The 55,796-nt window shown below is 60.3% G+C and carries 54 protein-coding genes and 2 pseudogenes (2 of these 56 only partly in view); 28 read left to right on the top strand and 28 right to left on the bottom strand.

Annotated elements, in window-relative coordinates:
• The 4 genes from AC1ROI_RS06970 to AC1ROI_RS06985 all read left to right on the top strand — a co-directional run.
• Positions 1-218: the 3' end of a sulfite exporter TauE/SafE family protein gene (locus AC1ROI_RS06970; protein WP_077747197.1), read on the top strand. Its footprint begins 565 nt before the window's first position; 218 of the gene's 783 nt are visible here — the last part of the coding sequence; its start codon lies off the left edge, out of view; it ends in the stop codon at positions 216-218.
• Between the two features lie 76 nt (positions 219-294).
• Positions 295-1,101, top strand: coding sequence for a prolipoprotein diacylglyceryl transferase (gene lgt, locus AC1ROI_RS06975; protein WP_010466741.1), 807 nt, complete (start codon positions 295-297; stop codon positions 1,099-1,101).
• 48 nt (positions 1,102-1,149) lie between these two features.
• The gene (locus AC1ROI_RS06980) at positions 1,150-2,121 is read left to right on the top strand and encodes a thymidylate synthase (protein WP_077747198.1); all 972 of its coding nucleotides are present in this window, start codon (positions 1,150-1,152) and stop codon (positions 2,119-2,121) included.
• Between the two features lie 150 nt (positions 2,122-2,271).
• A complete protein-coding gene (locus tag AC1ROI_RS06985) occupies positions 2,272-3,102 on the top strand; it encodes a hypothetical protein (RefSeq protein WP_102595077.1) in 831 nt (276 codons plus the stop codon).
• A 20-nt stretch (positions 3,103-3,122) separates the two neighbouring features.
• Here AC1ROI_RS06985 and cadR read toward each other — a convergent pair whose 3' ends face one another.
• Complete coding sequence (gene cadR / locus AC1ROI_RS06990) at positions 3,123-3,572, bottom strand: Cd(II)/Pb(II)-responsive transcriptional regulator (RefSeq protein ID WP_010466748.1); 450 nt, start codon at positions 3,570-3,572, stop codon at positions 3,123-3,125.
• A gap of 84 nt (positions 3,573-3,656) precedes the next feature.
• On the opposite strand from cadR, the gene AC1ROI_RS06995 reads away from it, so the two are divergent.
• From AC1ROI_RS06995 to AC1ROI_RS07025, 7 genes are all read left to right on the top strand, one after another.
• Entirely contained in the window at positions 3,657-5,942 is a 2,286-nt protein-coding gene (locus AC1ROI_RS06995) for a heavy metal translocating P-type ATPase (RefSeq protein ID WP_102595078.1), read from the top strand.
• Positions 5,943-5,958: 16 nt separating this feature from the next.
• Positions 5,959-6,822, top strand: coding sequence for a LysR family transcriptional regulator (locus AC1ROI_RS07000; protein ID WP_010466752.1), 864 nt, complete (start codon positions 5,959-5,961; stop codon positions 6,820-6,822).
• Positions 6,823-7,045: 223 nt separating this feature from the next.
• The gene (locus AC1ROI_RS07005; protein ID WP_010466754.1) at positions 7,046-8,122 is read left to right on the top strand and encodes a putative 2-aminoethylphosphonate ABC transporter ATP-binding protein; all 1,077 of its coding nucleotides are present in this window, start codon (positions 7,046-7,048) and stop codon (positions 8,120-8,122) included.
• Complete coding sequence (locus AC1ROI_RS07010; RefSeq protein ID WP_102595079.1) at positions 8,122-9,846, top strand: putative 2-aminoethylphosphonate ABC transporter permease subunit; 1,725 nt, start codon at positions 8,122-8,124, stop codon at positions 9,844-9,846. Before AC1ROI_RS07005 ends, AC1ROI_RS07010 begins: the two co-directional genes overlap by 1 nt.
• A 47-nt stretch (positions 9,847-9,893) precedes the next feature.
• Positions 9,894-10,919 (top strand): putative 2-aminoethylphosphonate ABC transporter substrate-binding protein, encoded by a 1,026-nt coding sequence (locus tag AC1ROI_RS07015; protein ID WP_010466757.1) that lies wholly within the window; start codon positions 9,894-9,896, stop codon positions 10,917-10,919.
• Between the two features lie 134 nt (positions 10,920-11,053).
• Positions 11,054-12,187, top strand: a complete 1,134-nt coding sequence (locus AC1ROI_RS07020) for a TIGR03364 family FAD-dependent oxidoreductase (RefSeq protein WP_102595080.1) — start codon at positions 11,054-11,056, stop codon at positions 12,185-12,187.
• The gene (locus AC1ROI_RS07025) at positions 12,187-12,744 is read left to right on the top strand and encodes a phosphonate degradation HD-domain oxygenase (protein ID WP_010466760.1); all 558 of its coding nucleotides are present in this window, start codon (positions 12,187-12,189) and stop codon (positions 12,742-12,744) included. The genes AC1ROI_RS07020 and AC1ROI_RS07025 overlap by 1 nt, the downstream gene beginning before the upstream one ends.
• A gap of 119 nt (positions 12,745-12,863) precedes the next feature.
• On the opposite strand, the gene AC1ROI_RS07030 is transcribed toward AC1ROI_RS07025, so the two are convergent.
• Together AC1ROI_RS07030 and AC1ROI_RS07035 are read right to left on the bottom strand one after the other, a co-directional pair.
• Positions 12,864-14,240: a GTPase/DUF3482 domain-containing protein gene (locus AC1ROI_RS07030; protein WP_010466762.1), complete on the bottom strand. Its 1,377-nt coding sequence runs from the start codon at positions 14,238-14,240 to the stop codon at positions 12,864-12,866.
• Positions 14,233-15,612 carry a DUF2868 domain-containing protein gene (locus tag AC1ROI_RS07035; RefSeq protein WP_102595081.1) on the bottom strand — a complete coding sequence of 460 codons (1,380 nt, stop codon included), beginning with the start codon at positions 15,610-15,612 and terminating at the stop codon, positions 14,233-14,235. The genes AC1ROI_RS07030 and AC1ROI_RS07035 overlap by 8 nt, the downstream gene beginning before the upstream one ends.
• A gap of 85 nt (positions 15,613-15,697) precedes the next feature.
• On the opposite strand from AC1ROI_RS07035, the gene AC1ROI_RS07040 reads away from it, so the two are divergent.
• Positions 15,698-16,210: a dihydrofolate reductase gene (locus tag AC1ROI_RS07040; RefSeq protein WP_102595082.1), complete on the top strand. Its 513-nt coding sequence runs from the start codon at positions 15,698-15,700 to the stop codon at positions 16,208-16,210.
• A gap of 121 nt (positions 16,211-16,331) precedes the next feature.
• Here the strand turns inward: AC1ROI_RS07040 and AC1ROI_RS07045 are convergent, their stop codons facing one another.
• Positions 16,332-17,723: an L-cystine transporter gene (locus AC1ROI_RS07045; protein ID WP_102595083.1), complete on the bottom strand. Its 1,392-nt coding sequence runs from the start codon at positions 17,721-17,723 to the stop codon at positions 16,332-16,334.
• A 242-nt stretch (positions 17,724-17,965) separates the two neighbouring features.
• Here AC1ROI_RS07045 and AC1ROI_RS07050 point away from each other — a divergent pair, with 242 nt between their 5' ends.
• Complete coding sequence (locus AC1ROI_RS07050; RefSeq protein WP_102595084.1) at positions 17,966-19,021, top strand: HAD family hydrolase; 1,056 nt, start codon at positions 17,966-17,968, stop codon at positions 19,019-19,021.
• Between the two features lie 186 nt (positions 19,022-19,207).
• On the opposite strand, the gene ilvD is transcribed toward AC1ROI_RS07050, so the two are convergent.
• The 5 genes from ilvD to AC1ROI_RS07075 all read right to left on the bottom strand — a co-directional run bounded on the left by ilvD (position 19,208) and on the right by AC1ROI_RS07075 (position 26,182).
• The gene (gene ilvD / locus AC1ROI_RS07055; RefSeq protein WP_010466773.1) at positions 19,208-21,049 is read right to left on the bottom strand and encodes a dihydroxy-acid dehydratase; all 1,842 of its coding nucleotides are present in this window, start codon (positions 21,047-21,049) and stop codon (positions 19,208-19,210) included.
• 258 nt (positions 21,050-21,307) lie between these two features.
• Entirely contained in the window at positions 21,308-22,513 is a 1,206-nt protein-coding gene (locus AC1ROI_RS07060) for an MFS transporter (RefSeq protein WP_102595085.1), read from the bottom strand.
• Complete coding sequence (locus AC1ROI_RS07065) at positions 22,506-23,483, bottom strand: diiron oxygenase (protein ID WP_077747209.1); 978 nt, start codon at positions 23,481-23,483, stop codon at positions 22,506-22,508. Before AC1ROI_RS07065 ends, AC1ROI_RS07060 begins: the two co-directional genes overlap by 8 nt.
• The gene (locus AC1ROI_RS07070) at positions 23,480-24,559 is read right to left on the bottom strand and encodes a SagB family peptide dehydrogenase (protein WP_102595086.1); all 1,080 of its coding nucleotides are present in this window, start codon (positions 24,557-24,559) and stop codon (positions 23,480-23,482) included. Before AC1ROI_RS07070 ends, AC1ROI_RS07065 begins: the two co-directional genes overlap by 4 nt.
• Positions 24,560-24,985: 426 nt before the next feature.
• Entirely contained in the window at positions 24,986-26,182 is a 1,197-nt protein-coding gene (locus tag AC1ROI_RS07075; protein ID WP_003195152.1) for a class I SAM-dependent rRNA methyltransferase, read from the bottom strand.
• On the opposite strand from AC1ROI_RS07075, the gene AC1ROI_RS07080 reads away from it, so the two are divergent.
• The 4 genes from AC1ROI_RS07080 (at position 26,181) to AC1ROI_RS07095 (ending at position 28,547) form a co-directional block, all read left to right on the top strand.
• Complete coding sequence (locus tag AC1ROI_RS07080) at positions 26,181-26,405, top strand: hypothetical protein (RefSeq protein ID WP_102650749.1); 225 nt, start codon at positions 26,181-26,183, stop codon at positions 26,403-26,405. The two genes, AC1ROI_RS07075 and AC1ROI_RS07080, sit on opposite strands and share 2 nt — an antisense overlap.
• 90 nt (positions 26,406-26,495) lie before the next feature.
• Complete coding sequence (locus AC1ROI_RS07085) at positions 26,496-27,311, top strand: HDOD domain-containing protein (protein WP_169857237.1); 816 nt, start codon at positions 26,496-26,498, stop codon at positions 27,309-27,311.
• A gap of 45 nt (positions 27,312-27,356) precedes the next feature.
• A complete protein-coding gene (mutM, locus tag AC1ROI_RS07090) occupies positions 27,357-28,169 on the top strand; it encodes a bifunctional DNA-formamidopyrimidine glycosylase/DNA-(apurinic or apyrimidinic site) lyase (protein WP_010466788.1) in 813 nt (270 codons plus the stop codon).
• 54 nt (positions 28,170-28,223) lie between these two features.
• Complete coding sequence (locus AC1ROI_RS07095; RefSeq protein ID WP_010466790.1) at positions 28,224-28,547, top strand: multidrug transporter; 324 nt, start codon at positions 28,224-28,226, stop codon at positions 28,545-28,547.
• A 160-nt stretch (positions 28,548-28,707) separates the two neighbouring features.
• On the opposite strand, the gene AC1ROI_RS07100 is transcribed toward AC1ROI_RS07095, so the two are convergent.
• From AC1ROI_RS07100 to AC1ROI_RS07120, 5 genes are all read right to left on the bottom strand, one after another.
• Positions 28,708-28,959, bottom strand: a complete 252-nt coding sequence (locus tag AC1ROI_RS07100) for a YfhL family 4Fe-4S dicluster ferredoxin (RefSeq protein ID WP_010466792.1) — start codon at positions 28,957-28,959, stop codon at positions 28,708-28,710.
• Between the two features lie 102 nt (positions 28,960-29,061).
• The gene (gene coaD, locus AC1ROI_RS07105; RefSeq protein WP_007945531.1) at positions 29,062-29,541 is read right to left on the bottom strand and encodes a pantetheine-phosphate adenylyltransferase; all 480 of its coding nucleotides are present in this window, start codon (positions 29,539-29,541) and stop codon (positions 29,062-29,064) included.
• 115 nt (positions 29,542-29,656) lie between these two features.
• Positions 29,657-31,252, bottom strand: a complete 1,596-nt coding sequence (locus AC1ROI_RS07110; RefSeq protein WP_077747214.1) for a GMC family oxidoreductase — start codon at positions 31,250-31,252, stop codon at positions 29,657-29,659.
• Positions 31,253-31,388: 136 nt separating this feature from the next.
• On the bottom strand, positions 31,389-31,934 hold the full coding sequence (locus AC1ROI_RS07115) for a twin-arginine translocation pathway signal protein (RefSeq protein WP_102595087.1): 546 nt from the start codon (positions 31,932-31,934) through the stop codon (positions 31,389-31,391).
• Between the two features lie 27 nt (positions 31,935-31,961).
• The gene (locus AC1ROI_RS07120; protein ID WP_102595088.1) at positions 31,962-33,392 is read right to left on the bottom strand and encodes a coniferyl aldehyde dehydrogenase; all 1,431 of its coding nucleotides are present in this window, start codon (positions 33,390-33,392) and stop codon (positions 31,962-31,964) included.
• A gap of 147 nt (positions 33,393-33,539) precedes the next feature.
• Here AC1ROI_RS07120 and AC1ROI_RS07125 point away from each other — a divergent pair, with 147 nt between their 5' ends.
• Positions 33,540-34,211, top strand: coding sequence for a TetR/AcrR family transcriptional regulator (locus tag AC1ROI_RS07125; protein WP_010466800.1), 672 nt, complete (start codon positions 33,540-33,542; stop codon positions 34,209-34,211).
• Between the two features lie 33 nt (positions 34,212-34,244).
• Positions 34,245-35,099: a sulfurtransferase gene (locus tag AC1ROI_RS07130; protein ID WP_102595089.1), complete on the top strand. Its 855-nt coding sequence runs from the start codon at positions 34,245-34,247 to the stop codon at positions 35,097-35,099.
• A 120-nt stretch (positions 35,100-35,219) separates the two neighbouring features.
• Here AC1ROI_RS07130 and AC1ROI_RS07135 read toward each other — a convergent pair whose 3' ends face one another.
• The 7 genes and pseudogenes from AC1ROI_RS07135 to AC1ROI_RS07165 form a co-directional block, all read right to left on the bottom strand.
• Positions 35,220-36,059 carry an AraC family transcriptional regulator gene (locus AC1ROI_RS07135; protein ID WP_102594540.1) on the bottom strand — a complete coding sequence of 280 codons (840 nt, stop codon included), beginning with the start codon at positions 36,057-36,059 and terminating at the stop codon, positions 35,220-35,222.
• A 3-nt stretch (positions 36,060-36,062) separates the two neighbouring features.
• Positions 36,063-37,061: a hydrolase gene (locus tag AC1ROI_RS07140; protein WP_102594541.1), complete on the bottom strand. Its 999-nt coding sequence runs from the start codon at positions 37,059-37,061 to the stop codon at positions 36,063-36,065.
• Between the two features lie 155 nt (positions 37,062-37,216).
• A pseudogene (locus AC1ROI_RS07145) lies at positions 37,217-38,563 on the bottom strand (M16 family metallopeptidase); the annotation flags it as partial.
• A gap of 33 nt (positions 38,564-38,596) precedes the next feature.
• Positions 38,597-39,898, bottom strand: a pseudogene (locus AC1ROI_RS07150) (M16 family metallopeptidase); the annotation flags it as partial.
• 147 nt (positions 39,899-40,045) lie between these two features.
• Entirely contained in the window at positions 40,046-40,657 is a 612-nt protein-coding gene (gene rsmD, locus AC1ROI_RS07155; protein ID WP_010466805.1) for a 16S rRNA (guanine(966)-N(2))-methyltransferase RsmD, read from the bottom strand.
• Positions 40,657-42,147 (bottom strand): M16 family metallopeptidase, encoded by a 1,491-nt coding sequence (locus AC1ROI_RS07160; RefSeq protein WP_102594542.1) that lies wholly within the window; start codon positions 42,145-42,147, stop codon positions 40,657-40,659. Before AC1ROI_RS07160 ends, rsmD begins: the two co-directional genes overlap by 1 nt.
• The gene (locus tag AC1ROI_RS07165; RefSeq protein WP_010466807.1) at positions 42,140-43,495 is read right to left on the bottom strand and encodes a M16 family metallopeptidase; all 1,356 of its coding nucleotides are present in this window, start codon (positions 43,493-43,495) and stop codon (positions 42,140-42,142) included. Before AC1ROI_RS07165 ends, AC1ROI_RS07160 begins: the two co-directional genes overlap by 8 nt.
• 342 nt (positions 43,496-43,837) lie before the next feature.
• Between AC1ROI_RS07165 and ftsY the strand changes: the two genes are divergently transcribed.
• The 4 genes from ftsY (at position 43,838) to rpoH (ending at position 47,992) form a co-directional block, all read left to right on the top strand.
• Positions 43,838-45,337: a signal recognition particle-docking protein FtsY gene (gene ftsY, locus AC1ROI_RS07170; RefSeq protein WP_102594543.1), complete on the top strand. Its 1,500-nt coding sequence runs from the start codon at positions 43,838-43,840 to the stop codon at positions 45,335-45,337.
• Positions 45,334-46,005, top strand: a complete 672-nt coding sequence (gene ftsE / locus AC1ROI_RS07175) for a cell division ATP-binding protein FtsE (RefSeq protein ID WP_010466809.1) — start codon at positions 45,334-45,336, stop codon at positions 46,003-46,005. The genes ftsY and ftsE overlap by 4 nt, the downstream gene beginning before the upstream one ends.
• Positions 46,002-47,024 (top strand): permease-like cell division protein FtsX, encoded by a 1,023-nt coding sequence (ftsX, locus tag AC1ROI_RS07180; RefSeq protein ID WP_010466810.1) that lies wholly within the window; start codon positions 46,002-46,004, stop codon positions 47,022-47,024. The genes ftsE and ftsX overlap by 4 nt, the downstream gene beginning before the upstream one ends.
• Positions 47,025-47,137: 113 nt before the next feature.
• On the top strand, positions 47,138-47,992 hold the full coding sequence (gene rpoH, locus AC1ROI_RS07185; protein ID WP_007897890.1) for an RNA polymerase sigma factor RpoH: 855 nt from the start codon (positions 47,138-47,140) through the stop codon (positions 47,990-47,992).
• Positions 47,993-48,192: 200 nt separating this feature from the next.
• Here the strand turns inward: rpoH and mtgA are convergent, their stop codons facing one another.
• Entirely contained in the window at positions 48,193-48,915 is a 723-nt protein-coding gene (gene mtgA / locus AC1ROI_RS07190; RefSeq protein WP_042932499.1) for a monofunctional biosynthetic peptidoglycan transglycosylase, read from the bottom strand.
• 74 nt (positions 48,916-48,989) lie between these two features.
• Here mtgA and AC1ROI_RS07195 point away from each other — a divergent pair, with 74 nt between their 5' ends.
• From AC1ROI_RS07195 to AC1ROI_RS07215, 5 genes are all read left to right on the top strand, one after another.
• Complete coding sequence (locus AC1ROI_RS07195; RefSeq protein ID WP_010466813.1) at positions 48,990-49,361, top strand: DUF423 domain-containing protein; 372 nt, start codon at positions 48,990-48,992, stop codon at positions 49,359-49,361.
• 90 nt (positions 49,362-49,451) lie between these two features.
• A complete protein-coding gene (thiS, locus tag AC1ROI_RS07200) occupies positions 49,452-49,652 on the top strand; it encodes a sulfur carrier protein ThiS (protein ID WP_007897898.1) in 201 nt (66 codons plus the stop codon).
• Between the two features lie 60 nt (positions 49,653-49,712).
• Entirely contained in the window at positions 49,713-50,507 is a 795-nt protein-coding gene (locus AC1ROI_RS07205; RefSeq protein WP_010466815.1) for a thiazole synthase, read from the top strand.
• Positions 50,508-50,516: 9 nt separating this feature from the next.
• Positions 50,517-51,242 carry a tRNA (guanosine(46)-N7)-methyltransferase TrmB gene (gene trmB / locus AC1ROI_RS07210; protein WP_010466817.1) on the top strand — a complete coding sequence of 242 codons (726 nt, stop codon included), beginning with the start codon at positions 50,517-50,519 and terminating at the stop codon, positions 51,240-51,242.
• 186 nt (positions 51,243-51,428) lie between these two features.
• A complete protein-coding gene (locus AC1ROI_RS07215; RefSeq protein ID WP_010466819.1) occupies positions 51,429-52,220 on the top strand; it encodes a hypothetical protein in 792 nt (263 codons plus the stop codon).
• Between the two features lie 135 nt (positions 52,221-52,355).
• Here the strand turns inward: AC1ROI_RS07215 and AC1ROI_RS07220 are convergent, their stop codons facing one another.
• The 6 genes in view from AC1ROI_RS07220 to metX are tightly spaced (at most 26 nt apart) and all read right to left on the bottom strand, a layout consistent with a single transcriptional unit that may run on beyond the window.
• Complete coding sequence (locus AC1ROI_RS07220; RefSeq protein ID WP_010466821.1) at positions 52,356-52,679, bottom strand: DUF3392 domain-containing protein; 324 nt, start codon at positions 52,677-52,679, stop codon at positions 52,356-52,358.
• A gap of 22 nt (positions 52,680-52,701) precedes the next feature.
• On the bottom strand, positions 52,702-53,907 hold the full coding sequence (gene hemW, locus AC1ROI_RS07225; protein WP_102594545.1) for a radical SAM family heme chaperone HemW: 1,206 nt from the start codon (positions 53,905-53,907) through the stop codon (positions 52,702-52,704).
• The gene (rdgB, locus tag AC1ROI_RS07230) at positions 53,904-54,500 is read right to left on the bottom strand and encodes an RdgB/HAM1 family non-canonical purine NTP pyrophosphatase (RefSeq protein WP_077747222.1); all 597 of its coding nucleotides are present in this window, start codon (positions 54,498-54,500) and stop codon (positions 53,904-53,906) included. The genes hemW and rdgB overlap by 4 nt, the downstream gene beginning before the upstream one ends.
• A complete protein-coding gene (locus AC1ROI_RS07235) occupies positions 54,497-54,931 on the bottom strand; it encodes a DUF4426 domain-containing protein (protein ID WP_077747223.1) in 435 nt (144 codons plus the stop codon). Before AC1ROI_RS07235 ends, rdgB begins: the two co-directional genes overlap by 4 nt.
• A 26-nt stretch (positions 54,932-54,957) precedes the next feature.
• Positions 54,958-55,578 (bottom strand): methionine biosynthesis protein MetW, encoded by a 621-nt coding sequence (metW, locus tag AC1ROI_RS07240; RefSeq protein ID WP_010466828.1) that lies wholly within the window; start codon positions 55,576-55,578, stop codon positions 54,958-54,960.
• Positions 55,579-55,585: 7 nt separating this feature from the next.
• On the bottom strand, positions 55,586-55,796 hold the final stretch of the coding sequence (gene metX / locus AC1ROI_RS07245) for a homoserine O-succinyltransferase MetX (protein ID WP_010466830.1). 929 nt of this gene lie beyond the right edge of the window; 211 of the gene's 1,140 nt are visible here — the last part of the coding sequence; its start codon lies off the right edge, out of view — the gene reads right to left on this strand; it ends in the stop codon at positions 55,586-55,588.

Here is a 55,796-nt window from a genome sequence, read left to right on the forward strand (position 1 = left end):
CCAGTGCATCAAGTTTCATGATTCTGGGCTGGCACGATCCCTTGCTGCCGGCCCATAGTCTCGGTTTTATCTATTTGCCGGCGCTGCTGGGGATTGCCCTGACCAGCATGGTGTTCGCCCGTCTCGGTGCGCGACTGGCCCACAGGCTGTCGCCAAAGTTGCTGAAAAGGCTGTTCGCGGCTTTGCTGTTCTGCGTAGGCCTGAGCTTCCTGCTCTAGCTCGCAATGCTGGCTTAATCCTGAGGTGGCAGCGTCGCCCGGGAATTCTGGTTTCAACTTTCAACAAGGAGTCGCAATGCTGCCTTACCCGCAGATCGACCCGGTGGCCCTGGCCATCGGTCCGCTGAAAATCCACTGGTACGGTCTGATGTACCTGATCGGCATCGGCGGCGCCTGGCTGCTGGCATCGCGCCGGCTCAACCGTTTCGACCCGACCTGGACCAAGGAAAAGCTTTCCGACATGGTCTTCTGGATGTCGATGGGCGTTATCGTCGGCGGCCGCCTGGGCTATGTGCTGTTCTACGATCTGAACGCTTATCTGGCCAACCCGACACTGATTTTCGAAGTGTGGAAGGGCGGCATGTCGTTCCATGGCGGCTTCATCGGCGTGATGCTGGCGGCGTTGTGGTTCGGCAAGAAGAACAACAAGTCGTTCTTCCAGCTGATGGATTTCGTCGCGCCGATGGTGCCGATCGGCCTGGGTGCCGGGCGCATCGGTAACTTCATCAACGCCGAGTTGTGGGGTAAGGCGACCGACGTGCCGTGGGCAATGATCTTCCCGACCGATCCGGCGCAACTGGCGCGTCACCCGTCGCAGCTGTACCAGTTCGCGCTCGAAGGCGTGGCCCTGTTTGCCATTCTCTGGCTGTTCTCGCGCAAGCCGCGGCCGACCATGGCGGTGTCCGGGATGTTTGCCCTGTTCTACGGCATCTTCCGTTTCATCGTGGAGTTTGTCCGCGTACCGGACGCGCAACTGGGCTATCTGGCCTGGAACTGGCTGACTATGGGCCAAGTGCTCTGCGTACCGATGATCGTTGGCGGGCTGTTCCTGATCTGGCTGGCGTATCACCGCGCCCCGGCGACTCCAGCGGCTGCCGTATAAATTCGAATCCCGGGGTGACGGCCCCGGGTTCAAGGACACAGGTAATTCATGAAGCAATATCTCGAACTGGTCGCCCACGTCATCAAGAACGGCACCAAGCAAGCCAACCGCACCGGCGTGAACACCATCAGCTTTCCGGGCGCGATGCTGCGTTATGACCTGAAAGAAGGTTTCCCGGCGATCACCACGCGCAAGATGGCCTTCAAATCGGCCATCGGCGAGATGTGTGGTTTCCTGCGTGGCGTGAACAACGCCGCCGAATTCCGCGCGCTGGGCTGCAAGGTCTGGGATCAGAACGCCAACGAAAACGCGCAGTGGCTGGCCAATCCGTTCCGTCAGGGTGAAGACGACCTTGGCGAAATCTACGGCGTGCAATGGCGCAAATGGCCGGCGTACAAGCAGATTCCGGTCAGCAATCAGGCCGCTATCGAACAGACCCTGAGCCAGGGTTATCGTCAGATCGCCGAAGGCGAGGAAGACGGTCAGGCCTATGTCGTTCTGTACAAGGCGATCGACCAGATCCGCCAGTGCGTCGACACCATCATCAAGGACCCGGGCAGCCGCCGCATTCTGTTCCACGGCTGGAACGTCGCCCAGCTCGATGAAATGGCTTTGCCGCCGTGCCACCTGCTGTACCAGTTCCACCCGAATGTCGAGACCAGGGAAATCTCCCTGACGCTCTACATCCGCTCCAACGACCTGGGCCTGGGCACGCCGTTCAACCTCACCGAAGGCGCCGCGTTGCTGAGCCTGATCGGCCGACTGACCGGCTATACACCGCGCTGGTTCACCTATTTCATCGGTGATGCCCACGTTTACGAAAACCATTTGGACATGCTCAACGAACAGCTCAAGCGCGAGCCGTTCCCGATGCCGAAACTGGTGATCAGTGACCGTGTGCCGGAGTTTGCCAAGACCGGCTTGTATCAGCCGGAGTGGCTGGAGTTGATCGAGCCGAGCGATTTCTCGCTTGAGGGGTATCAGCATCACGCGCCGATGACGGCACCGATGGCCGTCTGATTGTTTGACGGGCAGGGCTGTTTTATTAGAAAAGGTTCTACCTGACTGTCATTTCTGCCAGTAGGCGAATAAATGAGAGGGTGTTTGACTGATCACGAGGCCATCAGGCCGTGGTCAGCAACACCCTCTTTTTATTTCAGGAGCCTTGTCATGAATAACACTGCGGCCGGTGGAACGGACGGCTTTTCGGAGCGACATTTCGGTACAAATCCTCTAAGGAGCGGATTGACAGGAGCACCGTTCGTTGGCTGTGAAAGCCAGTCGGGGCTCTTTCATTTCATTCCGGGCCTCGATCCATGGGGATGCGTGGTGCCCATGGAGGTTTTCACCGGCGCACCGATCTTCGTCGATTCACTTCGAGTGGTCGTGGCGGTAAACGATAGAGAATTTCAGATCGGCGATCAGGTTCGAGTGCAATGGGCGGCGTTTGGCGGTTCGGGGGGCAATTATCAGTCGCAGCCGCAGTCCGTACAGAGTTTTATGCCGTTGCATTTTGTTGTGCCCGACGACACGGCAAGGCAGTTTGAAGGAGACCGGGTCGAGGTCATTTTTGTCATCGAAAGAGGCGGGGGCGCTACACCTTCTGCATCGTTGCTCATGACCTTCGCCCCGGCACTGATTCAAACCGGCCCGGTCTCTATTGAGGGTGTATCTGAAGGCGTTCTGGAGATTGACCCACATCCCGATGGCGTCGTTCTGACCATTCCGCGGATTGAAAACCTGCGAACAAACAACGCCATTGAAATGCTCTGGATAAGTAGCGCGAATGGCGGGCAGGGCGGAGCCTGGAGAGACTATCAGCGCAAGTTGACGGTCAATCCCGATTCACCCCTCAAGTTTCGGATTGAGCCCTCTGTCTATCAAAAGCATCGGGGTGAGACCGTTCAACTGCGCTGCAGTCTTTTTCTGGGCTCGGGCATGGTCCCGGGCATCGGTTACGGCATGGGGCATCGAGGCATATTGGAATTCAAGTTGATCTAGTCGCTGATGTGGCGATGGGACTAATGCCCATGACTCCTGCCGACATGGGAATGCTCAACTTCCGTCGCCACCACCCCGCCACTCACTTCCAGCCGCTGCAAAATCCCGCACTGATCAATGTCCGGGCCCTCGCCACAGCGTTGGCGCAGGTCGAGCAGTTGCGTCTGTAACGCCATCAATCCGTCGATCCGCGCTTTCACGTGATGAATGTGCTCGTCGATCAACGCGTTCACGCTTTCGCACTGATCCTGCGGACTGTCGCGCAGGGCCAGCAGGCTGCGGATCTCTTCCAGGGTCATGTCGAGCGTGCGGCAGTTGCGGATGAAGGTCAGGCGTTCGGCGTGGGCCTGAGTGTAGACCCGGTAGTTGCCGTCGCTGCGGGCGGGCTCCGGCAGCAGGTTTTCGCGCTCGTAGTAGCGGATGGTTTCGACGGCGCAGTCGGTGAGTTTCGCTAGTTCTCCGATCTTCATGACAGCAATCTCCAAAAGGGTGCTTGACCCTATAGTGGCTACAGGGTCTTTACTTGGCAACAGGCACCTTCATGGACGCAACCAATGAGCGATTCCCTTCACACCCACAAACCCGAGGCTGATCACGATCACGATCACGATCACGATCACGATCACAGCCACAAGCTGCAGCCTGTGCAGAAGCATGCCCATGGCGGGCACGGCGATTCCTGCTGCTCCTCCAAGGCGGCAGCGCCTTCGCTGATCAAGTTGAGCGACACGCCGACCGACGGCGCGCGGCTGAGCAGCTTCCGCATCGACGCCATGGACTGCCCGACCGAGCAGACGCTGATCCAGAACAAACTGGGCAAGCTTGCGGGGGTCCAGCAACTGGAATTCAACCTGATCAATCGGGTCCTGGGCGTGACCCATGACCTGCCGAGCACTGCGCCGATCATCGAGGCGATCAAGTCGCTGGGCATGGTGGCTGAACCGATGGAACAGGGCGCCGAAGCGCCAGCGCCGATCCCCGAGAAAAAGCACTGGTGGCCTCTGGCACTGTCCGGCGTGGGTGCGCTGGCGGCAGAAGTGATCCACTTCACTAGCGCCGCGCCGGACTGGGTGGTGGCGATCATCGCGCTGATTTCGATCCTCAGTGGCGGCCTCACCACTTACAAGAAGGGCTGGATCGCGCTCAAGAACCTCAACCTGAACATCAACGCGTTGATGAGCATCGCAGTCACTGGCGCGATCCTGATCGGGCAATGGCCGGAAGCGGCGATGGTGATGTTCCTGTTCACCGTGGCCGAGTTGATCGAGGCCAAGTCGCTGGACCGGGCGCGTAACGCCATTGGCGGCTTGATGCAGATGACCCCGGAACAGGCGACGGTGCAGCAAGCCGACGGCAGCTGGGTCACACAAGAGGTCAAAACCATCGAACTGGGAGCGCGAGTGCGGGTGCGTCCCGGCGAGCGGATTGGCCTGGACGGCGAAGTCGTGTCGGGCAGTTCGACCATCGATCAGGCGCCGATCACCGGCGAAAGTCTGCCGATCGAGAAGACGGTGGGCGATAAGGTCTTCGCCGGCACCATCAACCAGGCAGGCTCGCTGGAGTATTCGGTCACTGCAGCGGCGAACAATTCCACACTGGCGCGGATCATCCACGCCGTGGAACAGGCCCAAGGCGCACGGGCGCCGACCCAGCGCTTCGTCGATCAGTTCTCGAAAATCTATACCCCGGCGGTGTTCCTGCTGGCCTTGGCCGTGGCGGTGATTCCGCCGCTGTTCATGGGCGCCGTCTGGTTTGACTGGATCTACCGCGCGTTGGTCTTGCTGGTGGTCGCTTGCCCATGCGCGTTGGTGATTTCCACTCCGGTGACCATCGTCAGCGGCCTCGCCGCGGCGGCACGCAAAGGCATCCTGGTGAAGGGCGGCGTTTATCTGGAGGGTGGCCACAAACTCGATTACCTGGCCCTGGACAAGACCGGCACCCTGACCCACGGCAAACCGGTGCAGACCGATTATGTGTCGCTTGATCCCACCGCAGACGCCACTGCCCCGGCGCTTGCCGCAGCGCTGGCCGGTCGTTCGGACCACCCGGTGTCGTTGGCCATCGCCAATGCGGCGGTGGATAAACAATTCGCGCCGCTCGTTGTGGATAACTTCGAAGCCCTGGGCGGTCGCGGTGTACGCGGGGAAATCAACGGTCAGATCTACCACTTGGGTAACCATCGCCTGGTGGAAGACTTGGGCCTGTGTTCGCCTGCGCTGGAAGAGAAGCTGTTTGCCCTGGAAAAACAGGGCAAATCGGTGGTGCTGTTGCTCGACAAGTCCGGCCCGTTGGCGCTGTTTGCCGTGGCCGACACGGTGAAAGAGTCCAGCCGCGAAGCGATCCAGCAACTGCACGATCTGGGCATCAAAACCCTGATGCTGACCGGCGACAATGTCCACACCGCCCAGGCGATTGCCGTGCAAGTCGGCATCGACGAGGCCAAGGGCGATCTGCTGCCCAACGACAAGCTGCAAGCCATCGAGGCACTTTATGCACAGGGCCATCGTGTTGGCATGGTCGGCGACGGCATCAACGATGCGCCGGCGCTGGCCCGCGCCCAGATTGGTTTCGCGATGGCCGCCGCCGGTACCGATACCGCCATCGAGACCGCCGATGTCGCCCTGATGGACGACGATCTGCGCAAGATCCCTGCGTTCATCCGCCTGTCGCGTCGAACCTCGACCATTCTCAAACAGAACATCGCCCTCGCTTTGGTCATCAAGGTGATCTTTCTTGGGGTAACCTTCGCTGGGATCGCCACCATGTGGATGGCGGTGTTCGCCGACATGGGTGTCAGCCTGTTGGTGGTGTTCAACGGTTTGCGCCTGCTGCGCAAGTAAGCGATGAGGGACGGGTGTGCTGAGTGCCGAGCTGAAGGCGTTTTACATGGTTGCCCGCCTGGGCAGCATTACCCTGGCGGCGAAAAAGCTCGGCCTGAGCCAACCCACGGTGACCACGCAGATCCGCCATCTGGAAAGCCAGTATTCGGTTGAGCTGTTCTACCGTGGCGGCCGCCGCCTCAGCGTCAGCGATGAAGGCGCGCGGCTGTTGCCGATGGTCAAGGCGCTGTTGCAGCAGGAAGCCGACATCGAGTTTTTCCTGCGCAACAGCGGCCAGGTCCAGGGCACATTGCGCATTGCTGCTACTGCGCCGTATTACATCCTCGACCTGGTGAAGACTTTCCGCGAGCGCTTGCCGCAAGTGGAAGTGTCGGTGGAAATCGGCAACTCCCAGCAGGTGCTGGAAGCGCTGGAGGATTACCGGGTGGATGTCGCGGCATCGTCACAATTGCTCGACGATGCGCGGCTGATTCGGCGGGTGCTCGGCAGCGATCCGCTGGTGTTGGCGGTGCATCGCAACCATCCGCTGGCGGCGCACGATCATGTGCCGCTCAGCGCCTTGGCCGGGCATACCTTGTTGATGCGCGAATCAGGCTCGACCACTCGACGATTGACTGAAGAATTACTGGCCAGCGCGGGGGTGAGTTTCGGGCCGTTGCTGGAAATTGGCAGCCGTGAATCGATTCGCGAGGCGGTGCTGCGCAACATCGGCATCAGCATCATTGCCCGACAGGAAGTGCCGCATGACCCGCAATTGCGCGTGCTGACGATTGAGAATGCGCCGCAGATTCCGGAGTATCTGTACTGCCTCAAGGAGCGCAAAGGTGCGCGGTTGCCGGCGGCGTTCCTGGGTTTGGCGCAGGAAATGGCCCCCGCGTGAGATTTGTGTTGAATGTGAGGGGCCCTTCGCGGGCCAGCCTCGCTCCTACAGGTGATCGCATTCCCCTGTAGGAGCGAGGCTTGCCCGCCAAGGCGTCCGTCAGTGCGCCAACGTATCCAACCCAAATTCTTGAATACCACTATCAGCCGATTTTGCCTCACTGCCACATGACGGACGCATTACAAACCTAGGATGGGCTTCATCTGCTTGATGAGGCCTGTCCATGAACCACTCGATCGCAACTGCCCTGACCAACCCCGGCGCCCCGATGAAAGTGCGCGGTGTGCAGAAACGCTTTGGCGCCTTCACCGCGCTGGACAATGTTTCCCTCGACGTGGCGGCCGGTGAACTGGTGTGCCTGCTGGGCCCGTCCGGCTGTGGCAAAACCACGTTGCTGCGTTGCATCGCCGGCCTGGAGAAACAGGACAGCGGCGAGTTGTACCTCGGCGATCGCGACGTTTCCCACCTGGCACCCCAGGCCCGGGACTACGGCATTCTCTTTCAGTCCTACGCGCTGTTTCCCAACCTCACCGTCGAAGCGAACATTGCCTACGGCCTCGCCGGCAGTGGTCGCGATGAAGTGCGCAAACGTGTCGGCCAGATGCTGGAACTGGTCGGCCTGACCGGCAGCGAGAAAAAGTACCCCGGCCAGTTGTCCGGCGGCCAACAGCAACGTGTCGCGCTGGCTCGGGCATTGGCGCCGGCGCCATCGTTGTTGCTGCTGGACGAACCGATGTCGGCCCTCGACGCCCGAGTCCGCGAGCATTTGTGCACCGAACTGCGCCAACTGCAGCGCAACCTCGGCGTCACCACCCTGATGGTCACGCACAATCAGGACGAGGCCATGCTGATGGCCGACCGCATCGCCGTGATGAACAACGGCAAGGTCGAGCAGTACGCCACGCCGCAGGACATCTACGACCGCCCGGCCACGCCGTTTGTGGCGGAGTTTGTCGGCCAGGGCAACTGGCTGCCATTCAGCCGCAGCAGTGACAGCCACGCCCAGGTCGGCGGGATGAGCATGCGCCTGGCGGATGGCAGCGCTAAAACCACGTCGGGCCGTCTGTTTTGCCGACCGGAAGCGATCAACGTCAACCCGCCGGTGCATGAAGAAAACCTGTTCCCGGCCAAGGTTCGCGAGATCACCTTCCTCGGAAACCGCTGCCGCATGAGCTTCGAACTCGACCAACTGCCGGGCCACGCATTGTTGGCCGAACTGGCACCGGAAGCCATGCCGCGCCTCGGTGCGCAGCAGATCATGGTCGCCTTGCCCCCGCGCAGCCTGCAGGTGTTTGCCTGATGAGCGCGAACATCGCGCTGCCGATACCGCACAAGCAGGTTCGGCAGACCTCCCGTGCCGAGATCGGCGACCGGGTGTTCGTGGTCGGCGGCAAAGTCCTTTTATTGGTGTTGCTCGGCCTCGCGGTGTTGATGCCGTTGCTGGCGATCTTCTGGCGCGGTTTCAGTTCGGAGGCCGGGCAGGGCGGAGGCCTGGTGGCTGCGCGTGAATTGGTGACCAGTGCGAACTTCCACTGGTTGCTCGGCAATAGCCTGAAAGTTTCCCTCAGCGTGGCGGCGATTGTCGTACCGCTGGCCTACCTGTTTGCCTACGCATTGCAACGCACGTTGATTCCCGGCAAAGGCATCTGGCGCGCAATTTCGTTGTTGCCGCTGATGGCGCCGTCGATGCTGCCGGGGATTGCGCTGGTTTATCTGTTCGGCAATCAGGGCATGTTGCGCGGCTTGCTCTCGGACAATATCTACGGTTTCTGGGGCATTGTTCTGGGCGAGGTCATTTACACCTTCCCACACGCATTGATGATTCTTCTGTCGGCGCTTTCCCTGGCGGATGCGCGACTCTTCGATGCCGCCTCCAGCATGGGCGCCAGTCCGGCCAAAGCCTTTCGCAGCATCACCTGGCCAGCGACCCGTCAGGCCGTGTTCGCGGCGTTCTGCCTGGTGTTCACCTTGACCATCACTGACTTCGGCGTGCCCGTAGTGGTCGGTGGCGACTATCAAGTGCTGGCGCTGGAAGCCTATAAGGCCGTGGTCGGCCAGCAGCAATTCGGTCGCGGCGCGTTGATCGGCATGGTCCTGCTGCTGCCGGCACTCTTCAGTTTTGCAGTCGATGCCTGGTTGCGTCGACGTCACGGCGACGCCATGAGCGGCCGCGCCCAAGTCTTCAAACCCGCGCCGTCGAAGCGGCGGGACGGTTGTTATCTGGCCATCGTGCTGCTGATCTGCGCGGTGTTGCTGCTGGTGTTCGGCATGGCGGTGTTCTCCTCGCTGGTGAAATTCTGGCCGTACAACCTGTCGCTGTCGCTCAACCATTACCAGTTCAGCGACACCGCGGGCGGCGGCTGGCTGGCCTACGGCAACAGCGTAAAAATGGCTTTGAGCACGGCGTTGATCGGCAGCGTGCTGATCTTCACCGGCGCCTACCTGATGGAGAAAACCAAAGGCCAGCGCGGACTGAACCTGGCCTTGCGCATGCTCAGTTTCGTGCCGATGGCGGTGCCGGGTCTGGTGCTGGGCCTGGGTTACGTTTTCTTCTTCAACCTCAGCGGCAACCCGCTGCATGTGCTCTACGGGACCATGACGCTGCTGGTGGTCTGCACCATTGCTCACTATTTGACCACCGCACAAATGACCGCGACCACGGCGCTGCGCCAACTCGACGCCGAGTTCGAGGCCGCCGCGTTGTCACTCAAGGCGCCGCTGTATCGGCACTACCTGCGAGTCACCGTGCCGATCTGCCTGCCGGCGCTGCTGGACATCGTGCGCTACCTGTTCGTCTCGGCCATGACCACCGTTTCAGCCGCGATCTTCCTCTACAGCCCCGACACCATCCTCGCGGCGGTGGCGGTGCTGAACATGGACGACGCCGGCAACGTCGGCGGCGCGGCGGCGATGTCGACCCTGATTCTGTTCACTTCGGCAGGCGTGTCGATGCTGCTGGCCTGGGCCTCGCGCGGCTTGCTGCGCCGTTCCCAGGCCTGGCGGCAGACCGCTCCTGGTAAATAAATCTGTCCCCATAAAAGACCAACCCTCAACTCAAACAGGAAAAGATCATGTTCAAGCCTATGGCCCTGGCCGCTGCTGTCCTCACCGCTTTCAGCCTGAACGCCTTCGCGGCGCCAACCGAGTTGACGGTGTACACCGCCCTCGAAGCCGAGCAACTGAAGACTTACAAAGAAGCCTTCGAAAAGGCTAACCCGGACGTCGAGATCAAGTGGGTACGCGATTCCACCGGGATTATCACTGCCAAACTGCTGGCCGAAAAAGCCCGCCCACAGGCTGATGCGGTCTGGGGCCTGGCGGCGTCGAGCCTGGCGATCCTCGATCAGCAAGGCATGCTGCAAAGCTACGCGCCGAAGGACCTGGGCAAGATCGGCGGCAACTACCGCGATGCCGCCAATCCGCCCGCGTGGGTCGGGATGGACGTCTGGGCGGCGACCATTTGCTTCAACACCGTTGAAGCCGAAAAGCAGGGTTTGACCAAACCGGTGAGCTGGCAGGACCTGACCAAGCCTGAGTACAAAGGCAAGATCGTGATGCCCAACCCGGCCTCGTCCGGCACCGGTTTCCTCGACGTCAGCGCCTGGCTGCAAACCTTCGGCGAGAAGCAGGGCTGGCAGTACATGGACGACCTGCACCAGAACATCGGCCAGTACGTTCACTCCGGTTCCAAGCCTTGTAAGCTGGCGGCTTCGGGTGAATTCCCGATCGGCATTTCCTTTGAATACCCGGCGGTTCAGCTGAAGCGTCAGGGCGCACCGCTGGACATCATCCTGCCGAAGGAAGGCCTGGGCTGGGAGATCGAAGCGACCGCTGTGATCAAGGGCACACCACACGAAGAGGCGGCGAAGAAACTGGCTGACTTCTCGGCCAGCCCGGCGGCGATGGAGCTTTATAAAGAGAACTTCGCGGTGCTCGCGCAACCGGGGATTGCCAAGCCGCAGACCGAATTGCCGGCGGATTATGAGCAGCGTTTGATCAAGAACGACTTTGCCTGGGCGTCGAAGAATCGCGACGAAATCCTGAGCGAGTGGCGCAAGCGGTATGACGGCAAGTCCGAGAAAGTGGCTGCCAAGTAAGATCTCTATCGGCTGAAGGGCCTCTTCGCGGGCAAGCCTCGCTCCTACAGGGTTGGTGTCGTTTGTGATAACGCGCAACCCTGCAGGAGCGAGGCTTGCCCGCGAAGGCGGCTTCAAATTCAGGACATCACTTGATGACACACCACAACGACGTGCTGATCGTCGGCGCCGGCATTCTCGGCCTGTCCCACGCCTACGCCGCCGCCAGACGCGGTCTGAAGGTCACGGTTTTCGAACGCAGCGAAACCCCCTTGGGCGCCTCGGTCCGCAACTTCGGCCAGGCCCTCGTCACCGGCCAACCCCCGGGCCCGATGCTCGAACTGGCCAGGGCCAGCCGCGAGATCTGGGGCCAATGGGCACAACTGGCCGGGTTGCAACTCAAGCGCAACGGCTCGTATTTGTTCGCTCGCAGCGAAGCCGAAGAACACCTGCTCGAAGCCTTCTGCACTGGCCGCGCCGTGGAATACGGTTACCGCGTCGACCTGCTGCGCGGTGCTGCCTTGCGCGATCTCTACGGCGGTCAGTTCCGCCATCACCGCGCGGCGTTGCACGGCCTGGACGATCAGCAACTGTATTCCCGTGAAGCGATTCCGACGTTGATCGACTACTTGCGCCGCGAGCTCGGCGTCGCGTTTCACTTCTCTACCCTGGTGCGCGATATCGAGCCGGGTCGCCTGCGCAGCACGGCCGGCACGTTCAGCGCCGATCAGATCATCGTCTGCTCCGGGCACGATTATCAGACCTTGCTGGCCGAGCCGATCGCCGCGCTCAACCCGCAAATCTGCCGCCTGCAAATGCTCCGCGCCCGGCCGCAGATCAACCTCAACCTGCAACACGCATTGCTCACCGGTTTGAGTTGCGTGCATTACGGCGCCTTCGCCGATCTGCCGGAAGCGGCGGCGGTGCAGGCGCAGATTCTGCGCGAGGAGCCACACTTGCATGAAAACGGCATCCACCTGCTGATCAGCCCGACGCCTTACGGTGAGTTGATCATCGGCGACTCCCACCATTACGGCCGCGATCCATCGCCGTTCAATGCCGAGCAGGTCGATGACTGGATGATCGGACTCGCTGAACAAACCCTGGGGTGCAAGGTGCAGGTGGTCGAGCGCTGGCAGGGCGTCTATGGTTCACGGGGGCCGGGGCCGTTCTCGTTCCTGCTCCCGATGCCGGGTGTGAGCGTGGCGCTGATGCACACCGGTGTCGGCATGAGCGTCGGCCCGGCGCTGGCCGAACGTAACGTCGCCACCTTATTGGGAGAGCATTGATGGACAGCAATGAGCAAGTGATCGCCGAGGTGTTTGGGCTGTACGAACGCTTTGGCGACAGCGATTACATCGGCGAGCCGGTGTCGCAGATCGAACACATGTCCCAGGCGGCTGAGTTGGCCATGGCCGAGGGCTTTGATGATGAAGTCGTGCTGGCCGCGTTCTTCCATGACATCGGGCATATCTGTGGCGGGAGCGCCGAGAACATGGGTGGTTTTGGTGTGGTCAGCCACGAACGTCTGGGCGCCGATTACTTGCGTCGGGCCGGTTTCAGCGAGCGCCTGGCGCGGCTGGTGGAATACCACGTTCAGGCCAAGCGTTATCTGACGCTTAAAGAGCCCGGGTACTACGAGCGATTGAGCGAAGCCAGCCGCCGGACCCTGGAATACCAGGGTGGGGTGATGACCGCGGAAGAGGCTGAAGCCTTCGAGAAGGATCCGTTATGCAAGGCCAGTTTGCGGATGCGCCAGTGGGATGAACAGGCCAAGGACATGGGCGTGCCGGTGATGGATCTGGGTGTGTTGAAGGATAAGGCGTTGCGGCTGTTGGCTGCGTAATAGCTCGAAACCGGGTCGCTGCCATCGCGAGCAGGCTCGCTCCCACAGGGGAACGCATTCCAATGTGGGAGCGAGCCTGCTCGCGAAGGGGCCAGCCCGGACACCCCAATAACCAAGGTTTACAACTGCTGCGCCAACACCTCAACCTGCTCTTGCCGTTCCGCCTGACTCAACTTCGCCTGCGGATTCAGCGACGACCACTGCGGATGCGCCCGGGCCTTGTTCAGGGCTTCGGGCAGTTTGCCTTCGCGCCAGGTCTTGTCCTGTGGCGTGGCCACCTGGATGCTGTCCATCGCCGCATGCCCACGGGCATTCAGCGCTTGCAGCAATTGGCGCTGACGCAAGGCCAACAGCCTCAACACGCTGTCGTCGACCGTCAGTTCTCGCTGACCTCTGATCTTGCCCATTAACCGGCTGCCATAACTGCGGGCGGTTTGCAGGGCGCCGCCGGCAATGGCGCCGGCCAGTGCCGCCGCGCCGAGGGTCAGGCCGCCCACCAGTAAATCAACCCCGGCACCGGCCGCCGCGCCGGCCGCGATGCCACCGCCGACCCGCACACCCAATTGCTTGAGGGTTTCCGGGTTGAACAAATCATCGCCCCAGCGGCCATCGAGCAGCGGCAGTTCACTGGCCGCCGCGTCCTGTGGGCGGAAGGCATAGAGTTTGAGCAAACCTTCGACGCAGCGCTGTTCCCGTTGGCGAACGGCTTTGCGCAGTTCGCTGATCGCCTGTTGTTCCTGCTCCGCGTCGCTGACCACGCTGCGCCGGCACGCGGCGCAATCGATCAGCAACTCGGCAATCAATCGCGCCGCACTCTGTTGGCGAGCCAGGCGTTGAGCCTGTTGATCGGCGATCAGGCGCTCCAATTGTTCGCGGGAGTTTTCCAGCAGCAAGGCGAGGCTTTCATAGAGTCGACGTTCGCCATCTTCGGGCGGTGCAACGCTGTCGAAACGCACCAGGGCATGCAGGCCCAAGCGTGCCAGGGCTTCACGCCAATCCGGCTCGCGATGGTTGGCGCTGCTGACGAAATTCAGCACCGGCAGCAGCGGTTTGCCGCAACTGGCCAACACTTCCAGTTCGTCGCGGTACTTGGCCAGGACCGGCTCCCGGGCGTCGATCACATAGAGGCCGGCGTCCGAGGCGAGCAATTGGCGCAGTACTTTGGCTTCCTGTTCAAAGCGCTGCCGGGCTTCGCTGCCGTCGAGGAATCGGGCCAACCGTGCCGGGCCGTCGAGGCGTTCGCCGGGACGTTCCAGGCGCTCGAGGTAGTCGAGCAGGGCGATGGCGTCTTCGAGGCCGGGCGTGTCGTAGAGATCGAGCAACGGCTCGCCGTCCACCGACAACCGCGCGCCTTCGACATGGCGGGTGGTGCTGGGGCGATGGGACACGTCACCGAAACCGACGTCCCGGGTGAGCGTGCGCAGCAACGAGGTTTTGCCGACATTGGTGTGGCCGACCACGGCCAGCTTCAAGGGCGCTTTCCAGGCATTAGTCATGGCCGGTCTCCAGCCAGTTCACGGGCGCGCAATCGGCGAACGGCAGGTCCAGCTGTTGCAGCGCTACGTGCCAGTCGCCGAGACGTTCGGCATCCAGTGCTTCGCCGGGCGGCGCTTGCAGCAGCCAGACACGGGTGGCAGCGGCATTGCGCGCCAGTTCGGCGATCAGGGCCAGGCTGCCACGGTCGGGCGAACGTCGCGGATCGCAGGCAATCGCCAGGCGTGCCGGAGGGAAACGACTCAACTGTTCAAGCAGTTTGTTGCGCGATTCGCGACTGTCGAGGATGCCGGCGTTGTTCACGGTTTTCGGCAGTTGCGGCGGCCACGGGCGTTGATCGTCCAGCTCGATGGCCACCAGCAACGCGCCGTCGCTTTGCTGCTCACTGACGCCGCTTTCGACACGATGCAGTTGCGCAGGCGCGGCATCACTGATGCCGAGGCGTTCGCTGGTGGGCATCAGCCGTTCGCGCAATTGGGCGTAACCGGGCAGGTTCAAATCCAGGCGCAAAGCGGCTTGGCCGGAGGTCCAGCGCCAGCGGCAGAACAGCATCAGCAACAAACGCGGCAACACCCCGTAGACCAGCAACACGCCCACCAGCCAAGCGGCCCAGGCCTGACGAGCGCTTTCGATGTTCAGCGCGGCATCGCCACTGGCGCGGATCATCTCCACGCTGGGCACGCTGAAACCGAGCAAGGCCGGCAGGGCGCCGAGAGTTTGGGTCATGGCGACGAAGGTGTCGCCGCGCAGAATGGTGGTTTCCCAGACAAAGCCGTAGCGCCGGGTCGCCATCAGCATCAGCACGATAACCAGCGCACTGAGCAACGCCAGCAACCACAAGCCGTTGACCAGCACGCCGATCGCCCAGCGATTGAGTTTGCGTCGCTGCAATAACAGCAGCAGGGCGGGTGCCAGTTGCGCGGCTTTGGCATCACGAGCGAGTTTTTCGCTGAGCCACAGCCATAAACGTCCAAGGCTGGCACCGTGCTCACCGGCAAACACCAGGCCCAACGCCCAGCTCAGCAGCAGAATCAGATTGAGCCCAAGCAGACTGCCCAGGGCCCAGAACACATTTACCGGGGTCTGGCCATCACCCAGTGCGGCAAACGCCAGGCCAGCACCGCTGACGATGGACAGCACCGCCATGACGATCAGCGCCAGTCGCGCGCCTTGCAGCCAATGCTTGAGGGCGTCGGACAAACCGTCGCGCTCGGCCAGCCACACGGCACGGCGCTGAATTCGCGTCGGCAAGTCGCCGCCGGCGCTGCGGGCCAGCCGGTTGGCTTCCAGATCCTCCAGGGGGCCGGCGTGTTCTTCACGCAGGCGCACCGTCTCGGTCAGCCAGAGGTTTTGCAGTGGAGTCAGTTCAGTCACGCGGCATCCCGTCGCTCAAATGAGCTGTGAGCATAACCGCTGTGGCGCTTATCGGGGTACGGGAGGCTCTGGTATCCTCGCCGGCATGACTAAATCACTCCCCCTCAGCCTGATCGCAGCCCTCGGTGAAAACCGTGTGATCGGCGTCGACAACAGCATGCCCTGGCACTTGCCGGGGGACTTCAAATACTTCAAGGCCACCACCCTCGGCAAACCGATCATCATGGGTCGCAAGACCTGGGATTCCCTCGGCCGGCCGCTGCCGGGCCGATTGAACATCGTGGTCAGCCGTCAGGCGGATCTGGTGTTGGAAGGCGCGGAGGTTTATCCGTCGCTGGAGGCGGCCGTGGTTCGCGCGCAGGAATGGGCGAACGAGCAGGGCGTCGATGAGGTGATGCTGATTGGCGGCGCGCAATTGTATGCGCAGGGGATGGCGCAGGCGGATCGGTTGTATCTGACCCGAGTGGCGTTGAGCCCGGAAGGGGATGCGTGGTTTCCGGAGTTTGATTTGGGGCAGTGGACATTGGTGTCCAACACCCAGAATCCGGCTGAAGGCGACAAACCAGCGTACGACTTTGAAGTCTGGGAGAAAGTCTAAAAACTTCGCGGGCAAGCCTCGCTCCTACAGGGTTTGTGTCGATCGCGAAAATTGCGTACGACACAAATCCTGGTAGGAGCGAGGCTTGCCCGCGAAGAGGCCAGCTCAGACGCTAAAAAACTTAAGCGTGCGCCAACTCCGCATGCTCATCGGCATCCAGCAGTGCTTTATCCGTCTGCTGCATGATCTGGCTGGTAATCGCCCCGGCCGTGATCGAACCACTCACGTTCAACGCCGTGCGGCCCATATCGATCAGCGGCTCAACCGAAATCAGCAACGCCACCAATGACACCGGCAAACCCATCGCCGGCAGCACGATCAGCGCGGCAAACGTCGCACCGCCGCCCACGCCCGCCACACCGGCCGAACTCAAGGTCACAATCGCCACCAGCGTCGCGATCCACAGCGGGTCCAGCGGGTTGATGCCGACAGTCGGCGCCACCATCACCGCCAACATCGCCGGGTACAGACCGGCACAGCCATTCTGGCCAATGGTCGCGCCGAACGACGCGGCGAAACTGGCGATGGATTGCGGGATGCCCAGGCGGCTGGTCTGCGCTTCGATGCTCAGTGGAATCGTCGCGGCGCTGGAGCGGCTAGTGAACGCGAACGTCAGCACCGGCCAGATCTTGCGGAAGAACCGCAGCGGGTTGATCCCGGCCGCCGACACCAACAGGCCATGGACCACAAACATCAGGCCCAGGCCGATGTAGGAAACCACCACGAAACTGCCGAGCTTGATGATGTCTTGCAGGTTGGAACCGGCGACCACTTTGGTCATCAGCGCCAATACGCCGTAGGGGGTCAGCTTCATCACCAGACGCACCAGACGCATCACCCAGGCTTGCAGGGTGTCGATGGCGTTGATCACTTTCTGACCTTTCTCGACGTCATCCTTGAGCAGTTGCAGCGCCGCGACACCGAGGAACGCGGCGAAGATCACCACGCTGATGATCGACGTCGGCTTGGCGCGAGCGAGGTCGGCGAACGGGTTTTGCGGAATGAACGACAGCAGCAGCTGCGGCACATTCAGGTCGGCAACCTTGCCGGCATAGTCGGTCTGGATGGTTTGCAGGCGAGCCATTTCCTGGGTGCCGGCGATCAGGCCTTCGGCGGTCAGGCCGAACAGGTTGGTCAAGCCGATACCGATCAGCGCCGCAATGGCCGTGGTGAACAGCAGCGTGCCGATGGTCAGGAAGCTGATCTTGCCCAGCGACGAGGCGTTGTGCAGACGGGCCACGGCGCTGAGGATCGAGGCGAACACCAGCGGGATGACGATCATTTGCAGCAACTGAACGTACCCGTTGCCCACCAGATCGAACCAGCTGATCGAGGCTTTCAGCACCGGGTTGCCGGCACCGTAAATCGTGTGCAAGGCGACACCGAAGACCACGCCCAATACCAACGCGAGCAGGACTTTTTTCGCCAGGCTCCAGGTGGTGTGGCGGGTTTGCGCGAGGCCAAACAGTAACGCGAGGAACACCAGCAGATTGAGGATCAGCGGCAGATTCATGAGAACTCCGAAAGTGACTTGTGCCAGCCACCTTCCGGGGCAGCTGCGAACCGGCAAGCCTAACAGCTTGATTTACAATGAATTAATATCAAAAAAGTCTGATAGCTGTCGTTTTTGGAATAAGCCGGTGTCGCTGTCGGGGATGCACTTGACGCGAAAGGGACGTGTGCGGTCGCTAGTGGACGAGAGTTGTCACACTTATTTGTTAGCGTCGATATCTTTGGATCAGGGAGAAACCGCCGATGAAGCTCGCACCAAAATTTCTCGCAGCAGTACTCTGTCTTGGCCTCGCCGGCCAGGTCTTCGCCACGGATTTGAAGCACTGGCCAGCCGATCAGGCCAAGGCGCTGGACGCGATGATTGCAGCCAACGCGAACAAAGGTAACTACGCGGTGTTCGACATGGACAACACCAGTTACCGCTACGATCTCGAAGAGTCGTTGCTGCCGTACATGGAAAGCAAAGGCCTGATCACCCGCGAGAAACTCGACCCCTCCCTGAAACTGATCCCGTTCAAGGACACCGCCGACCATAAGGAAAGCCTGTTCAGCTACTACTATCGCCTCTGCGAACTCGACGACATGGTGTGCTATCCATGGGTCGCGCAAGTGTTCTCCGGTTTCACCCTCCAGGAACTCAAAGGCTACGTCGATGAGCTGATGGCCTTGGACAAGCCAGTGCCGGCGACCTATTACGAAGGCGATGTGGTCAAGAACCTCGACGTCAACCCGCCGAAAATCTTCACCGGTCAGAAAGAGCTCTACAACAAGCTGATGGAGAACGGCATCGAGGTCTACGTGATGACCGCCGCCTCGGAAGAACTGGTGCGCATGGTCGCTTCCGATCCGAAGTACGGCTACAACGTCAAACCGCAAAACGTCATTGGTGTGAGCCTGCTGCTCAAGGACCCGAAGTCCGGTGAATTGACCACGGCGCGTAAGCAAATCACTGCGGGCAAGTATGACGAGAAGGCCAACCTTGGCCTCGAACTGACCCCGTACCTGTGGACCCCGGCGACCTGGATGGCGGGTAAGCAAGCGGCGATCCTGACCTACATCGATGAATGGAAAAAACCGGTGCCCGTCGGCGGCGACACCCCGACCAGCGACGGTTTCATGCTGTTCCACAGCGTCGACGTGGCCAAGGGCGGCATTCACTTGTGGATCAACCGCAAGGACAAATACATGACCCAGATTAACGGCATGATGGCCAAGCACGCAGCGGCCCAGGCCAAGGAAGGGTTGCCGGTGACGGCGGACAAGAACTGGGTGATCGTGAAACCGGAGGAAATCCAGTAAGCGCCAAAAATCCAATGTAGGAGTGAGCCTGCTCGCGATAGCGCAGTGTCAGACGACATCAATGGTGACAGACATAACGCTATCGCGAGCAGGCTCACTCCTACAGTTGATCTCCAGTGTTCGGGGGATCGTGGTCAAAAAAATGCCCCGCACTTGGCGGGGCATTTTTTGTTCGACGGTTAAGCCTTACAGCCCGTCGAGCATTGCCTTGTTACGCACGGCACCCTTGTCGGCGCTGGTCGCCAGCAGGGCGTAGGCCTTCAGTGCAGTGGTCACCTTGCGTGGACGTTTTTCCACAGGCTTCCAGCCTTTCTGATCCTGCTCGGCACGGCGGCCGGCCATTTCTTCGTCGCTGATCAACAGATTGATCGAGCGGTTCGGAATGTCGATCAGCACCTTGTCACCGTCCTGCACCAGACCAATCGCGCCGCCTGCAGCGGCTTCCGGCGAAGCATGACCGATGGACAGGCCCGAGGTGCCGCCGGAGAAGCGGCCGTCGGTGAGCAGGGCGCAGGCTTTGCCCAGGCCTTTGGATTTCAGGTACGACGTCGGATAGAGCATTTCCTGCATGCCCGGGCCGCCTTTCGGACCTTCGTAACGGATGATCACGATGTCGCCGGCCTTCACTTCGTCGGCGAGGATGCCGCGAACGGCGCTGTCCTGGCTTTCGAAGATCTTCGCGTTGCCTTCGAAGACGTGGATCGATTCGTCGACGCCGGCGGTTTTCACCACACAGCCGTCCAGTGCGATGTTGCCGTAGAGAACGGCCAGGCCGCCTTCTTTCGAATATGCATGCTCAACACTGCGGATGCAGCCATTTTCACGGTCGTCGTCCAGGGTTTCCCAACGGGTCGACTGGCTGAATGCGGTTTGCGTCGGGATGCCCGCCGGGCCGGCTTTGAAGAAGTGATGCACGGCTTCATCGTCGGTCTGGGTGATGTCCCACTTGGCGATGCCTTCGGCCAGGGTCTTGCTGTGCACGGTCGGCAGGTCGGTGTGCAACAGGCCGCCACGGGCCAGCGAGCCGAGGATGCTGAAGATCCCGCCAGCGCGGTGCACGTCTTCCATATGGTATTTCTGGATATTCGGAGCGACTTTGCACAGTTGCGGCACGAATCGGGACAGGCGGTCGATGTCGCGCAGGTCGAACTCCATCTCGGCTTCCTGGGCGGCGGCCAGCAAGTGCAGGATGGTGTTGGTAGAGCCGCCCATGGCGATGTCCAAGGTCATGGCGTTTTCGAACGCCTTGAAGTTGGCGATGTTGCGCGGCAGTACCGACTCATCGTTCTCGCCGTAGTAACGCTTGCACAGCTCGACGATGGTACGGCCGGCCTGCAGGAACAGCTGTTCGCGATCACTGTGGGTCGCCAGGGTCGAACCGTTGCCCGGCAACGCCAATCCGAGGGCTTCGACCAGGCAGTTCATCGAGTTGGCGGTGAACATGCCGGAGCACGAGCCGCAGGTCGGGCAGGCGCTGCGCTCGTACTCGGCGACTTTCTCGTCAGAAGCGCTGGAGTCGGCGGCGATGACCATGGCGTCTACCAGGTCGAGGCCGTGGGAGGCCAGTTTGGTCTTGCCGGCTTCCATCGGGCCGCCGGAAACGAAGATCACCGGGATGTTCAGGCGCAGGGCGGCCATCAGCATGCCAGGGGTGATCTTGTCGCAGTTGGAGATGCAGACGATGGCGTCGGCGCAGTGGGCGTTGACCATGTATTCGACGGAGTCGGCGATGATCTCGCGGCTCGGCAGCGAATAGAGCATGCCGTCGTGGCCCATGGCGATGCCGTCATCCACGGCGATGGTGTTGAATTCTTTTGCCACACCGCCAGCGCGTTCGATTTCGCGGGCGACCAGTTGGCCCAGGTCCTTGAGGTGGACGTGGCCCGGTACGAACTGGGTGAACGAGTTGGCAATGGCGATGATCGGCTTTTTGAAGTCGTCATCTTTCATCCCCGTGGCGCGCCACAGTGCGCGGGCGCCGGCCATGTTGCGGCCGTGGGTGGATGTTTTCGAGCGGTAATCAGGCATGAAGCACTCCGGGCGGCTAATCAGGTATCAAAAGGGAAGTGAGCTTCTATTGACGTCTGGAACACCCAGAAATGGCCGTGTGTCCGGAAGTTGCCGATAACTTTGCGGGATCGCCGCGCGCTTCAGCTTGAGCTCATAAACCCGCCGGGGGATGACTGGCGATGAATGTCGCGATTCTACACGGCTGGCGTCAGGAGGGAATGCCGGGAAGCGTTGATCCGGCGCTGACACAACGTGCGGGATGACGACTGGCAGGTTTCAGCCCGCCTTCAGCGCCAGATGCCGTCGTGTAATCAAGACATTCAGGCCAAGGCCCGTAGCACTCAAGCTCAGGAAACACAGGGCTAGTGCCGTGGTCAGGTCTTCGGAGGCAAGGTTGATCACTACGCTGATCACACCGCCGCACATGAAAATCAGCACGCCGCCTACCGAGGTCGAGGTTCCGGCATTCCGGGGGTAGAGACTCATGGCTTTGGAGTTGGCGATGGGCCGGGCAATGGTGGTGCCTGCCGTACAAATCAACATGGGTATCAGCACCGCTGCCGCAGAGAGCCCGAACTGTTCCGCCAACCACAGCATGACCAGCCCTGACAAAGCGATCAGCCCCAGGCCAATGACTATTTGTGTGTTGGCCTGCAGGTACCGATGCAGCGCGCTGGCGACAATCCCGCCAAACACATAAGCCACGCCATACAGCAGCAACGCCCAGGCAAATGCGTAAGGCGACAGCGCCAGCCGCTCCATGAAAATGATCGGTGAAATGACGATGAACGAGAAATGGCAGGCAAAAGCCAAGGCTGAAATCAACCAATACCCCATGAAGCGCAAATCCGAACACAGCCGCCAATAGGCGCTGAAAAAACGTTCAGGTGCCGTGGTATGAAGGTGAGGGTTTTCCCTGAGCAGAAAGAAGGCTTTAAGCCAGACAATGACGGCCAGGCTGATAAACACATAAAAGCTGCCCTGCCAGCCTAGCTGCAATTGCAACCACGTCCCCAGCAGCGGCGAAATCGAAATGAATACCCCGCCGCCGGTCACCATCCAGATTCTGATTCGCTCCTGTTCCTTGCCGACGAACAGATCCTGAACCAACGCCTGTGACAGGACGAATGACCCGCAACCAACGGCCTGGATCACCCGGAAGAACAAAAACCAGCTGTATTCGCTGGACACCACACACCCTGTCGCTCCCACCACCGCAATTGCGATACCGGCCAGCAGTAGTTTCTTGCGTCCCCACAAATCCGACAATGGTCCGACCAACACCACGGACAACGCCAGGCCAATGGCGAACACGCTCACGGACAGGGCGATGTCGGACGGTGAGGTCCGAAAGTAGTCAGAAAGATCGGGAAAGGAGGGGAGCACCACATCCAGGGGAAAGACGCCGAGCAGCGTCATGGTCATCAACAGAATGACCATGGCACGTTGTTCGCTCCGGGCTACCTGTTTTCCGTCATTCATCGAACAGCCCTGCCCTGGAGAAAAGTTGGCGATTGGCAGGCAGATCGAAGAACCCGGCTTTTTTCATTGCGTTGAGCGTGGCACCAGCACTCGATCGGACGCGCAGGCGCTGTGCTTGCGAGCCGGTCAGATCCCCAAGGATCTGCGCGACAGACGCTTCACTCAGGCCGGCGCTGCGCAGGCTTTCCCCAAGCCAGCGTTCATCTATCTCAAAGAAAATCAGCAGGATTTCCGCGAGCGACCTCGCGGTGAACGTGCGTTGGCCGCAGTTCAATTGCACCCACAGATGGTGGAATACTTCGCAAAAGTAGCGACTGTGACGCGCTTCGTCGGCCAGGTGATCCCTGAGCATTTCCTGAACACTGCTCACCAGCGTGTCACGGCAAACGTCGAGCAGTTCCTTGGCGATAATCGTTTCCGAGACGAAGCCGACGAGAAACCACGCCAGTGCCTTGTGCTTGTCCGGTGTGCGATCGAGCAGGGCGTTCAGCCGGGCTATCCGGTGGGGCACGACCGGGCGATCTGTCATGTCGTAAATATCGGCAATCTGCTCGGCGAGGCTGTTGGAAAACAGTGCGTGATAAGCCTCATCCGTATAGAGCTGCAGCGCGGCGGTTTTCATCCGTGGGGGGATGGATACCCCCAGTTCATTGTGGACGATGGTTTCCACGGAACGGTTGACGATGCGGTGTTCCAGCAGGGTGGTGTAGTCGAGGAAATACACCAGATGGTTGGCGGACAGGCGATGAGTGATTGCTCTGCCTGCTGCTTTGATTGCCGGATGATTCAGGTAGGGCAGAAATTCCGGCGCAAACCAGTGGCGGGTTTCCAGTTGCCGTTTCAGGTCCGGCGGCAATTGGTAGGTGTGTTCGCTGATCCGCACCGAGGCTCGGGTGTTCCAGTCTCCAAGGGTGAAGCGATGGGCCCATGAGGCAGAGGCTGACGCGGGGTCGATGAGGGGCTCGGTCATTGTTCCGCCCCCCGACTGCTCAGCAGTGCTTTCAATTCCTTGCACATCACTTGCCCGTCGCTCTGGCCGCAGCCGACAAAGAACAGCGGTTGCTCTGCGCTGTTCTCAAGTCCCAGCAGCGCTTCGACCTGGTCGTCCGTCAATGCACCGGTCAGCCAGGTGTTCAATCCCAATGAGGTGGCCGCCAGTTGAAAGGTCTGGGAAATATGACCGGCCTCGACGTAGGCCATTCGGTAGGCCCGCGAGTGTTCATATTTCCACCACAGCTTGTCGAATCGGCTGGTGATGAACAGGCCTGCGGGCAGGTTATTGATGAAGTGTTGTCCGCACATCAGTTGCCCTAAAGGTTGGGGAGGCAGCGGATTAACCAGACTCAGCGCGTGCCCGGTGGGGTGATAGGCGTAGACACCGGGTGGCAGGCCGCTGACGTTTTGCACCAGCAGAAAGCCTTCGCAGGCATTCAGTCCGCCTCCGGACGGGCTGCTGCGCCGGGCGCCGAGACCTTCGACGATGCTTTCGTCGACGTCGTTTTCGCGCTCATGCAGATAGCCGAGGGACAGGTACAGCAATGTACTGACGGCTTCGAGGGAAACGGCTTCACCCGTGAAGGTGCGGCAGGTTTTCCGATTGACCAGGGCGTTTGCCAGGGAATCTTCCGGCAGGCAGGAAGGTTTTGGCAGGGTAATCAGCTCGCATCCCAGGCGTTCCGAGCGCCTGGCTTTCGGCGAGGGCGTGCTCAGGACGTCGCTGCAATGATCAAGGTATTGTTTTGACCATTCATTGATATTTTGCGGAACGTGTTCGCACGGAATGTTCTTGGTGCCGATATGGAATATCTTCGACAGTTCGTCCCAGCCCCAGTCTGTAGTATCTGTTATTGCAGTTGTCAGTATTCCAGCGTCAAGTAGCTGGGTGTCAATTGTATTGCGTTCGTTGAACTTTTCGGGGTTGTCGATAAGTTCTGCCAGTCGGGTTGAGTACTTCAGGTTCAGTTCAAACTGTTTGTGATTCTTGTAATCCCAGACTATTTGACCGGGCGTGCGTGGAAGTATGAATAAATGAGGACTGATCTGCATGATGGGCGGTTCGCTCTGGGCAATGCCATAGAAAACGCTGGGTAGCCGGCACTCCCCAGCGTCTCATTTACTTAGCGGGCTTTAGGGGCGACCAGGAAAGCCAGGTTGGCGATGCTGTTAGCTTCCAGAGTAATTGCTTTCATTTGGAACTCCTTGTAATTGAAAGTAAGAGTCACTTCGTGGTGACACGCTCAATCATAGAGTGTAATGAGCGCTTATCAAGGCGATATTGGGTAGGAAACTTCCAGTAATTTCGTCGGATCGATCTTGGGCATGAACAAGTTTTGTCAGTTGAATGCTGAATAGTGAAAGGCGCAGGGAAACGTCCTGCAAGTCCGTAGGATCGCAAGTGTAGGAAGTTTGAACGGAATTCAATAACAGATAATAAAACGGGGAGCCCTCTGGCTCCCTGTCAAACCGGTGTCATCAGCTGTTTGGCAGCAACCGGCAGGTGATGCTCTTGATGTAGCGGGTTTCGGCGATGGCCGGGTGGACCGGGTGGTCCGGGCCCTGACCGCCGCGCTCAAGCATCTGGATGTTGCGGTCCAGGTGGCGGGCGCTGGTCAGCAGGATGTTCTGCAGATCGTCTTCCGGCAGGTGCATCGAGCACGACGCGCTGACCAGGATGCCGTCCTTGCTGAGCAGGCGCATGGCTTGCTCGTTCAGGCGGCGGTAGGCGCCTTCACCGTTCTTCATGTCTTTCTTGCGCTTGATGAAGGCGGGTGGATCGGCAACGATCACGTCGAAGCGTTCTTCGCTGGCTTTCAGCTCTTTCAAGGCTTCGAACACGTCGCCTTCGATGCAGGTCATTTTTTCGGCGAAACCGTTCAGCGCGGCGTTGCGCTCGACGCCGTCGAGGGCGAAGGCCGACGCGTCGACGCAGAACACTTCACTGGCGCCGAACGCGGCCGCTTGCACACCCCAGCCGCCGATGTAGCTGTACAGGTCCAGCACGCGTTTGCCTTTGGCATAAGGCGCCAGGCGTGCGCGGTTCATGCGGTGGTCGTAGAACCAGCCGGTTTTCTGGCCCTGGATGACCGGTGCTTCGAACTTCACGCCGTTTTCTTCCAGCGCGACCCACTCCGGCACCAGGCCGAACACGGTTTCGACATAACGGTTGAGGCCTTCGGCGTCACGGGCAGCGGAGTCATTCTTGAACAGAATGCCGCTTGGCTTGAGCACTTGGGTCAGCGCCGCGATCACGTCTTCTTTATGGGCTTCCATGGTCGCCGAAGCGATCTGCACCACCAGGATGTCGCCGAAGCGGTCGACCACCAGGCCTGGCAGCAAATCGGAGTCGCCGTAGACCAGGCGATAGAACGGCTTGTCGAACAGGCGATCACGCAGGGACAAGGCAACGTTCAGGCGATGGACCAGTAGCGACTTGTCCAGCGGCAACTTGATGTCGCGCGACAGCAGACGGGCGCAGATCAGGTTGTTCGGGCTCATGGCCACGATGCCCAGCGTCTTGCCGCCGGCGGCTTCGAGGATCGCCTGGTCGCCGGCTTGAAAACCGTGCAAAGGGGTCGCCGCTACATCGATTTCGTTGCTATAGACCCACAAGTGGCCGTTTCGCAGGCGACGGTCGGCGTTGGCTTTGAGGCGCAGGCTAGGCAGGGACATGACGTCGCTCCGGAAAAAAGAGCGGGAGTATAGCGTGTTGAGGCTTGCGGCGGGCCGGGCGGGCGATGAAACGCTGATGGACTCCTCGCGGGCAAGCCTCGCTCCTGCTGGATCGTGTGAATCTGCAGGCGCGAGGCTTGCCCGCGAAAGCGATGTCGATGGCTATGCAGAAATGAAACATTTCGCCAATGTGTCGGCCGGTGTGTCGGATCCAACTTTATAAAGGTTAGAATCGCCCCCTGGCCCAGAGTGTGTACTTATGTCCCAAGAGCTGACTTCCGAACAGATTCAACAGTCCCTGCAAGGCATCAGCGTGCCTGCCCAGCCGCAAATCATGGTGGATTTGCAGATGGAGCAGTACATGCCCGACCCGGACCTGGAAGTGATCGCGAAGCTGATCTCCCAGGACCCAGGGCTCTCTGGTGCCTTGCTGAAGATCGTCAACTCGCCGTATTACGGCTTGAGCAACAAGATCGCCTCGATCCAGCGTGCGGTGAACCTGCTGGGCAGCCGCTCGATCATCAACCTGATCAACGCGCAGTCGATCAAGGGCGAGATGAACGACGACACCATCGTCACCCTGAACCGGTTCTGGGATACGGCTCAGGACGTGGCGATGACCTGCCTGACGCTGGCCAAGCGCATCGGCGCCCAGGCCGGCGACGAAGCGTACGCGTTGGGTCTGTTCCACGACTGCGGGGTGCCGCTGATGCTGCAACGGTTCCCCAACTATATGACTGTTCTGGAAGAGGCCTACGCCAACGCCAGTGCCGAATGTCGGGTGGTCGACACCGAGAACCGGGTGTTCAACACCAACCACGCGGTGGTCGGTTATTACACGGCCAAGTCCTGGCGCCTGCCGGAGCATGTCACCGCCGCGATCGCCAATCACCACAACGCCCTGGCGATCTTCAGCGACGAATCTTCGCGCAACGCTCAGCTCAAGAACCTGCTGGCGATCCTGAAGATGGCCGAGCACATTTGTGCGTCCTACCGGGTGTTGGGTAATCAGACCGAAGACCATGAGTGGAACAGCATCGGGCATCTGGTGCTCGATTATGTCGGCCTCTCGGACTACGACTTCGAGACCCTCAAGCAAACGATTCGTGACCTCGGCGCCCACCGCTGAACATCGGCTGCTGCATTTATTCGAGCGCCCTGATTCGAGAACACCATGCCTGAACTGCCGGAAGTCGAAACCACCCGCCGCGGGATTGCGCCGCACCTGGAAGGCCAGCGCGTCAGCCGGGTGATCGTGCGTGACCGCCGATTGCGCTGGCCGATTCCTGAAGACCTCGATGTGCGCCTGTCCGGCCAGCGCATCGTGCTGGTGGAGCGCCGCGCCAAGTACCTGCTGATCAATGCTGAAGTGGGCACGCTGATCAGTCACTTGGGTATGTCGGGCAACCTGCGATTGGTTGAAGTCGGTATGCCGGCGGCCAAGCATGAGCATGTGGACATCGAACTCGAGTCCGGCCTGGCCCTGCGCTATACCGACCCGCGCCGGTTTGGTGCGATGCTCTGGAGTCTCGATCCGCTCAACCACGAACTGTTGATTCGCCTGGGGCCGGAGCCGTTGACCGACCTGTTTGATGGCGATCGCTTGTTTCAGCAGTCCCGCGGACGATCCATGGCGGTCAAGCCGTTCATCATGGATAACGCGGTGGTGGTCGGCGTCGGCAACATCTACGCGACCGAAGCCCTGTTCGCCGCCGGCATCGACCCGCGTCGCGAGGCCAAGAGCATTTCCCGGGCGCGCTATTTGAAGCTGGCGATCGAGATCAAACGCATTCTGGCCGCGGCCATTGAGCGGGGCGGTACGACGCTGCGGGACTTTATCGGCGGCGACGGTCAGCCGGGGTATTTCCAGCAGGAATTGTTTGTCTACGGCCGGGGCAGTGAGCCCTGCAAAGTCTGTGGCACTGAACTACGCGAAGTGAAACTGGGGCAGCGCGCCAGCGTCTTTTGCCCACGCTGCCAGAGCTGATACGTGCGACGGTCTATAGTCAGTGTTCTCACTGCCTAGCCGAAGGACCGCGCCATGAATTCGTTTCGAACCCTTGTTGTTGCGCTGCTGCTGAGCGTCGGTGCGCCCGCGCTGGCGGCCAGCAGCGGCAGCGGTGATCCGCGTTACACCATCCAGAATCCCCCGGCCTACGCCATGCTCGGTGACTTGCTGATCGCCAGACCGTTGCTGGTAGTGGCGACGGTGATCGGTGCCGGGGCGTTTGTGGTGTCGTTGCCGTTCACGGCCTTGGGCGGCGGCATTGGCGATGCGGGACAGGCGCTGGTGGTTGATCCGGCGAAAGCCGCATTTGTGCGGTGCCTGGGGTGTATCGGGGAGGGGTTTGAGCAGCGGGAGTGAATCAGTTACATGTTCGGTGTACCTGATGGCTTCATCGCGAGCAGGCTCACTCCCACAGTTGATTTGTGTTGTGAATCAAATGATGTGAGCACCACAAACCCACTGTGGGAGCGAGCCTGCTCGCGATGAGGCCGGCACAGGCACTACAAAAATGCCTGCCTCAAGCCTTCCCGGTAATAATCCGATATTTCGCCATCAACTGCTCTTCAGTCTCCGGATGCGCTTCATCCAGCGGAATGCAATCCACCGGGCACACTTGCTGGCACTGAGGTTCGTCGTAGTGGCCGACGCACTGCGTGCACAGGTTCGGGTCGATCACGTAGATCTCTTCGCCTTGGGAAATAGCGGCGTTCGGGCACTCGGGTTCGCAGACGTCGCAGTTGATGCAATCGTCGGTGATGATCAGGGACATGCTAACTCCAGCCAGGGCGGACGGCCCGGGCGCAATAAACCAATGCGCGCAATTGTGCCGCATTGGCGCCCGCAGTGCACGCGGGCGCCGCTTGAGCGGTCGTTACTTCTTGAAGCGTTCGGTGAGGGCATCCGCCACCGCAGGGTGGACGAACTTGGTGATATCGCCGCCCAACGCTGCGATTTCACGGACCAGCGTCGAGGAAATGAACGAATAACGCTCGGACGGTGTGAGAAACAGACTTTCCACATCCGGTGCCAGTTGGCGGTTCATGTTGGCCAGCTGGAATTCGTATTCGAAGTCCGACACCGCGCGCAAACCACGCAGGAACACGTTGGCGTTCTTCTCTTTGGCGAAATGCGCCAACAGCGTCGAGAAGCCGACGACTTCAACGTTGGGCAGATGTTTAGTGACCTCGCGGGCCAGCTCCACACGTTGTTCCAGGGGAAACAACGGGTTTTTCTTCGGGCTGGCAGCGACGGCGATGATCACATGATCGAACAGGCGCGCGGCGCGTTCGACCAAGTCGCCATGGCCCTTGGTAATAGGGTCGAAGGTACCTGGGTACAACACTCGGTTCATCGCGTCGTCCTGGCGGGAGTCCGTTGGGGAGTCGGATGGTATCGCAGCCTTCCCGGTCGGCCAAGTCGCCTGTTGGGTAAGAAAGCACTATAGACGATTGGAATATTCTCCGTTTTCATGGGTTTTTCAAACGTTCGGCCAGAGAAGTCGCCAGTTGCGCCGTCAATCCGTAGACCGACAATTGCGGGTTTGCGCCAATGCTGGTGGGGAACAGCGAGCCATCGTGGATCGACAGATTGCTGATCTGGTGATGCCGGCCAAGGCTGTCGGTCACGGCGTTTTTCGGATCTTCACCCATGGCACAACCGCCCATCACATGAGCGCTGCCCAGGCGGGTGCGATACAACTCAAGGCTCAAACCGTCGATCAACGTGCGCGCTTCGGCCAGGGTTTTCACGTAGCGCGCGTCGGCGTGCATCGGCATGACCGCGTTGGCGCCGCCGGCGAACTGGATCTCGGCCATGCTGTGAAAGGCCCGGCGCAAGCCGTCCCAGGCGTAGGGTGAAACTTGATAGTCGAGCACCGGCGTGTTGTCGCCGCGCAATTCGACACTGCCGCCGGGGCTGTCCGGGTGGAAACCATCGCGCAACAGCGCCAGCATCGCGTGGGTGTGGGGCAGATTTTCCATGTGCCCGGCGTTTTCCTTGCCAAAACCGCCGAGCAGGGTGGAGGCCAGCGCCGGGTGCAGTGGCGGCACCTCCAGTTTGTAGGACATCTTGCCGGTGGTGCCGTCCTGCCATTGGAAGTGGTCGGAATAGATCGACTGCGGCGCACCGTAGAACGGGTTGATCACCTCATCGAACAGCCCGGCGGACATGTTCACCAGGTGCAGGAATGTGCGTTTGCCCAGCCGCTGGTGCGGATCGGGCGCCTCCGAGCGCAGGAGCAGCGCCGGGCTGTTGATCCCGCCGCCCGCCAGCACGTAATGCCGCGCCTTGACCGTGATCGTACGTCCGGTAGGTGCGACGCAACGGTCGTCCATCGCCACACATTGCAGGCCCGTGACCTTGCCGTCCTTGATCGAGAGCGTTTCGGCGCGGGCCAGATACAGCAGCTCGCCGCCTTTTTCCAGGGTCGCGGGGATGGTCGTGACCATCATCGACTGCTTGGCGTTGGTCGGGCAGCCCATGCCGCAATAGCCAAGGTTCCAGCACCCGCGCACGTTGCGCGGGATCACATGCCAGGTGTAGCCGAGCTGCTCACAGCCTTTGCGGATCACGTCGTTGTTGGCGTTGGGCGGCACCATCCAGGGCGCAACGCCCAGGCGCTGTTCCATTTTCTCGAACCAAGGCGCCATCTCGGCCGGGCTGTGGCCTTTGACGTTGTGTTCCCTGGCCCAATGCTCAAGCGTCGGGTCGGGCGTGCGAAAGCTCGATGTCCAGTTGATCAGCGTGGTGCCGCCCACCGCGCGGCCCTGGAGGATGGTGATCGCGCCGTCCTTGCTCATGCGGCCGATGCCTTCCTGATAGAGGCTGGTGTAGGCCTGGTCTTCGAGCATCTTGAAGTCGCTGCTGGTCTTGAGCGGGCCTTCTTCGATCAGCAACACCTTGTAGCCGGCGGCGCTGAGAATTTCCGCGGTGGTCCCGCCGCCCGCGCCGCTGCCGATGATTGCCACGTCCGCGTCCAGGGTCAGGTCCTGGGTCAGTTGCGAGCCGTTGTAGGTTTTCCAGCCACGGGCCATGCCTTCGCGGAACGGGTCGGGTACGGGCATCTTCGGGTTCTCTAGTTGTTATGGTTTTGGATGCAGTGGTGTTCATGAGGATGCCTTCGCGGGCAAGCCTCGCTCCTACAGAACCGCGTAAGCCCTTGTAGGAGCGAGGCTTGCCCGCGAAGGGGTCGACCCAGTCTTAAACGACAGGCGGCCCCGGATACCCGCAATGCACCCACGATTCCGCGCGGCTGTACCACGCCATCATCACCAGTTGCAGCAACGAGCTGTGCCCCATGCGCAACAGGTTCAACGAGCTGTTTTCCCAGCGATCGAGAAAGTGCCGGATCTCATCGGCACTGGCGTTTTCCCAGCTGCCCCAGATCCCGGTCAGCGGCCCGCGGGTCACCGCCATCCCCAGCACGTCGAACAATTGCCGAGTGAGCTTGAGCATTTCCGGCGACAGGTGATTCAGGCCGTTATCCAGGGTTTTCAGGGTGCCATCGACGGCGGCCGGCATTTTTTCGGCGGCCACGGCGCCTTCGAGCATTACCGGGACCAATGCCCGCAGAAACAACAGATCGCCGCTGCGCAGGGTCGCGAAACCGTTAGCCGGGATGCTCGATGAGCAGCCGCTGAGGCTCGCGCCCAATCCGGCCGTGGCCAGGAAAGCACTCGCGCCGAGGCTGAATTTAAGCAGGCCGCGCCGCGACAGCGCGGGTGTATCGGACAGGCTTGGGCTCATTATTGTTATTACCCGAGGGTGCGATTGTTAGCGGATAAACAGCTTCTGAATCAGTTTCTGAATGGATTTTCCATAGGGCGGGTAAATCAGCTTCGCCGCGTTGAAGCGCTGCTTGATCAGCACGCCTTTGGCCTTGCTGAAGGTCAGGAAACCCTCGTGGCCGTGGTAATGGCCCATGCCCGAGGCGCCGATACCACCGAACGGCATATCGTCCTGCGCCACGTGCAGCAAGGTGTCGTTGAGGCAAACACCGCCGGAATGGGTTTCGTGGAGTACACGATTTTGTTCGTGCTTGTCGTAGCCGAAGTAATACAGCGCCAGCGGACGAGGTCGTTGATTGATGTAGGCAAACGCCTGATCAAGCGTCTTGTACGGCACGATCGGCAGCAGCGGGCCGAAGATTTCATCCTGCATCACGGTCATGTCGTCGCTGACGTTGAGCAGCACGCTATGACCCATGCGCCGGCCCTGGCCCTGATCGAACAGCGGAATCAGCAGCGCGCCCTTGCTGGTGGCGTCGCTGACGTAGTTATTGAGTCGCGCCAGTTGCCGGTCATTGATGATTGCCGTGTAGTCCGGGTTGTCGGCCAGTGTCGGATAAAACCCGCGAACCGCGTGGCGATAGGCTTCGACGAAAGCGCCGATACGATCTTCCGGTACCAGCACGTAGTCCGGGGCCACGCAGGTTTGCCCGGCATTGAGCGTCTTGCCGAACGCGATGCGTTCGGCGGCGTCCTTGAGCGGCACGTCGAGGGACACAATGGCCGGGGATTTGCCACCCAGCTCAAGGGTCACCGGCGTCAGGTTCTCGGCTGCCGCGCGCATCACGTGCTTGCCGATGCTGGTGGCACCGGTAAACAGCAGGTGATCGAAACGCAGTCGGGAAAACGCGACACCGATATCGGCTTCGCCCAGCACCACGCAGACCAGGTCTTGCGGGAAGATCCGGCCCAGCAGTTCCTTGAGCAGCAAGCCGGTGGCGGGGGTCGACTCACTGAGTTTGAGCATCACCCGATTGCCCGCCGACAACGCACCCACCAGCGGCCCGATAGCCAGATAAAGCGGGTAGTTCCACGGCACGATCACGCCGATCACGCCCAGCGGCTGGTAAACCACTTTCGCCGAAGCCGGCTGAAACGCGATACCGACCTTGCGCCGCGAGGCCTTCATCCAGCCTTTGAGGTGCTGACTGGCGTAGTGAATGCCGTGCAGGCTCGGCATCAGTTCGGCGAGCAGGGTTTCATCGGCGCTGCGGTGGCTGAAATCCTGGCTGATCGCATCGATCAAGGACTGGCGTTCGTTGCTCAGCAGATCACGCAGGGCTTTGAGCCATTGCTGGCGCTGGGCGGCCGGTGGCATCGGGTTGGCCGCATACGCCGCACGCTGCGCATCGAACAGGGCCTGAAGCTCGTCCAGCGGCTGTTGCAGGTTCTGCAGATAAGCGATGTCGGCGGTCATGATCAGCTCCGGTTTTTGTTGTAATGAGGCACGTTTTAGAGTCTAAGCTCTATAAAGTCAAATGGCATCCTGGCGCAGCATTGTTTTATCCACTCGCCGATAGGTCGTAAGATGCCTGCCAACGCACTCTGAATTAAAGCTCAAGCCATGGCCCCTCGGATCAAAACCAGCGAGCGCATCGTGCAGAACAGCCTGGAGCTGTTTAATCAACAGGGCGAGCGCAGCATCAGCACCAACCACATTGCTGCCCACATGGAGATTTCTCCGGGCAACCTGTACTACCACTTCCCCAACAAGCAGGCGATCATCGCCGTGCTGTTCAGTGAGTACGAAAGCCTGGTGGACAGCTTCCTGCGCCCGCCCCAGGGCCGAGCGTCCACGGTGGAAGACAAACGCTTCTACCTTCAGGAACTGCTGGCGGCGATGTGGCGCTATCGGTTTTTGCATCGCGATCTTGAGCATTTGCTCGACAGCGATCCCGAACTGGCTGCCCGTTATCGGCGTTTCTCCCAGCGCTGCCTGATCCATGGCACCCACATCTACGCCGCCTTCGTCGACGCCGGCATCCTGAAAATGGACAAAGTCCAGATCGAATCCCTGACGCTCAATGCCTGGATCATCCTGACGTCCTGGGTGCGTTTTCTGTGCACCACGCGGGAAAACTCCAATCACTTGAGTGAGCAGGCGATTAAACGTGGGGTGTATCAGGTGCTGGTGCTTGAGGCCGGTTTCGTCACGGAACAGTCTCGCGACGCAGTCAACGCGCTGTACGAAGAGTTTTACGTGCCACTGGCCCAGGCGCTGGAAGAAGTGCAGTAGGATTCAAGACCGACTTAATCACAGGAGCCCGTTATGCCCATTGCGCAACTGATCAGCCCGCAAGCGTTGGACCTGAAAAAGGATGCACCTGGGCTGGTGATTCTGGATTGTCGTTTTGCCCTTGAAGACCCAGATTACGGCCAGCGTAGTTATGCCGAAGGGCATATCGCCGGGTCGAGCTTTGCCGATCTTGAGCGTGATTTGAGCGGGACAGTGGTCAAGGGTGTGACCGGGCGCCATCCGTTGCCTGAGCCTGAAGAGTTGATCGAGCGTCTGCAAGCCTGGGGCATCAACGCCGACAGCGAAGTGGTTTTGTACGATGACGGCCCCGGTGCCTACGCGGCGCGGGCCTGGTGGTTGCTGGTCTGGCTGGGCAAGCGTGACGGCGTGTTTATTCTCGATGGCGGGCTCAAGGCCTGGCACGCCGCCGGGTTGCCGCTGAGCCTGGATGCGTGCGACACCCCGCGCGGCACCTTTACCGGGACGCCGGACGACGCGCTGATCTTGAGCGCAGAACAGCTTCAAAAACGTCTCGGCCACCCCACGCTGACCTTGCTCGATGCTCGCGCCTTGCCGCGTTTCAAGGGCGAAGTCGAACCGATCGACCCGGTTGCCGGGCACATCCCCGGTGCGCAATGCGCAGCCTTCACCGAGAACCTGGGCAGTGACGGACGTTTCCTGCCGGCCGATCAGCTCAAGCAGCGCTTTGCCGCGAAACTCGGCGATCGTGCGCCGACCGATCTGGTGGCGTATTGCGGATCCGGCGTGACGGCGTGCCATAACCTGTTCGCGCTGTGCCTGGCGGGTTATCCGTTGGGCTCGTTGTATGCCGGGTCGTGGAGCGAGTGGATCAACGATCCTGCGCACGGCATCGCCATCGGCGAATAAACGCTGCTCTCCTGTAGGAGCGAGCCTGCTCGCGATGGTGGCGGGTCAGTCAACATCAGTGCTGACTGACCCGCCGCCATCGCGAGCAGGCTCGCTCCCACTTTTGGACCTGTGTCGAGCTCAACTTCCTGATAATTGCCGGGCGCTGCGATACGCCCCCGGCCCAACCCCGTAAACCTGCTTGAACTGCCGACTCAGATGACTCTGGTCGGCAAACCCCAATTGCATCGCGACCTCCAGCGGCAAACATCCGTTCTGCAACAGCGCCCTTGCCTGCGCGATGCGTTGCTGCATCAGCCAGGTATGCGGCGGCATGCCCGTGGCGCGGCGAAAGACCCGGGCAAAGTGGAACGGTGAAAGGTTGACCAGTGCCGCCAGTTCTTCTAGCGAGGGCGGCGCCGCCAATTGTGCATGCAGCACATCCTTGGCCCGCGTGACTGCGCGGTGCTCCTTGCCGGGTTTGCCGGCGATCGGCACGGCGGCGTGACGTTGTAGTAGCAACAGCATCATCTCGCGCCAGACCATTTGCTGTTGCAAGGCGGTGGACGGACTTTCCAGCAAGCGATGCAGTTGGCAGAAACCCTTCACTAGGTCCGGGTCGCGATACAACGTCGCGCCAAACCCCGGCAGGTTGTTGGTCGGCAGCTCAAGTTCGTCCAGCAGCGAGAGAATCTGCCCGCTGTCCGGATAAAACGCCCGGTACAACCAGCCATCCTCCGTCCCTTTGTGGCCGGTGTGCAGTTCATCAGGATTGATCAACACCAGCGTGCCGCTGCCGGCCAGGTGCTCGGCGCCGCGATAACGGTAGCGCTGGGCGCCGGCCATGATCATGCCGATCACATAACCGTCATGCACGTGGGGCGCGAAGCGATGTTCGATGTAGCGCGCGGACAATAACTCGACGCCGGCCAATGGCGCCGTTTGCCAGAATCGGATCGACTCGCCTTGGTCGGCATCCATGGCTTACCCGCGATCCACGGCGCTCAGCCACTGCGGAATGCGGCGTTCCAGGTAATAACCTGGCTGGCGGAACGAGCCATCGACAAAACCGACATGCCCGCCCTTGGCTTGCAACTCGAATTGAGTGGAGGCGGACAGCTCCATCGCCTGCGGCAGGCTATGGGGGAACACGAAGGGGTCGTCGGCCGCCTGAATGATCAGGGTCGGTGTGCGAATTTCTCCAAGGAAATACCGGCTCGAAGCGCGGCGATAGTAATCCTCGGCATCGACGAAACCGTTCAGCGGCGCCGTGACCCGGCCGTCGAAATCCCAGAAGGTGCGCATGTTCTCCAGCGAGCCCAGTGCCGCCAACGCCGCCAGTCCATCCTCGCGCCCGTCATGTTGAAACTGGCGCTGCTTGTTTTTGATGTAGGCCACCATCTCGCGCATGAAATGCGCCTGATAGACCTTCGAGAAACCTTGCCCGATGCGATCAGCGCATTGATCGAGACGAAACGGCACCGACACCGCCACCGCGCCTGACACGCCGCTGTCACTGCCGGTCTCGCCCAAATGCTTGAGCAAGACATTGCCGCCCAGGGAATAGCCGACCGCATACAGCGGTGCGAGAGGGCGCTTGGCCCGCAGGTGCCTGATGGCTTCGGCCAGGTCTTCACTGGCACCGGAATGGTAGCTGCGTGGCAACAGATTCGGCTCGCCGGAGCAACCGCGCCAGTTCAACGCGACGCTGGCCCAGCCCTGGGCAGCGAACGCCTTTTGCACACCGGCCACGTAGGGCGAATTCGAAGAGCCGGTCAGCCCGTGCAGCACCAGCACCAGCGGCGCATCGGCAGTGTGCGGGCCGTGCCAGTCCATATCGAGAAAGTCGCCATCCTCAAGCCACAAGCGTTCGCGCTCGCGTTCGATGTGCGTGGTTTTGCGCCACAGCGGTCCCCACAAGGTTTGCAGGTGCGGGTTGCCGAGGCCGAAGGCGGGGGTGAAGCGTTCTGACGGAAAGGACACGATTGCTCTCGATGCAGCGGTGCGCAACCGGTGCGCACCTTTTTCAGGCCGGTCGGTTAACCGGCGATCTCTGCCATACGTTGCCACAACGCGTAATACACCTGCCCGGATTTCTGCTTTCCGATGCGGTGCAGGTTTCCTGACAGTTTGAGCGATTACCTGGAAGGTTTGCCAGTAGGCTCCGGCAATGGCTTTTGCGGGACGGTCGGTCCTGTGCTGATGATGACTAATTTGTCCATGCTCAGGTGTTTGTTCAATGCGCTTTTGACTTGCTCTACGGTTAGGCGCTGGGACTGCTGCATGAAGTCGTCCAAGTGATTCAACGGCAGGTTATAAAAGCCGATGGACGCCAGTTTCGAGACGATTTGTGCGTTGCTGGCAGTGGACTGCGGGAAGCTGCCAGCCAACTCGCGCTTGGCATCATCAAGTTCTTTTTCGGTCGGGCCGGTTTTAAGGTAGTCGGCGAGCACGTCCTGTACCAGTTTCAGAGTGCCTTCGCTCATTTCGGAGCGGGTCTGCAACTTGATCATGAACGGACCGCGCGCCTGCATCGGGGTGAAGGTCGAAACCACGCCGTAAGTCAGGCCACGTTTCTCGCGCACTTCGCTCATCAGTCGAGTGCCAAAGCCGCCGCCAAGGATCTGATTGCCCATGGACAGTGCCGCGTAGTCTGGATTGTCACGGTCGATGCCCAGTTGCGCGAGCATCAGAATGGTCTGTTTCGATGGGAATTCGATGTGGCTGATGCTGGCGTTGGGTTCGATCGGTTGCGGGATTTTCGCCAGGGCCGGGCCTTGGGGCAGGGTAGCGGATACCTGCGCGGCAATGGCTTCAGCTTCGGCACGGGACAAGTCGCCCACCAACGCGATCACCACGTTGCCGGCCGCGTAGGCTTTTTCGTGGAACGCGCGCAGCTGTGTCGGGGTGACGGACTGAATGGCTTGCGCCATGCCATCGCTGGCGTGCGCGTAAGGATGATCGCCATACAGACGGTTCATCAACTCAAGGCTCGCCAGTTTGCTCGGGTCATGCTGCTTATCTACGAAAGCGGCGAGGGTCTGATTGCGAAGGCGGGCATACGAATCGCCAGGGAAGGTCGGCTTGCCTGCGACTTCGGCGAAGAGTGTCAATGCCGGATCGCGTTTATCCTTGGCGCTGAGGCAGCGCAGGGAGACCTGCGCCGTATCCAGACCAGTGCTGGGGGAATACTGTGCGCCCAGGCTTTCGAAATCTTGGGCAATAGCGTTGGCATCCCTGCCGGCAACACCTTCGTTGAGCATCAAGTTTGTCAGCATGGCCAGACCCGGAGTGCCTCCATCCTGGCTGCTGCCGGCTGCGAAGGTCAGGCGCATGTCGAACATCGGTAACCCTCGGGCTTCGGCGAACAACACTTTGGCGCCTTCGGCAGTATTCCAAGCCTGAATATCAAGCGTGCGGGGACTTGGCGCCTGACCGTCGAGCTCAGCCAGCGATTGCAGCCCTTGGTCGGAGTTTTCCTTGTCTGGTACTTTGCCGGCGCCGGACTCATCCCCATCCTCTTTATTCACCTCCATTGGCAGTACATGGGCGACGCTGAGCCGCTCGCGGGTGAAATACAGCTTGGCGGCTTTCTGGATGTCTTCTGGCGTTACGCTTTCCAGTTCGGCCAGTTCGGTGTCCATCAGTTTCCACGACAGGCCGAAGGTTTCCAGTCGACCGATAGCGGTGGCCTGGCGGGTGATTGAGTCGCGCTCGTAAACCAGCCCGGCGATGACCTGCGCGCGTACGCGTCCCAGTTCTTCAGTGGACGGCGCAGTGATTTTCAGCTGCTCGAGCAGCCTCCACAAACCGGCTTCGGCCTGGGCGATGGTTTTGTTTTTACGGCTGTTGGGTGTTGCCGACAGAAGGAACAGGCTGTCACCCCGGGTGTAAGCGCTATAACTCGACGAACCGTCGGACACCAGCTCTTCAACGCGTTGCAGTTGCATTGGGATGCGTGAGCTGTGGCCGTTGCCGAGCAGGGCCGAAATCATACGCAAGGCATTCACTGAGCGTTTGTCTTCGGCGGTGGCGATGCTTGGCACGTTGAAGGCCAGCATCAAGCTGGGCAGTGGGGTCTTCACGTGCAGAGTGATTTGGCGTTGGCCGGGCTTGGCCAGTTCCAGCGGTCTTTTCGCGGCCGGCACATCGCGTCTGGCGATCGCGCCGAAGTAGCGCTGGGCCTTGGCTTTGACTTCGTGCGGGGTCACGTCGCCGACCACCACCAGCGTGGCGTTGTTCGGCGCATACCAGGATTGATACCAGTGGCGCAGCTCTTCGATCTTCAGCCGGTCGAGGTCCGCCATCCAGCCGATGGTCGGCGTGTGATAACCGCTGGACGGGTAGGCCATCGCTTTGAAGCGTTCGTAGGCATTGTCCATTGGTTTGTCATCAGTGGTCAGGCGACGTTCTTCTTTAATGACTTCAATCTCCCGGACGAACTCGTCGACCGGCAGGAGCAGATTGGCCATGCGGTCCGCTTCCAGTTCGAAGGCCACGCTCAGACGATCTCGAGCCAGCGTCTGGTAGTACGCGGTGGAGTCGCTGCTGGTGAAGGCGTTGAATTGGATACCGAGCTCGCGCAGGAGCGGCAAGATTTTGCCTGGGCCGACTTTTTTGCTGCCCATGAACATCATGTGTTCCAGAGCGTGGGACAAGCCGGTCTGACCCGGAGGCTCGTAGCTGGCGCCGACCTTGTACCAGACCTGGGAAGCTACCACCGGTGCCCGATGATCCTCGCGCACGATGACCTTGAGGCCATTGTCGAGTGTGAACTCGGTAGTTGAACTGGAAGTTGTCTCGTTAGCTGATGCTTTCATTCCGTTAACAGTCCTTTGCGTCCATGCGAGTTGTTTCGCAGGTTCACAGTGAACGAAAGGAAAAGAGCTAAGCAAACTGGTTATGTTGCTGTTTGAAAAAACGGGAGGGCACCCTGGACAGGCGGTTCACCTGTCCAGGTTACTCTTTTAAGAAGATATTTCAGTGCTTCGCTGCCACAACGAATAGTAGACGCGCCCGGATTTCTGCTCACGGTGCAGGCGCCAGTTGGCCGGCAGGCCGAGCGTCGAGGGTGCTGTTTCGCTTTCGGTGTACACCCACGCATCGTCCGCCAGCCATTGGCGCTCTTCCAGCAGCGTGCAAACGGCCGGCAACAGGTTCTGATTGAACGGTGGGTCGAGGAACACCACGTCGTAGGCGGTCGCGGTCTGGGTCTCCAGATAGCGCAAGGCATCGGCCGTCTGAATCTGGCCGGTGGTGCAGCGCAGGGTGCCCAGATGTTCCTTGATGCTTGAGACCGCGATGTTGCTGGCGTCCAGTGCCTGGCCCATCGCCGCGCCACGGGACAGCGCCTCAAGGAACAACGCGCCGCTGCCGGCGAATGGATCAAGCACCTTGGCGCCCGCGATGTAAGGCGCGAGCCAGTTGAACAGGGTTTCACGCACCCGGTCCGGGGTTGGGCGCAGGCCCGGGGCGTCGGGGAAGCTCAGCTTCCGGCTGCCCCATTCGCCGCCGATGATGCGCAATTGGTTCACGCCGTTGTGGACGTTGTGAACAGGTTTCTTAGGACGAGTGGCCATCAATGCTCCGGAACCCCGAGCGGCTGCTCGGCAGGTTTATCAGTTGGGGCCGGTAACGGCTTTTGCGGCACGGTCGGGCCAGCGCTGACGATGACCATTTTGTCCGTGCTCAAGTGTTTGTTCAGTGCGGCTTTGACCTGTTCGACAGTCAGGCTCTGCGACTCACGCATGAAGTCATTCAGATAACTCAGCGGCAGGTTGTAGAAACCCATGGCGCCGAGCTGGCCGACGATGTCGGCGTTGCTGGCCGTGGACAGCGGGAAGCTGCCGGCCAGTTCACGCTTGGCGTCGTCGAGTTCTTTCTGGGTCGGGCCGGTTTTAAGGTAGTCGGCGAGCACGTCCTGCACCAGTTTCAACGTGCCTTCACTCATCTCGGCGCGGGTTTGCAAGTTGATCATGAACGGGCCGCGTGCCTGCATCGGGGTGAAGCCCGAATAGACGCCGTAGGCCAGGCCACGTTTCTCGCGCACTTCACTCATCAATCGGGTGCCGAAACCACCGCCGCCGAGGATCTGGTTGCCCAGGGACAGTGCGGCGTAGTCCGGATCGTCACGGTCGATGCCCAGTTGCGCAAGCATCAGGTTGGTCTGCTTGGACGGGAACTCGATGTGGCCGATGCTGGCTTTCGGTTCTTCAGGCTGCGCAATTTTTGCCAGTGCCGGGCCTTTCGGCAACGCGCTGGAGACTTGCGCGGCAATCGCCTCGGCTTCGGCGCGGGACAAATCACCCACCAGCGCAATCACCACGTTGCCGGCCGCGTAGGCTTTCTCGTGGAACGCCTTGAGTTGCGCCACGGTAATCGCCGGGACGGTTGTCGCCGTGCCATCGCTGGAATGCGCGTAGGGGTGATCGCCGTACAAGCGGTTCATCAGCTCCAGGCTCGCCAGTTTGCCCGGGTTCTGCTTCTGGTATTCGAAACCGGCAAGCATCTGGTTCTTGATGCGCGCAAAGGAGTCGGCAGGGAAGGTTGGTTTGCCGACGACGTCGGAGAACAGTTTCAGCGCGGGTTCGCGCTTGTCTGCGGCGCTGAGGCTGCGCAGGGATGCCAGTGCCATGTCTTTAAAGGCGCCGTTGCCAAAGTCTGCGCCCAGGCCTTCGAAGCCTTGAGCGATGGCGCCGACATCTTTTCCGGCCACACCTTCGTTGAGCATCGCGTTGGTCAGCAGTGCCAGACCGGGCGCGTTGCCGTCCTGGCTGCTGCCGGCGGCGAAAATCAGGCGCAGGTCGAACATCGGCAGCTCGCGGGCTTCGACGAACATCACCTTGGCGCCTTCGGCGGTGCTCCAGGTCTGTACGTCGAGCGAACGGTGGCTCGGCGCCTTGCCGTCGAGTTCACTCAGCGATTGCAGCTTCTGGCTGGACTTGGCCTTGTCGAGGGCTTCGCTGGCCGTGGAGTCTTCGCTTTTCGACAAATAGAACGCAGCAGAGCCGATCAGGGCGACAGCGATCAGTCCGATCAGGACCAGACGGGATTTTTTACGCTCACTCATGAGTCGTCTCCAGTGGCAGTACATGGGCGACGCTGAGACGTTCGCGGGTGAAATACAGCTTGGCGGCTTTCTGGATGTCTTGCGGTGTCACGCTTTCCAGGTCGGCGAGTTCGGTGTCCATGAGTTTCCAGGACAGGCCGACGGTTTCCAATTGGCCGATGGAGGTGGCCTGACTGGTGATCGAGTCACGCTCGTAGACCAGGCCGGCGATGACTTGGGCGCGGACGCGTTCCAGTTCTTCGGCGGACGGCGCAGTGGTTTTCAGCTGATCGAGCAGCTTCCACAGGCCCGCTTCGACCTGGGCCATGGTTTTCTTTTTCTGGGTGTTCGGCGTGGCCGACAGGGTAAACAGACTGTCGCCGCGAGTGTAAGCGTCGTAACTCGACGAACCACCGGACACCAGTTCTTCGCCGCGCTCCAGTTGCGTCGGGATGCGTCCGCTGTAGCCACCGTCTAGCAGGGCCGAGATCAGGCGCAAGGCATTCACCGAGCGCTTGTCTTCGGCGGTGGCGATGCTCGGCACGTTGAAGCCCAGCATCAGGCTCGGCAACTGGGTCTGTACGTGAAGGGTGATCTGGCGTTCGCCAGGCTCGGCCAGTTCCAGCGGGATTTTCGCCGCTGGCACATCGCGTTTGGCGATCGGGCCGAAATAGCGCTGGGCCAGGGTTTTGACTTCGTCCGGGGTCACGTCGCCGACCACCACCAGCGTGGCGTTGTTCGGCACGTACCAGGATTGGTACCAGTGGCGCAGCTCTTCGACTTTCATGCGGTCCAGGTCAGCCATCCAGCCGATGGTCGGCGTGTGGTAACCGCTGGCCGGGAAAGCCATGGCCTTGAAGCGTTCGTAGGCCTTGGACATCGGTTTATCGTCGGTGCGCAGGCGACGTTCTTCCTTGATGACTTCGATCTCGCGGGCGAACTCGTCGGCTGGCAGGCGCAGGGTGGCCATGCGGTCGGCTTCCAGTTCGAAGGCCACGCCCAGGCGGTCGCGGGCCAGCACTTGGTAATACGCGGTGAAGTCATCGCTGGTGAACGCGTTCTCTTCGGCACCGAGGTCGCGCAGGATCAGCGACGCTTCGCCGGGGCCGACTTTCTCGCTGCCCTTGAACATCATGTGTTCGAGGGCGTGGGACAAACCGGTCTGGCCCGGCGTCTCGTAACTCGAGCCGACCTTGTACCAGACTTGGGAAACCACCACTGGCGCACGATGGTCTTCGCGCACAACGACCTTCAGGCCGTTATCCAGAGTGAATTCGTGGGTGGGTTGTGGATCGGCAGCCAGGGCCGAGAGGGGCAGACAAACTGTGCTGAGCAGCAGGCCTGCAGCGCGGCGGGCTAAAGCATTCATTCGTTTTTAAACCTGTTGAGCTGCCCGCTTGGCTTAGCGTCGGCGGGCGAGAGGGTGCTAGGATACTGGTCCGTTTTACTGGCGGCCACGTCTATCAGGCCTTTGATCGGCCGGACGGTTGCATGGGTTACCTGCGGAACCTTGGTTTTGTCAGCTAAACTCTGCGTTTTCGCAGAAGATGCCGTACCAGTCCTTCGTATTAGTCAACCTTTGAGGTGCTGTTTGCACCTCGACAAAATGTTGCGCGTGAACAAGCTGGGTCAATCGCAGTCTGTTCTGCATCGAATATTTATTTGCCGGGGCGCCCTTTGGCGCGTCGCTACCGTGAGATAGCCGTCCTCCATGTTTGGTTCCAACGACGACAAGAAGACCCCAGCTGCGGCTGGCGAGAAGAAAAGCCTGTTCGGATGGCTGCGCAAAAAGCCGCAGGAACCCGTCGTCGAACAGCCACAGCCAATTCCTGAGCCAACACCCGCGCCGGTAATAGAAGAAGCACCGGCGCCGGTTGTCTTGCCGATGGCCGAGCCGGTGCTGCAGCCGGTCGCCGAGGCTGAACCCGAAGTCATTGCCGAGCATCCGCTGGCACCCGCTCCAGAGCCGTGGCTGACGTTGCCAGTGGCGGAAGAGCCGGTGGCCTTGGTCGAAGATGAGCTGGCGCCGCATGTGACGCCGACGATTCCTGCACCGACTGCTTTTGCACCTGAGCCTGTTCAAACGCCGGTCATTGAGCCTGTCGTTGCGCCGGTTATCGTGACTGAGCCTGAGCCGGTTGTTCCAGAGTCTGTGATTCCTGCGTTCGTCGCTCCTGTGGTTGAAGCACCTGCGCCTGCTCCTGTCATTGCTCCGGTAGTCGCCGCGCCCGCAGTTCCCGCCGAAGTCCCGGCCGAGCCGCCGCGTAGCGAAGAAACCAAAGCCGGTTTCTTCGCCCGCCTCAAGCAAGGCCTGTCCAAGACCAGCGCCAGCATTGGCGAAGGCATGGCCAGCCTGTTCCTGGGCAAGAAAATCATCGATGACGAACTGCTCGAAGACATCGAAACCCGTCTGCTGACCGCCGACGTCGGGGTCGAGGCGACCTCAGTCATCATCCAGCGCCTGACCCAAAAGGTTGCGCGCAAAGAGCTGGCCGATGCCGACGCGCTGTACAAATCCCTGCAGGCTGAACTCGCCGCGATGCTCAAGCCTGTCGAGCAGCCGCTGAAAATCACCTCGCAGAACAAGCCTTTCGTGATTCTGGTGGTCGGCGTCAACGGTGCCGGCAAAACCACCACCATCGGCAAACTGGCGAAGAAGCTGCAGCTCGAAGGCAAGAAAGTCATGCTCGCGGCCGGTGACACCTTCCGCGCCGCCGCCGTTGAGCAATTGCAGGTCTGGGGCGAGCGCAACAAGATCCCGGTCATCGCCCAGCACACCGGTGCCGACTCCGCTTCGGTTATCTTCGACGCCGTACAGGCCGCCAAGGCCCGTGGCATTGATGTGCTGATCGCCGACACCGCCGGTCGCCTGCACACCAAAGACAATTTGATGGAAGAGCTGAAAAAGGTTCGCCGGGTTATCAGCAAACTCGACGCCGACGCGCCGCACGAAGTGCTCCTGGTGCTCGACGCCGGTACTGGCCAGAACGCAATCAGCCAAGCCAAGCAATTCAACCAGACCGTCGAACTGACCGGCCTGGCGCTGACCAAGCTCGACGGCACCGCCAAGGGCGGGGTGATTTTCGCCCTGGCCAAGCAATTTGGTTTGCCGATTCGCTACATCGGCGTCGGTGAAGGCATCGATGACTTGCGTACTTTTGAAGCAGAACCCTTTGTCCAGGCACTGTTTGCCGAGCGGGAGCGTTCATGATTCGTTTCGAACAGGTCGGTAAACGCTACCCGAACGGTCACGTCGGCTTGCATGAGCTGAGCTTTCGAGTCCGTCGGGGCGAATTCTTGTTTGTAACCGGCCATTCCGGCGCCGGTAAAAGCACCTTGTTGCGGCTGCTGCTGGCGATGGAACGTCCGACCACCGGCAAATTGCTGCTGGCCGGCCAGGACCTCGCCACCATCAGCAATGCGCAGATTCCGTACTTGCGCCGGCAGATCGGTGTGGTGTTCCAGAATCACCAACTGCTGTTTGATCGCACGGTGTTCAACAACGTCGCTCTGCCGTTACAGATTCTTGGGCTGTCCAAGGCCGAGATCGTCAAACGTGTGGATTCGGCGCTTGAGCGTGTCGCGCTGTCGGATAAAACCGATCTGTACCCCGGCGACTTGTCCACCGGGCAGCAACAGCGCGTCGGCATCGCTCGCGCCATCGTCCACCGTCCGGCCTTGCTGCTGGCGGACGAACCCACCGGTAACCTCGATCCGCGTCTGGCGGCCGAGATCATGGGCGTGTTCGAAGACATCAACCGCCTGGGCACCAGCGTGCTGATCGCCAGTCACGACCTGGCCTTGATCGCCCGCATGCGTCATCGGATGCTGACCCTGCAACGCGGCCGATTGATCGGCGACGGGGAGGCGGGCGTATGAGTGCGACACGCAGCCCCAAGGTTTCCGAGCGCGTGGCGCCGAAAGCCGCCGATCCGCAACCGCAGAAGAAAAAGCGCAACGATGACGACGGCCCGGATTTCGCGACGTTGTTTCGTGCCTGGGTTGAAAGCCATCGCGCCAGTCTGCTGGACAGCTTGCGTCGGTTGGGTAAACAGCCAATCGGCAGCTTTTTCACCTGCATGGTGATGGCGGTCGCCCTGAGCTTGCCGATGGGCCTGTCACTTTTGCTGAGTAACGTCGAGCGTCTCGGCGGTTCCTGGCAGCGAGCGGCGCAGATTTCCCTGTACCTGCAACTCGAGGCCAGCCCGGCTGAAGGCGAGTCGTTGCGCGAGCAGATCAAAGGCATGCCTGGCGTAGCCGATGCTGAATATATCGGCCGAGATCAGGCGCTGGAAGAGTTCCAGCAGCAGTCCGGACTGGGCGAGGCGCTTAAGGAACTGCCGGAAAACCCGCTGCCAGGCGTGGTGCTGGTGACCCCGAACGAAGTCGACAAGCCCGCGCTTGAAGCATTACGACAAAAACTTTCCGAGCTGCCCAAGGTACAACAGGCTCAACTTGATCTAGTCTGGGTCGAGCGTCTGGCAGCGATCCTCAAGCTGGGTGACCGTTTTGTCTTCGGTCTGACCGTGCTTCTGGTTTCTGCATTACTTTTGGTGATAGGCAATACCATTCGTCTTCATATTGAAAACCGCCGCACAGAGATAGAAGTGATTAAACTCGTCGGCGGCACAGACAGCTATGTGCGCAGGCCCTTTCTGTACATGGGTGCGCTTTATGGCTTCGGTGCGGGGATTCTTTCCTGGGGTGTATTGGCGTTTGGCCTTGATTGGCTGAACGACGCAGTTGTCGGGCTGGCCGGTTTGTATGGCAGTGATTTTGCGCTGGCCGGAGTGCCAGTTGCCGACGGTCTGTCTCTCTTGCTTGGCGCGGTGCTGTTGGGGTATATCGGTGCATGGATTGCAGTCGCACGCCACCTGAGGGAGCTTGCGCCTAAGTAGTATCATTTTGCTCGTATTGACCTTTCAGCGTTTATGGGAACTTGTCTTTCGGTTTCCGGTCAATTTTCGCAGTGCTGAACTGCACGAGTTATGTAAGTCGGAGGTTTTTTCGTATGACCAATTCTTTGCAACCTGCATATGCTCTGGTCCCGGGTGCGAACCTGGAGGCCTATGTGCACACCGTGAACAGCATTCCATTGCTGACTCCGGAGCAGGAGCGTGAACTGGCCGAGAGTCTCTATTATGAGCAGGATTTGGGGGCGGCTCGGCAGATGGTGCTCGCCCACCTGCGTTTTGTTGTACATATCGCCCGTAGCTATTCCGGCTACGGCCTGGCTCAGGCTGACCTGATCCAGGAAGGTAACGTCGGTCTGATGAAGGCGGTGAAGCGCTTCAACCCGGAAATGGGTGTGCGTCTGGTTTCGTTCGCAGTGCACTGGATCAAGGCGGAAATTCACGAGTTCATCCTGCGCAACTGGCGCATTGTGAAAGTCGCGACCACCAAGGCCCAGCGCAAGCTGTTCTTCAACCTGCGCAGCCAGAAGAAACGTCTGGCGTGGCTGAACAACGAGGAAGTCCACCGTGTGGCGGAAAGCCTCGGCGTAGAGCCGCGGGAAGTGCGAGAGATGGAAAGTCGCCTGACCGGCCATGACATGGCCTTCGACCCGGCCGCGGAAGCGGACGACGACAGCGCTTTCCAGTCGCCGGCCAACTACCTGGAAGACCACCGGTACGACCCGGCGCGTCAACTGGAAGATGCCGACTGGAGCGACAACTCCAATCACAACCTGCACGAAGCGCTCGAAGTGCTGGACGACCGCAGCCGTGACATCCTCTACCAACGTTGGTTGGCGGAAGAGAAAGCCACGCTGCATGACCTGGCGCAGAAGTACAACGTGTCGGCCGAGCGTATTCGTCAGCTTGAAAAGAGCGCGATGAACAAGCTCAAGTTGTCGATCGCCGCCTGACCTGCGAAGCGGCAATAAAAAACGCCCCGATCAGTGATGATCGGGGCGTTTTTGTGTGTGCCTACTAGTAACAAGCCGCCTCCTGTAGGAGCGAGCCTTGCTCACGAAGGCGGTGTATCAGTCGATGAAGGGGTTGGCTGACATACCGCCTTCGCGGGCAAGCCTCGCTCCTACGGGTGATTTGCGTCGTCTCGGACTCGTTATTGGGACCAAGGTGCCCGGCGTGAATCATTAATGCCAACCAGATAGCTATCGCCACCCAACTGGCTCATCTGCTGCCGAATCCACCCGGCCCGACGCGCAACATAGTTGGTCGGATGGCTTGCACTCCACACCCGCGGGTTTGGCAGCACCGCCGCGAGCAAGCTCGATTGCTGGCGACTAAGACCTTTAGCGCTCACACCAAAGTGATGCCGGGCCGCCGCTTCCGCGCCAAACACCCCGTCATCCCACTCGACGCTGTTCAGGTACACCTCAAGAATCCGCTGCTTGGGCCAGAGCACCTCGATCAACCCGGTGAACCACGCCTCCAGGCCTTTACGCAGCCAACTGCGGCCGGACCACAAAAACAGATTCTTCGAGACTTGCTGGCTCAGAGTGCTGGCACCGCGAATCGAACCACCGAGCTCGTTATGGGCCAGGGCTTTCTGGATCGCACCAAAGTCAAAACCCCAGTGCTCCGGGAATTTCTGATCCTCGCCCGCGATCACCGCGACTTTCAGGTCGTCAGAGATTTCATCCCAGGGCTTCCAGGTGCGCTGCAAGTCAATGGGCTCGCCGTCGAACCAGGATTCGACCTTGCGCTCGACCATCAATGCCGTTCCCGGTGGCGGGACCACGCGAAAGATCAGCACCAGCAGCACGCTGCCGGCCGCGAACCAGAGCACGGCCTTGGTAAATCGTCTTAAAAATAAACGCAGCATAGAGATGACTTGGCCGAACCCGTTGAGCGGGCCATTATACAGACCCTGTGGATCGAGTCTGACTGGAGTTCTTCATGCTGCGTGGCTTTCTGATGCTGGCCGCTTTCTTCGGCTTCACCGGCGTTGCCCTTGGCGCGTTCGCCGCCCACGGCCTGAAAAACCGTCTGACTCCCGAGTACCTGGCGATTTTCCATACCGGCGTCACCTACCAACTGGTGCACACCCTGGCGTTGCTGGGTGTGGCGCTGCTGGCCACGCAGATTCCGGGACGCTTGATCACTTGGGCCGGCGCCTCGTTTGCCATCGGCATCCTGCTGTTTTCCGGCAGCCTGTACTTGCTGACCCTGACCGGCGTCAGCAAGCTGGGGATCGTCACCCCCTTCGGCGGCCTGGCATTCCTGGTCGGCTGGTTCTGCCTGGGGCTTGCCGCCTGGCGGTTGAGCTGACCGGGCAGTCCATTTCATGACGAATGGCTTGGGTCGCCAAGACTGATCGGGCTAGAATGCCAGCCCCTAAAAATGATGGCGGCATTCGGTATGCGCATTCAGTTGAACGGCGAATCCCTTGAACTGCCCGACGGTGAAACCGTTGCGGCCCTGCTGACCCGTCTGGAGCTGACCGGACGCCGGGTGGCGGTCGAACTCAATCTGGATATCGTCCCGCGCAGCCAGCATGCAGAAACCACGCTCAATGATGGCGATTCCGTCGAAGTGGTCCACGCCATCGGCGGCGGCTAGTCGCCCGGCCCGCAAGGGCACAGAATTCTGCAAGAACCTCACCCCTACAGAGGATTTCCCATGAGCATCGTTCGTAGCGACAAGCCCTTCGTCCTGGCCGGTCGTACTTACCAGTCGCGTTTGCTGGTAGGCACCGGCAAGTACCGCGACATGGAAGAAACCCGCCTGGCCATCGAAGCTTCGGGTGCCGAGATCGTCACCTTCGCCGTGCGCCGTACCAATCTGGGCCAGATCGAAGGCGAGCCGAACCTGCTCGAAGTGCTGTCGCCGGATCGCTACACCTTCCTGCCGAACACCGCGGGCTGCTACGACGCCATCGAAGCCGTGCGCACCTGCCGCCTGGCCCGTGAGCTGCTCGATGGGCACAATCTGGTGAAGCTGGAAGTGCTGGCCGACCAGAAAACCCTGTTCCCCAACGTGATCGAAACCCTCAAGGCCGCCGAAACGCTGGTCAAGGAAGGCTTCGACGTGATGGTCTATACCAGCGATGACCCGATCATCGCCCGTCAATTGGCGGAAATCGGCTGCATCGCGGTCATGCCGCTCGCCGGTCTGATCGGTTCGGGCCTGGGGATCTGCAACCCGTACAACCTGCAGATCATCCTCGAAGAAGCCAAGATTCCCGTGCTGGTGGATGCCGGTGTCGGTACCGCTTCCGACGCCACCATCGCCATGGAACTGGGTTGCGAAGCCGTGCTGATGAACTCGGCCATCGCCCACGCCCAGCAGCCGATCATGATGGCTGAAGCCATGAAACACGCCATCGTCGCGGGCCGCCTGGCCTACCTCGCCGGTCGCATGCCGAAAAAACTCTATGCCAGCGCCTCCTCGCCGCTGGATGGTCTGATCAAGTAAGAGCCATTGATGACTGAATCAAACGACACGCCAATCCAGACGGAAGAAGGCGACGAGCGCCAACACCGCCGCATCAAGAGTTTCGTGATGCGCGCCGGGCGCATGACCGAAGGCCAGCAACGCGGTCTGGACCAGGGCACGCCGCTGTTCGTGCTGCCATTGGCCGACGCACCGGTAGACTTCGACCAAGTGTTCGGTCGCTCGGCGCCGCGCTCGCTGGAAATCGGTTTCGGCATGGGCCATTCGCTGCTGGAAATGGCCGCGGCCTCGCCAGAACAGGATTTCATTGGCGTGGAAGTGCACCGTCCGGGTGTCGGCGCGCTGCTCAATGGCGTTCTGACGCAGGGCCTGACCAACCTGCGGGTCTACGATTGCGATGCAATCGAAGTGCTCAACCGTTGCGTGGCCGACAACAGCCTCGATCGCCTGATGCTGTTTTTCCCGGATCCATGGCACAAGAGCCGTCACCACAAACGCCGTATCGTTCAGGCGTCGTTCGCTGAGTTGGTGCGCAGCAAGTTGAAGGTCGGTGGCATTCTGCACATGGCCACCGACTGGGAACCCTACGCCGAGTACATGCTGGAAGTGATGAACGTCGCCCCGGGTTATCGCAACCTGGCCGAAGACGGCAAATGCGTTCCGCGCCCGGCTGAACGCCCGATCACCAAGTTCGAACGCCGCGGCGAACGTCTTGGGCATGGCGTTTGGGACCTGAAGTTCGAAAAACAGTCCTGAGCCCTACGCACTACAAACTGTGGGAGCGAGCCTGCTCGCGAAAGCGATCTGACAGTCAACGATAATGTTGAATGTGACGACGCCTTCGCGAGCAGGCTCGCTCCCACATTTGCTTTATGCAGTGTTCAAGATCGGCGTCTGGCCGCCGAAAGCTCTATGCCCCCAATTGTAAAGGAAGACAAGGTTTTGAAATTCATCCTCGTCTGCATCCTGTTGTTCATCGCCCTGCCTTCAATGGCTCACGGACAGACGCTGACGATCGACGACTACTTTCAACGTGCCCAGGATGCAGCTGATCAAATCAAACGTAACGCGGATGAGTTGGTCAGGCTGGAAGCAAGCGGGGAGCTGGATTTCAAGAACAAGCCCGAGCAAATAGGCAACATGGAAGGTGATCTGGAGGCCTTCAAATACAATTTGAAGATGGCGTCTGACGGTGGGCATCCCATCGCGAGCTATTTGCTGGCTAATACCCTGAGCAAACCGGGCCCTACCGAACAACAGCGCAGGGAAACCTGTGAGCTTTATGAAAAAGCCATGGATCAAGGCTTTTTGGCGGCAGCCGTCGCCTACTTCCATCGGTGCGATCAGGACTCGATGAAGTCTGATCGACGCGATGCCGGACACTTGAAATATCTGCAGACGCTTGAGGAGCTGCTTCAGGAGCCAGATATTTTTGCTGATTTTTATCCGATGCCGGCCAAGCGCGCCCTGTGCTTTCAGGACTTGCAGCCAGGCTTGTCAAAAGAACGAGTGATAGGGTCCTTGCAGGCGCGTGCTGTCGCATTGATGCTGACCGAAGATCAGTACCGGGCCGAGGCCAATTACATTCTGGCAATGAGCCGAGTCAATGAGAGTGGCAGGCTCGACCGTCAGAATGTTGTGTATCTGGACAAGGCCGAAGCGCTGGGCTGCCACGACTTTATGGGGATCAGTGCCAGGATCCGAAGCGAAGCCAAGTCCGTGGGCAAGCCATAAAGGGCATTCGCAATACAAAAAATGTGGGAGCGGGCTTGCCAGCGATGGCGGTCTGACAGTCAACGAAGATGTTGAATGTTATGACGTCATCGCGAGCAGGCTCGCTCCCACAGTTGTTTTGGGTGTAGTCAAAGGTCAGCGGCGGTCGGCGACGACGCCGATCAGTACCAGCACCACCAACAACACCGGCGCCAGGCTGTAGTTGTTGAACTGGCTCAGGCCTTTGATGATCCACGGGGTGGCGTAGATCAACGCGACGCCGCTGCCGACCATGCACACCAATGCCATCAGCGGGACGCGCAAGGCGCCGGCGATGCTGCCCAGGCGTTGGTCGACCCAGCCTTTGATATCGGCGCCAAACAACACCAGCAGACAGCCCACCAGCGCCAGAGAGATTTCCGACAGGTTGCTGCGGCTCCAGCGGGAGACGGTGGCGAGCAGGTCGAGTATCAAATCCATTCGTTTTCCCCTAAGGCTGAAATCAGCTCAGAAATGTTTGCAGCAAGTCATTGAGAAACAGCTGTCCGCGATCAGTCGCCGCCAGACGTGACGGTTCGACCTGCAACAGGCCGCTTTGTTCGGCTTCCCGCCGGCCTTCGGCGAGGCTTTCCAGCGGCAGTCCGGTGCGCTCCGAATACAGGCGCGATTCCACGCCTTCCGTCAGGCGCAGGGCGTTCATCAGGAAGTCGAACGGCAGCTCGTCATTGGTCAGCGCTTTCTCGCCGGCCTTGAAGCTTTTCGCCGGGTTCAGGTAATCCTTCGGCAGGCGCGTTTTCCAGGTGCGCACGATGCGCCCGTCCGGATGGCTCAGCTTGCCGTGGGCACCGGCACCGATGCCGATGAAGTCGCCGAAACTCCAGTAATTGAGGTTATGCCGCGCCGGGCGACCAGGCTGAGCATAAGCCGAGACTTCGTATTGCGCGTAACCGTGTTCGGCAAGCAACGCCTGACCGGCTTCCTGAATGTCCCACAGCGTGTCGTCTTCCGGCAGCGTCGGCGGCTGGTTCCAGAACACCGTGTTCGGCTCCAGCGTCAGTTGATACCAGGACAGATGCGTCGGCTTCAGGGCGATGGCCTGGCGCAGGTCGTTCAACGCATCGTCCAGCGACTGATCCGGCAAGCCGTGCATCAAGTCCAGATTGAAGTTATCGAACCCGGCCTGACGTGCCATGCCGGCGGCTCGCACCGCTTCGTCACCGTTGTGAATCCGCCCCAAGGCCTTGAGCTTCTCTTCCTGGAAACTCTGGATACCGATCGACAGGCGATTGATGCCCAGCGCGCGGTAGGCGACGAATTTCTCTTGCTCGAACGTTCCCGGATTGGCTTCCAGGGTGATTTCGATGTCGCTGGCGAACGCAATCCGCTGCTCGACGCCTTTGAGCAAACGACCCAGGGCTTCGGCGCTGAACAGGCTCGGCGTGCCGCCACCGAAGAAAATCGAGCTCAGCTCACGACCGTAAACCGCATGCAGGTCCTGATCGAGGTCGGCCAGCAACGCGTCGACGTACTCTTCTTCCGGCAGCACCGGGCTGGCAGTGTGGGAGTTGAAGTCGCAATAAGGGCATTTGCGCACACACCACGGAATGTGGATGTACAACGCAAGGGGCGGCAGCACGGGGAGCGCGGCCCGAGGCGAGGGGGCGGCACCGCCGAAAATCAGCGGTGACGCGGATGAGTCGTGGGTCATATCAGGCCTAAACGCTGGCGCAGCAGATCCATTGCACGGGCGCGGTGGCTGATGAGGTTCTTCTCGCTCGGGCTCAGCTCGGCGCTGGAGCAATCGCGCGACGGCACCCAGAACAGCGGGTCGTAGCCAAACCCGTGTTCACCGCTGGCCGCCGTCAAGATGCGCCCGTGCCACAGGCCTTCGCAGAGGATCGGCAGCGGATCGTCGGCATGTCGCACCAGCGCCAGCACGCAGACGAACTGTGCGCCGCGCTCAGATTCCGGCACATCCTTCAACGCATCGAGCAGTTTGGCGTTGTTCGCCGCATCACCCTGGCCATCCGCGTAACGAGCCGAATAGATACCCGGCGCACCGCCAAGGAAATCCACCGCTAGCCCGGAATCGTCGGCCAGCGCCGGCAAACCGGAGATGCGCGCGGCGTTGCGGGCCTTGAGGATGGCATTCTCGACGAACGACAGGCCGGTTTCTTCAGGCTCGACGCTGCTGAACTCGCCGATCGAGCGCAGTTGCACCGACTCGCCGAGCATGGCCTGGAGTTCCTTGAGTTTGCCGGCGTTATGGCTGGCCAGTACGAGTTGCGTGAAGTTCATCATTCGCCGGGGAAAAGCTCTTGGTTGAAATTGATGGTGTTGATTTTATCGCCGTTCTGCACCTTGATCTCGAAGGTGCGGACTTCCTGCTGATCCACCGGGAACTGGGCGATGTAGTAGATCGCGCCCTGTTCGGTGATCTGTTTGAATTTCAGCGGCACACTTTGGCTGGTCAGGTCTTTGACCGTCCCGCTGACCTGAGCCATCTGGGGTTTGCCTTCCTTGATTACCGACACGTTGATCACGCCTTGATTCTTGCTGCGGGTGAGCTCCGCGGCTTTAGCGATATCAGGGGTCAGAAAGGTCGAGTTGAAGGTGTTGTAATGCACCGTCACATCACCAAACTTCTCCTGACGATCACCTTTGATGACGTCGGCGGCCATGGCCGTGACGCTCAGGCAGGCAGTAAGTACAAACAGCGCTAGACGACCCATGATCGTTCTCCTTGGAATGTCGTGGTTCAGACCGCGATTTTGTGATCCTGCAACCCTGGGCTGCTGACGCGGTAAATACCGATTTCACCTAATAGATTAGGCCATAGCTTACTGGCCCACCCGTGGCGGTGTTGTTGATCCACGGCCAGCCGATCAATGACCTTGGCTTCACGTTCGCGACACAACGCTTCAAAGTCTTCGAAGGTGCAGAAGTGGATGTTCGGCGTGTTGTACCAGGTGTATGGCAGAAACTCCGACACCGGCATCCGGCCCTTGCTCGCCAGGTACCAGCGGCAGCGCCAGTGCCCGAAGTTGGGGAAGGTGATGATGCACTGGCGGCCGACCCGCAGCATTTCGTCGAGGATCCTGTCCGGGTAATGCACGGCTTGCAGCGCCTGGGTCATGACCACGACGTCGAAGCTGTTGCTGGCGAAGTTACCGAGGCCCTTGTCCAGGTCCTGCTCGATCACGTTGATGCCCTTGGCCACGCATTCGGCGATGTTGTCCGGATCGTTTTCCAGGCCATAGCCCGTTACTTGTTTGTTATCGCGCAGCCAGGTCAGCAGTTCGCCGTCACCGCAACCGAGGTCGAGCACGCGGCTGCCAGCGGGGATCCATTCCTGGATGATTTCCAGATCAGCTCTCATGGCTTTCTCACAACGTAATGCGGTTCATGTAATTGCTGAAGGCCTGCAAGTAACGCGGGATCGGAATCAGGAAGGCGTCGTGGCCTTGCGGAGCGTCGATCTCGAGGTAGCAAACGTCCTTCTTGGCCGCCATTAGCGCATTCACCAGTTCCCGCGAGCGGGCAGGGGAGAAGCGCCAGTCGGTGGTGAAAGACATCACGCAGAACTTGGCCTGGGCA

The organism is Pseudomonas sp. GW823-FHT02C02, from assembly GCF_058797635.1.

Excerpts from the sequence above, each read along its gene's own strand:
- metW (WP_010466828.1), bottom strand. The coding sequence starts at position 55,578 with ATGAGAGCTGATCTGGAAATCATCCAGGAATGGATCCCCGCTGGCAGC.
- AC1ROI_RS07020 (WP_102595080.1), top strand. The coding sequence starts at position 11,054 with ATGACACACCACAACGACGTGCTGATCGTCGGCGCCGGCATTCTCGGC.
- rdgB (WP_077747222.1), bottom strand. The coding sequence starts at position 54,500 with ATGATGAACTTCACGCAACTCGTACTGGCCAGCCATAACGCCGGCAAA.
- AC1ROI_RS07030 (WP_010466762.1), bottom strand. The coding sequence starts at position 14,240 with ATGACTAATGCCTGGAAAGCGCCCTTGAAGCTGGCCGTGGTCGGCCAC.
- AC1ROI_RS07050 (WP_102595084.1), top strand. The coding sequence starts at position 17,966 with ATGAAGCTCGCACCAAAATTTCTCGCAGCAGTACTCTGTCTTGGCCTC.
- AC1ROI_RS07125 (WP_010466800.1), top strand. The coding sequence starts at position 33,540 with ATGGCCCCTCGGATCAAAACCAGCGAGCGCATCGTGCAGAACAGCCTG.
- cadR (WP_010466748.1), bottom strand. The coding sequence starts at position 3,572 with ATGAAGATCGGAGAACTAGCGAAACTCACCGACTGCGCCGTCGAAACC.
- AC1ROI_RS07110 (WP_077747214.1), bottom strand. The coding sequence starts at position 31,252 with ATGCCCGTACCCGACCCGTTCCGCGAAGGCATGGCCCGTGGCTGGAAA.
- AC1ROI_RS07045 (WP_102595083.1), bottom strand. The coding sequence starts at position 17,723 with ATGAATCTGCCGCTGATCCTCAATCTGCTGGTGTTCCTCGCGTTACTG.
- AC1ROI_RS07065 (WP_077747209.1), bottom strand. The coding sequence starts at position 23,483 with ATGACCGAGCCCCTCATCGACCCCGCGTCAGCCTCTGCCTCATGGGCC.
- AC1ROI_RS07070 (WP_102595086.1), bottom strand. The coding sequence starts at position 24,559 with ATGCAGATCAGTCCTCATTTATTCATACTTCCACGCACGCCCGGTCAA.
- hemW (WP_102594545.1), bottom strand. The coding sequence starts at position 53,907 with ATGACCCACGACTCATCCGCGTCACCGCTGATTTTCGGCGGTGCCGCC.
- AC1ROI_RS07120 (WP_102595088.1), bottom strand. The coding sequence starts at position 33,392 with ATGACCGCCGACATCGCTTATCTGCAGAACCTGCAACAGCCGCTGGAC.
- ftsE (WP_010466809.1), top strand. The coding sequence starts at position 45,334 with ATGATTCGTTTCGAACAGGTCGGTAAACGCTACCCGAACGGTCACGTC.
- rpoH (WP_007897890.1), top strand. The coding sequence starts at position 47,138 with ATGACCAATTCTTTGCAACCTGCATATGCTCTGGTCCCGGGTGCGAAC.
- AC1ROI_RS07005 (WP_010466754.1), top strand. The coding sequence starts at position 7,046 with ATGAACCACTCGATCGCAACTGCCCTGACCAACCCCGGCGCCCCGATG.
- AC1ROI_RS06985 (WP_102595077.1), top strand. The coding sequence starts at position 2,272 with ATGAATAACACTGCGGCCGGTGGAACGGACGGCTTTTCGGAGCGACAT.
- thiS (WP_007897898.1), top strand. The coding sequence starts at position 49,452 with ATGCGCATTCAGTTGAACGGCGAATCCCTTGAACTGCCCGACGGTGAA.
- coaD (WP_007945531.1), bottom strand. The coding sequence starts at position 29,541 with ATGAACCGAGTGTTGTACCCAGGTACCTTCGACCCTATTACCAAGGGC.
- mtgA (WP_042932499.1), bottom strand. The coding sequence starts at position 48,915 with ATGCTGCGTTTATTTTTAAGACGATTTACCAAGGCCGTGCTCTGGTTC.
- AC1ROI_RS07010 (WP_102595079.1), top strand. The coding sequence starts at position 8,122 with ATGAGCGCGAACATCGCGCTGCCGATACCGCACAAGCAGGTTCGGCAG.
- AC1ROI_RS07165 (WP_010466807.1), bottom strand. The coding sequence starts at position 43,495 with ATGAATGCTTTAGCCCGCCGCGCTGCAGGCCTGCTGCTCAGCACAGTT.
- AC1ROI_RS07220 (WP_010466821.1), bottom strand. The coding sequence starts at position 52,679 with ATGGATTTGATACTCGACCTGCTCGCCACCGTCTCCCGCTGGAGCCGC.
- AC1ROI_RS07135 (WP_102594540.1), bottom strand. The coding sequence starts at position 36,059 with ATGGATGCCGACCAAGGCGAGTCGATCCGATTCTGGCAAACGGCGCCA.
- AC1ROI_RS07015 (WP_010466757.1), top strand. The coding sequence starts at position 9,894 with ATGTTCAAGCCTATGGCCCTGGCCGCTGCTGTCCTCACCGCTTTCAGC.
- AC1ROI_RS07235 (WP_077747223.1), bottom strand. The coding sequence starts at position 54,931 with ATGGGTCGTCTAGCGCTGTTTGTACTTACTGCCTGCCTGAGCGTCACG.
- AC1ROI_RS06980 (WP_077747198.1), top strand. The coding sequence starts at position 1,150 with ATGAAGCAATATCTCGAACTGGTCGCCCACGTCATCAAGAACGGCACC.
- AC1ROI_RS07160 (WP_102594542.1), bottom strand. The coding sequence starts at position 42,147 with ATGAGTGAGCGTAAAAAATCCCGTCTGGTCCTGATCGGACTGATCGCT.
- AC1ROI_RS07205 (WP_010466815.1), top strand. The coding sequence starts at position 49,713 with ATGAGCATCGTTCGTAGCGACAAGCCCTTCGTCCTGGCCGGTCGTACT.
- AC1ROI_RS07025 (WP_010466760.1), top strand. The coding sequence starts at position 12,187 with ATGGACAGCAATGAGCAAGTGATCGCCGAGGTGTTTGGGCTGTACGAA.
- rsmD (WP_010466805.1), bottom strand. The coding sequence starts at position 40,657 with ATGGCCACTCGTCCTAAGAAACCTGTTCACAACGTCCACAACGGCGTG.
- ftsX (WP_010466810.1), top strand. The coding sequence starts at position 46,002 with ATGAGTGCGACACGCAGCCCCAAGGTTTCCGAGCGCGTGGCGCCGAAA.
- AC1ROI_RS06995 (WP_102595078.1), top strand. The coding sequence starts at position 3,657 with ATGAGCGATTCCCTTCACACCCACAAACCCGAGGCTGATCACGATCAC.
- AC1ROI_RS07040 (WP_102595082.1), top strand. The coding sequence starts at position 15,698 with ATGACTAAATCACTCCCCCTCAGCCTGATCGCAGCCCTCGGTGAAAAC.
- AC1ROI_RS07130 (WP_102595089.1), top strand. The coding sequence starts at position 34,245 with ATGCCCATTGCGCAACTGATCAGCCCGCAAGCGTTGGACCTGAAAAAG.
- ftsY (WP_102594543.1), top strand. The coding sequence starts at position 43,838 with ATGTTTGGTTCCAACGACGACAAGAAGACCCCAGCTGCGGCTGGCGAG.
- mutM (WP_010466788.1), top strand. The coding sequence starts at position 27,357 with ATGCCTGAACTGCCGGAAGTCGAAACCACCCGCCGCGGGATTGCGCCG.
- ilvD (WP_010466773.1), bottom strand. The coding sequence starts at position 21,049 with ATGCCTGATTACCGCTCGAAAACATCCACCCACGGCCGCAACATGGCC.
- AC1ROI_RS07095 (WP_010466790.1), top strand. The coding sequence starts at position 28,224 with ATGAATTCGTTTCGAACCCTTGTTGTTGCGCTGCTGCTGAGCGTCGGT.
- AC1ROI_RS07075 (WP_003195152.1), bottom strand. The coding sequence starts at position 26,182 with ATGTCCCTGCCTAGCCTGCGCCTCAAAGCCAACGCCGACCGTCGCCTG.
- AC1ROI_RS07060 (WP_102595085.1), bottom strand. The coding sequence starts at position 22,513 with ATGAATGACGGAAAACAGGTAGCCCGGAGCGAACAACGTGCCATGGTC.
- lgt (WP_010466741.1), top strand. The coding sequence starts at position 295 with ATGCTGCCTTACCCGCAGATCGACCCGGTGGCCCTGGCCATCGGTCCG.
- trmB (WP_010466817.1), top strand. The coding sequence starts at position 50,517 with ATGACTGAATCAAACGACACGCCAATCCAGACGGAAGAAGGCGACGAG.
- AC1ROI_RS07115 (WP_102595087.1), bottom strand. The coding sequence starts at position 31,934 with ATGAGCCCAAGCCTGTCCGATACACCCGCGCTGTCGCGGCGCGGCCTG.
- AC1ROI_RS07100 (WP_010466792.1), bottom strand. The coding sequence starts at position 28,959 with ATGTCCCTGATCATCACCGACGATTGCATCAACTGCGACGTCTGCGAA.
- AC1ROI_RS07080 (WP_102650749.1), top strand. The coding sequence starts at position 26,181 with ATGACGTCGCTCCGGAAAAAAGAGCGGGAGTATAGCGTGTTGAGGCTT.
- AC1ROI_RS07195 (WP_010466813.1), top strand. The coding sequence starts at position 48,990 with ATGCTGCGTGGCTTTCTGATGCTGGCCGCTTTCTTCGGCTTCACCGGC.